The following is a 55464-nucleotide window of genomic DNA, read 5'->3' as shown; positions in this document are numbered from 1 at the left end:
CTTTAGCTTGCCCTTGGCGTCGTCGCCCAGATCCTTGCTGTCGCGGATCGCGGTCAGCACTTCGGGGTGGTCGTGACGCAGATAGGCGAGCATCAGCTCTTCATAACGGGTCACGTCCTTGACCGGGATGCCGTCCAGATAGCCGTTGGTGCCGGCGAAGATCGACGCGGTCTGCTCTTCGAACGGCAGCGGCGAGAACTGGCCCTGCTTCAGCAGCTCGGTCAGGCGCGCGCCGCGGTTCAGCAGCTTCTGGGTCGAGGCATCGAGGTCCGAACCGAACTGGGCGAAGGCCGCCATTTCGCGATACTGGGCCAGCTCCAGCTTGATCGAGCCCGAAACCTTCTTCATCGCCTTGGTCTGCGCGGCCGAGCCGACGCGCGACACCGACAGGCCGACGTTGATGGCCGGACGGATGCCCTGGTAGAAGAGGTTGGTTTCGAGGAAGATCTGGCCGTCGGTGATCGAGATCACGTTGGTCGGAATATAGGCCGACACGTCGCCTGCCTGGGTCTCGATGATCGGCAGCGCGGTCAGCGAACCATTGCCATTGGCGTCGTTCATCTTCGCAGCGCGTTCCAGCAGGCGGCTGTGGAGATAGAAAACGTCGCCCGGATAGGCTTCGCGGCCCGGAGGACGACGCAGCAGCAGCGACATCTGGCGATAGGCGACGGCCTGCTTGGAAAGGTCGTCATACACGATCACGGCGTGCATGCCGTTGTCGCGGAAAAATTCGCCCATGGTGACGCCGGTATAGGGCGCCAGATACTGGAGCGGAGCGGGTTCCGAAGCGGTCGCGGCGACGACGATCGAATATTCCATCGCGCCATTTTCTTCGAGCTGCTTGACGATCTGCGCGACGGTCGAGCGCTTCTGGCCGACGGCGACGTAGATGCAGTAGAGCTTCTTGCTCTCGTCGTCGCCCGCGTTGATGCCCTTCTGGTTGATGAAGGTATCGATCGCGACGGCGGTCTTGCCGGTCTGGCGGTCGCCGATGATCAGTTCGCGCTGGCCACGGCCGACGGGGACGAGGGCGTCGATCGCCTTCAGGCCGGTCTGCACGGGTTCGTGCACCGACTTGCGGGGGATGATGCCCGGCGCCTTGACTTCGACGCGCTTGCGCTCGGTATATTCGATCGGGCCCTTGCCATCGATCGGGTTGCCGAGGCCGTCGACGACGCGGCCCAGCAGACCCTTGCCGACGGGAACGTCGACGATGGTGCCGGTGCGCTTGACGGTGTCGCCTTCCTTGATCTCGGCGTCCGAGCCGAAGATCACGATGCCGACATTGTCGGCTTCGAGGTTGAGTGCCATGCCCTGAACGCCATTGGCGAACTCGACCATTTCGCCCGCCTGGACGTTGTCGAGGCCATGGACGCGGGCAATGCCGTCACCCACGGTCAGAACGGAACCGACTTCGCTGACCTGCGCTTCGGTGCCGAAATTGGCGATCTGGTCCTTGATGACCTTCGAAATTTCTGCGGCGTTGATATCCATGTTCAGCCTTTCATCGCCAGGGCGAGACTATTCAAACGGGTGCGGATGGAGGAATCGATCATCTGGCTGCCGATCTTGACGACCAGCCCACCCAGGATCGCGGGATCGACCTTGGCCTCGACGGCAACGTCGCGGCCGACACGCGCCTTGAGGCCCTTGGCCAGCGCGGTCAGTTGAGTCTTGGTGAGCGGATGCGCGCTCGTCACTTCGGCGCGGGCCTCGCCCTTGTGATTCGACAGCAGCGTCTCATAGGCGCGGATGACCGCGGGAAGCTGCGAGAGGCGACGGTTCTGGGCGAGCACGCCCAGGAAATTCGTCGTCAGCGGATCGATCGACATGGCGGATGCAACCGCCGCGATCGTCTTACCCGCTGCGTCGCGGCTGAGAACGGGACTGTTGATCAGGCCCTTGAAATCAGACGATTCTGCGATCGCCGTCTTGATTGCCGCGAGGCTCGCTGCGACGGTGTCGAGCGTCTTGCCGTCGCGGGCCAGATCGAACAGCGCCACCGCATAGCGGCCGCTGAGGCTGGCCTGAATACCGCCGGTAGTCTCCACGCGCTTACCGTCCTCCAACTTGATTTGCCGGTCATGCAAAAAGAGGGGGAGCAGTAATAACCGTCCCCTGTTGTCGGGCCGGTTAGCAGTGCCAATATGACTATGCAAGTCATGTGACACGATTCCATCGCATCGACGAAATCAAGCCAATTTGACTGAGTTTTTCGGGAAAACGGACAGGCTAGGGAGCGGGGTCTGCGGGGGCAAGCCGTCCTTTTTGGCAATGATAGACCAGCCGCTCGTTCGGCTGGGGCGGCAGCAGCGCGGCGAGGTCCGACTGGAGCGTCGCGATCCGGGTCAACATCGTGGAATCGCTGCTGCATCCCTTGATCGGGCCATCCTTCAGCAGGGCGCGGGCCTTGTCCATCTTGTCGCCGTCGGGCAGCCAGCGCTGCACCCGCAACAGGCCGGTGGCCGGGTCGAATTCGCTGCGGCTGACATAATTGCCCTCGTCGGGCACATGGGCGCGCTGCCAGGTCGTGCCGGTCGCCTGATACTGCGTGTCGCCGTTGACGCAGCCGCCCTCGGCCCAGTTCAGACCGACATCATTGGGCTGCGACACGGTCAGCCGGCTGCGGTTGAGGTCGATGCGGCAGATATTGTCGCCGGCCCAGGCAAAGGTCTTGTTGCTGACCACGCTCTGGTCCTCGGGCAGCTTCACCCGCTCGTCGATGCTGGCAAAGCTGGGCTTGAAGACGAACAGGCCAAGCGCGCCCATCAGCAGGATGCCGCCACCGGCGATGAACCAGGTGGCACGCTTTTCGCGGCCCTGGCTGTAGAAGAGGCCGCCAGCGCCCAGGCCCAGCACGGCGAGGGCCAGCAGCACGGCGGCGCCCGCCATCGCATTTTCGCGGCCGGAAATGACGTCGCGCTCGGCGGTGTCGCGGGCCTGCTGCAGCGCCTGCTCGCGCTTGTCGGCGGCGGCGCGGTCATTCTGTTCGGTCAGCTGCGATTCGCGCTGGGTGATCGAGGCTTCGGCCGCGTCGGCTTCGGCCATGGTGCGGCAGGCGACGACGGTGTGGAGCGAGGACACGCCGGCCTGGCGCAGGAAGGAGGCGACTTCGCGCCAGGATACGGCAAAGCCGAATTCGGCGTCATTGCCGTCCGAGATCGAGCCGAAGCTGTTGACGCCCAGTACCCGGCCGCAATCATCGACCAGCGGGCCGCCGCTGTTGCCCGCGGCAAGCGGGGCGGTGTGCAGGATGGTGTCGAAGCTCTGGCTGGAGCGGCCGGACGAGATGCTGCCGCTGGTCTTCACCGTGCCGAGCGGTTCGACCAGCTGCTTGAGGCTGAGGCCCTGAGCGCGATCGACGGTGCCGGGATAGCCGATGGCGGTGACATGCTGGCCGTCATCGACCGCCCCGGCATAGAAGGTGGCAACTGGCAGGCTGCCTTCCTCCAGCTGGATCAGGGCCAGGTCATTGCCCGGCGAATAGGCGATGATCCGCCCGCCATAGCTTTTCTTGCCCTCCGATGGGATCACGCCGATGACGAGATCCTTCTCCTCGCGCGCCAGTTCGACGACATGGGCGTTGGTCAGCACCTTGTCCGGGGCGATCGCGATGCCGCTGCCATGGCCCACGAAATAGGCGTCAGCGCCATTGGTCGCGACCAGAGCGACGCGCACCACGCTGCGCGCGGCGGCGGTGATATCCTGCTGTTCGGCCCGTGCGGGGCTGAGCAGGACGAGGGACGCGACAAGCGCGGCGATCGGGCGAAGGCGACGGAAAAGGGCGACCATAGGAGGCGCATACATATGCGAAGGCCCGCTTTAGGCAATCGGGAAAAAGCGGATGCGACGGGCCGTGTGCTTTTGAACGCAAGCGACGGGAAGCCTCGCCAAGCCGTCTGGATTACCCCATATCCATGAACCAGATGACACGCCCCGAACCCGTCCCGGCTGCCATGCCCGATGCCGCAGACTGCTGGACCGCCTTTCTGGCGCGCGATCGCCGACAGGATGGCTGCTTCGTGGGCGCGGTGCTGACCACCGGCATCTATTGCAAGCCCAGCTGCCCGGCCCGGCACCCGAAGCGGGAGAATATGATCTTCCTGCCTGATGGTGCGGCGGCCCGTGCGGCGGGCTTCCGTGCCTGCCTGCGTTGCCGGCCGGATGAGGTGGGGCGCGACCAGCAGGCGGTGGAAGCGGCGATCCGCCTGATCCGCACCGCCGAAACGCCGCCCCGGCTGGAGGAGATGGCCGACCATGTCGGCTATGCGCCGCATCATTTCCATCGCTTGTTCAAGCGGATCACCGGCCTGACCCCGGCCGCCTATGCCCGCGATCTGCGCACCGAGCGGCTGAAGGCGGCACTGGCGACGCCCGGCAGCGTGACCGATGCGATCTATGAGGCGGGCTATAACGCGCCGAGCCGCGCCTATGCCGATGCCGAACGGCATCTGGGCATGACGCCGAGCGCCTGGCGCGAGGGCGGGCGCGGTGTCGATATCCGCCATGTCGTGATCGGGACGAGCCTGGGCGCGCTGCTGGTTGCGGCGACCGAGCGCGGCCTGTGCCGCATCGCCTTCGATGAAGGGGAGGCGGACCTGCGCCGCCGATATCCCAACGCGACTCTGTTGCCCGCGGACGCCGCGCTGGATCGCTGGGCGCGTGCCGTGGCTGCACTGGTGGATGATCCGGGGGTGGGAGCGGATCTGCCGACCGATGTCGGCGGCACCGCCTTTCAGCAGGCGGTCTGGGCCGCCTTGCGGGCGATCCCGGCGGGCGAGACGCGCAGCTATGGAGAAATCGCCGCGGCGATCGGCCGGCCGGGCGCCGTGCGCGCAGCGGGGACCGCCTGCGGCGACAATGGCCTGGCAATATTGGTGCCGTGTCATCGTGTGCTGCGCAGCGACGGAAGCCTGGGCGGCTATGCCTATGGAGTCGACCGCAAGCGGAGCCTGCTAGAAGCGGAGCGCCGCGCGAAGATGACAGCGAAGGCAACAGGTGAATGATCCTTTCTCGATCCGCTTGCGTCACAATATTCTCGTAATTTAACTTTTGATTAACTATAGGCTCGCGCCTTCTTCAAAGGGGGCGGGTGGGCTTGCGTAGTCTGTTGTTCTGGCTGTTGCTGATGACGCCGACCATGACAGTGGCATTGCCGCTGGCGCAGCCGGTGGCGATGCCGATCGGCCCCGGTCCCGACCGGATGGCCGCCGGCGTGGCGCGCATGGTCGGATCCATCCTGGAATTTACCCGCTGGCCAACCGCGCGGCCGGTCGTGCGCATGTGCATGGCCGGTGTCGTCGCCCATGGCGACCAATTGGATGAGATCAGCCTGACGAACGGGGCGCGGATCGCCACGGTTGCGCTGGCCGCCGACGAGGCCGCGCCCGCCGCGCGTTGCGATGCGCTTTATCTCGGAAGCCTGGACGTGGCGGTGCGCCAGCGGCTGATCGCGGCGGTGCGCGGCAATCCGGTGGTGACGATCGCGGAGGATGATCGCGACTGCGCGGGCGGGGCGATGTTCTGCCTGTTGTTCGCGCCGCAGACCCTGTCCTTCCAGCTCAACATCGATGCGGTGTCCCGATCCACGGTGCGGATCGATCCGCGCGTGCTGCGCGTGGCGAAGGGGGGCTATTGACCATGGCCGAACAAAGCCTGACCGCAATGCCGACGTTGCGCCAGTTGCTGGCGCGGGCGCATCTGCGCCTGATTTTGTTCGCCGTGTTGATGGCGGGCCTGACGCTGACGGTGACAGGTGTCACCGTTATTCGCGGTTATGCCGCCCGTAACCTGACGCTGATCGCGCAGACCGTAGCCTATACGGTCGAGCCGGCTCTGGTGTTCGATGATGTCGATGCGGCACGACAGGGGATCGCCACGGTGGCGGCATCCGAAAGCGTGCGATCGGTCGAGTTGCATGATCGTCACGGACGGTTGATCGCGGCCTGGAACCGGCCCGATCGCGGCATGGCCGGCAACCTGTCCCGGATCGTGGACGCGCTGTTCTGGCCCAGCCCGGTGCGGGTGCCGGTTCATCACGGGCCGGTCGTCGTGGCCGAAGTACAGGTGTTCGGCGATGCCGGCGGTCTGGGGCGCTATATCCTGTCGGGGGTTGCCACTGCGCTGGCCTGCCTGGGGCTGACCATCGTCGCGACCCAGTTGCTGGCGCGGCGGTTGCAGCGCGACGTGACGGGACCGCTGGCCCATATCGCACAAGTCGCCCATGCGGTTCGCACTGACCGCCAGTTCGATCGGCGCGTGCCGGTCGCCGGCATTCATGAGGTCGATCAGTTCGCGCGCGATTTCAATGCGCTGCTGGATGAGCTGGACGAATGGCACACCGGCATTTTGAACGAGAATCGTATCCTGGAGCGCCAGGCGACCCGCGATCCGCTGACCGGTCTTGGCAATCGCGCGATGTTCGAGCGGGAGCTGGCGGCAACCATGGCGCAGGCCGATGAAGGCGACACATCCTTCGCGGTCATCTATGTCGATGTGAACCGGTTCAAGCAGGTCAATGACAGCCATGGCCATGATGCCGGCGATGTCATGCTGATCGTCATCGCGGCGCGGCTGCGGATGGCCTTGCGGCCGGGCGACATGGCCTTCCGTCTGGGGGGCGACGAATTTGCGCTGATCCTGGCGGCCGGGGCGACCCGATCCGAAGCCGATCAGATGTCGGCCCAGATCGGGGCCGGTATGACCCAGCCGATCATGTTGCCGAGCGGCGTCAGCATCCGATCCTCGCTGAGCATCGGCAGCGCTCTCTATCCACAGGACAGTGTCGATCCGCGCGCACTGCTGCGCCATGCCGACGCGGCCATGTATGCGGCCAAGGCGCGGAGCGACGGCAGGAATTGATGATGAGGAACAATATGCGAAAGCTTCTTTCCCTCCTGGCGCTGACGTTGCTGGCGGCCTGTCAGACGGTGCAGCCGAATGATGGCTTCACCGAAGCGCAGAAGACGGTGCTGCGCGCCAATGGCTTCCAGCCTGTCGGCAGCAACTGGGAATTCGGCATGGCCGACCGGCTGCTGTTCTCGACCGACCAGAGCGTGTTGATCCCGGCGCAGCGCGACGTGATCAGCCGGATCGCGAGCGCGCTGGTCGCCGTCGAAGTGCGCGGCGCCAAGGTGGAGGGGCATACCGACAATACCGGCACGGCTGCCTATAATGAGCAATTGTCGCAGAAGCGGGCACAGGCTGTGGCCGATGCGCTGGCGGCGGGTGGCATGGCGTCGGCGGCGCTGCATCCGGTGGGCATGGGGTTGCGGGCGCCGGTCGCGAGCAATGACAGCGAGGTCGGCCGTCAGGAAAACCGCCGCGTGGTCATCATCGTCGCACCGGGCGATGCGATGCCGCTTTAACGGCGGATCGGCTCGAAATCCTTCACCCGCGCCATGACGATGGCGCGCGCGGCATCGGTCATGCTGCGCCAGTGGACGATTTCGTCGAGGGTGCGGCCGCAGCCGGTGCAGCCCTTGCGCGCGGCATCAAGCGAACAGAGGTTACGGCAGGGGCTGTCGATCGGCGCGGCCATCACATGAAGCTGTAGGGATCGACGTCCACCGCGACGCGGGTGGTCGATTTCCATACCAGATTACCCAGCCATTCGCGGATCACCGACTGGATGTCGACCTGGCGCGTGGCATGGATCAGCAGGCGGTGGCGATGCCGGCCGCGCAGCACCGAAAGGGGGGCTGGGGCGGGGCCATAGACCCGCATGCCCTCCACCTGCGGCGCCGACTTGCCGATCAGCCGCGCGGTCTGTGCGGCTTCGTCGCTATCCTCACTGGAGATGATGATTGCGGCGAAGCGGCCGAAGGGCGGGGCGTTGGCGCGGCGGCGATTTTCGGTCTCGATCAGATAGAAACGCTCGCTGTCGCCAGCGATCAGCGCCTGGATCACCTCCGCATCGGGCATGCGGGTCTGGATGAAGACATGGCCCGGCTTCTCGCCGCGCCCGGCGCGCCCGGCGACCTGCATGATCTGCTGGAAGGTGCGTTCGGACGCGCGCAGATCGCCGCCCTCCAGCCCGAGATCCGCGTCGATCACGCCGACCAGCGTCAGGTTGGGGAAATGATAGCCCTTGGTGATGAGCTGGGTGCCGACGATGATGTCGATGTCGCCGGCCTCCACCGACTTGACGAAATCGGCAGCGCGGGCGGGCGAATGCAGGGTGTCGGACGTGGCGATGGCCACCCGCGCCTGTGGCCACAGCGCCTTCACCTCGTCGGCGATGCGCTCGACGCCGGGGCCGCAGGCGACCAGGCTGTCCTCTTCCTTGCATTCGGGGCAGAAGCGCGGCGCCGGGATGACATGGCCGCAATGGTGGCAGGCGAGCCGCTTGGTCAGCCGATGCTCAACCATCCAGCTGGTGCAATTGGGGCATTGGAAGCGATAGCCGCAATGGCGGCACAGCGTCAGCGGGGCATAGCCGCGTCGGTTGAGGAAGAGCAGGCTCTGTTCGCCCTTGGCCAGCACTTCCTCCATCGCCACCACCAGCGGCGGGGCGATCCAGCGGCCGCGCTCGGGCGGATCGGTCAGCAGGTTGATGCCCTCGATATCGGGCATCTGCGCGCCGCCGAAACGGGCCGGCAGCTTGATCTCGCGATAGCGGCCAAGGTCGACCTGATGCCGTGTCTCGATCGCCGGGGTGGCGGAGGCCAGAACGACCGGGAAATGTTCGATGAGGCCCCGCATCACCGCGACGTCGCGGGCGTGATAATGGACGCCTTCCTCCTGCTTGAAGCTCGCCTCATGCGCCTCGTCGACGACGATGAGGCCCAGATTGGGGTAGGGCAGGAACAGGGCTGAGCGGGCACCGACGACGACCCGCGCCTCGCCCGCCGCGATCGCGCGCCAGGCGCGCCGGCGTTCGCTCTGGCGCAGGCCGCTATGCCAGTTGACGGGGACCGTGCCGAAGCGTTTTTCGAACCGCTCAAGGAAGGGTTCGGTCAGGGCGATTTCGGGCAGCAGCACCAAGGTCTGCTTGCCGGCGCGGATGGCCGCGGCGATCGCCTCGAAATAGACTTCGGTCTTGCCCGACCCGGTGACGCCGTCGAGCAGGAAGGGGGCAAATTCATGGGCGCGCACCGCGTCCGCCATGTCGGTCGCGGCCGCCATCTGCTGATCGGACAGGGCCGGCGGCGCGTGGGCCGGGTCGGGCTCGGGGAAGGGGGTGTCGACGCTGACCTCGACCGGCTCGAACGCGCCGGCCTTCACCAGACCACGGATCACTGTGTCGCTGACCCCGCCGATCATCGCCAGTTCGCGCACCAGCCCCTGTCGGTCGCCGATCCGCCCCATCGCTTGGGTGCGCTGTTCGGTCATGCGATCGGGCAGCTGGCCGGTGGCACGATATTCGATGACGGTGCGTGTGCCCTCGAGCGCGGACATCGACGCCAGTGCCATGCGCAGCACGGCGGCCGGCGGGGCGAGATAATAGTCGGCGGTCCATTCGATCAGCCGGCGCAGCGTTTCGGGCAGCGGCGGCGCGTCCAGCACTTCCAGCAGGTTGCGCAGCCGGTTGTCGCCGACCGTCTCGACATCCGGGAAGGATTCCTCGTCCCACACCACACCGACCAGCTGGCGCGGGCCCAGCGGGGCGACCACGATGCTGCCCGGCCTGGCCGTCATGCCATGGGGGATGCGATAGTCGAGCGGGCCGAGGGCGGCATTGAGCAGGAGGACACGGGCGCGGGCCATGGAGCGTCCTTAACCACTCTTGCCGTTCTGGCAAATCGTCAGAGCCGCCAGGCGATCGCCAGCCAGGGGACATGGACGACCTCGTCGGGTCGGTTATCGGGGAAACTATGCTGGCGCATATAGCTCAGTTGGATGCCGAGCCGCGGCGTCAGCACATGGCGCAGGCCGATCAGCTGCCGCGTGGTGACAAGTTCGCTGTCCTGGACCGCGCTTGGCTTGTGCAGTTCGAAGAAAAATTCGGCGGAGGTCAGGAGGAACCATTTGCGCTGCTTTTCCAGCGGGATGTCGAGCTGGATACGTTCGCGCAGGCGCCAGGCCGGGCGCGCGGCGCTGTCGATGTAGCGCTGTTCCAGCCGGGTGCGGCTCTGCAGCACGCCCAGGTCGATGATCAGTTGCTGGTGGAAGCGCATTTCCTTCTGCCTTCGGCTGGTAACGAAGGCGAAGCCGCCGCCCAGCTGCACGCCGTCGGCAATCCGATGGTCCAGGGTGATCCGTTGCAGCAGCTGGTCGTCGGCCGGCCGCAGGCGATAGCTTGTTTCGATGGCGATGCGATCATTGTCGTCGATCTGCGCGACGCCGCCAGCGCTGATCCAGATCTGCGCCTCCTGATCCGCAGCGCGGGCAGAAAAGGGCAGGACGAGCATGGCGAGGGCGGTCAGGCAAATATATGCGCGCATCGCAAACTTCATGGCCGCTCCCCTGTCGCGGAAGAGGTAGAAGGCGGCGGGGGCCAAGGCAATCGCCGTTCGCCCCGATGGCCAATCCATCGGCCAGCCGCTAAAGGGAGCCGATTCGCGAATCCTGCCCCGGAGCATCCCATGAAATTCTTCGTCGACACCGCCGACATTGCCGAAATCCGTGACCTGGCCGCCACCGGCCTGCTGGACGGCGTCACCACCAACCCGTCGCTGATCCACAAGTCGGGCCGCAAGTTCCTGGAAGTGATCGAGGAAATCTGCGGCGTCGTGGACGGCCCGGTATCAGCCGAAGTCGTCGCGCTCGACCATGAGACGATGATGAAGGAAGCCGCGGTCCTGCGGAAGATCGCTCCCAATGTCTGCATCAAGGTGCCGCTGACCATCGACGGCCTCAAGACCTGCAAGGCGCTGACCGACGATGGCGTGATGGTGAACGTCACCCTCTGCTTCTCGGCCAACCAGGCACTGCTCGCGGCCAAGGCCGGCGCCAGCTTCATCTCGCCCTTCGTCGGCCGTCATGACGATAATGGCTTCGACGGCATGCAGCTGATCGAAGACATCCGCCTGATCTATGACAACTACGCGTTCGACACCGAAATCCTGGTCGCGTCGGTCCGTCACCCGATCCATGTGCTCGACAGCGCCAAGATCGGCGCCGACGTGATGACCGCGCCGCCGGCCGTCATCAAGGCCCTGTTCAACCATGTGCTGACCGACAAGGGCATTGCCGGCTTCATGTCGGATTGGGCCAAGACCGGCCAGTCGATCCTCTAAGCGACATTGCCGGCGGGCGGGCGATCGGCCTGCCCGCCGGAACTCCTGCCGCCGCCCGGCCATTGTCTCCGCACAAGGAGGTGGCCATGTTCGTTGCGGTCTATTGGTGGCGCGTCCACCCCGGCAAGGAAGAGCAGTTCCGCGCCGCCTGGCGCCGCGGCACCGACCTCATCCGTGAAAAATATGGCAGCTATGGATCGCGCCTGCACCGCGATGCGGACGGGCGGTTCGTGGGCTATGCCGAATGGCCGGACGAGGCGACCTGGCGCGCGGCCTTCGACGCGAAGATGGTCTATGACGATCCGGCAACCCGCGCCGCCTTTGTCGACGCGATCGCTGAAGTGCCGGCCGATGCCGATCCGATCTTTACCATGACGGTCACCGACGACCTGCTGGTGCGTGCGACGAGCTGAGCCGGGCGGGAACCTTTTGTTCAGCATATTCGGCTAGATAGCACGCTCCTTTCCCCGATGAACCTGTCCATGCCGATCGACGCCGTCACCATGCTGCTCATGACCCAGGCCATCGCCCTTGTTGCGGCGCTGGTGCTGGCTGCCGAATGGCGTCTGGCGAAGGTGCGCTCGCTCGCCTGGTGGAGCGCGGGATTCGCGACCATCGTGGTAGGCAGCGGCATGTCGGTGCTGCGCACGGCGGACAGCTTCCTTCTCTATGTCTGGCTGGCCAATGGCCTGCTGGTGGTGGCGCATCTGTTGTTCGCCAAGGGCGCGGCGGCCTTTGCCGGGCGACGCCTCCCTGGCATCTGGCTCGGCGTGCTGCTGGTCTGGGTGGCGCTGCTGGGCACCGATCCGGCAAGTGATCGCACCGCCCTGTTCGGTCTCGTCAATTCGGCGCTGGTCGCGATCCTGTCACTCAAGGCCGCATCCCTCCTGCTTTCGCTCCGCCGCACCAGCGAAGTGCGCGATGCGGTGCGGCTGGGGCACATCTTCCTTGGCCATGGCATATTCTACCTCGCCAAGTCGGGGCTGATCTTCATGCCGGGCCTGTTCGTCAGCCTGGTCGGCTTCAAGGGGCTGCTGATCAAGGCCTCGCTCTATGAGGGCATATTGGTCGAGGTATCGCTGGCGCTGCTGATGCTGGCGGCCGTGCGGCACCGGCGCGAACGGCAGATCACGGCGCTGGCGGAGCGGGATTCGCTGACCGGGGCCTATAATCGCCGCGCGTTCGAGGCGAAGGCGGCTGCCGGAATGGCGCTGGCACGGCGGGCCGGCCAGCCGGTGGCGCTGCTGCTGTGCGACGTCGATCATTTCAAGGCGGTCAATGACGGCTTCGGCCACGCCACCGGCGACCGGCTGCTGTCGGGACTGGCCGAAATATTGACGCAGTGCGTGCCTGCCGATGCACTGGTGGCGCGGCTGGGCGGCGACGAGTTCGCCGTTCTGCTCTTTGGCCTTCCGCCCGAAAATCTGCCGGCACTCGGCCGCCGCATCTGCCATCGTTTTGCGCAGAGCGGGGCGGGTGTCGCCGGGGCGAGTTTGCAAGTCTCGACCAGCATCGGTGCGGCGACCAGCATCACGGGCACGGAGGAACTACCGCATCTGTTCGATCGGGCGGACCGCGCGCTCTACGACGCCAAGCGCAAGGGGCGCGATCGCATGTCGGTTGAATCGGGGGTGGACCTGAGCGTCGCGACTCCGCCGCTGCGCCTCGCCAAAGTGGCACGCCGCGCCTGATTGGCGACCCCGGCAGGATTCGAACCTGCGACCATCCGCTTAGAAGGCGGATGCTCTATCCAACTGAGCTACGGGGCCGTGCGCGGGAGCGATAGCGGGGCTTGGGCCGCGGCGCAATCTTTCGCAGCCGTTGCAATCGTGTGTCGGCGGGATATGCACCGAAGGATGAGCGACGCGGGCATCCGGAAAATCGACGCGACCGTGCTTGGCGCACGGCCGCTGCGCTATTATGATTTCTTCATGGCGGCCTTCGTCGCCATCTTGTTGCTGTCCAACCTGATCGGCGCGGCCAAGCTGTCGTCGCTGGGCGGCGTGACCTTTGGCGCGGGCATCCTCTTCTTTCCGCTCGGCTATGTGATCGGCGACGTGCTGACAGAGGTCTATGGCTATGCGCGGGCGCGGCGCTGCGTCTGGGCGGGCTTTGCCGCCATGCTGTTCATGGCGCTGATGAGCTGGGTGGTGGTGGCCTTGCCGCCGGCCGAGGGCTGGCCCGACCAGAAAGCCTATGAGGCGGTGTTTGGCAGCACCTGGCGGATCGTCTTTGCCTCGCTTTGCGCCTTCTGGGCGGGGGAACTGGCCAACAGCTTCGTGCTGGCCAAGATGAAGATCATCACCCAGGGACGGCATCTGTGGATGCGCACCATCGGCTCGACCGTGGTGGGGCAGGGGGTCGACAGCCTGCTCTTCTACCCGCTCGCTTTCTATGGCGACTGGACCACGGCGCAGGTGCTGACCGTGATGGTCACCAACTGGGCGATGAAGGTCGGTTGGGAAGCGGTGCTGACGCCCGTCACCTATGTGGTGGTGAATGGTCTCAAGCGACGCGAGGGGCTCGACGTCTATGATGCGGGCACCGATTTCACCCCGTTCCGCACCCGGCTCTGACGATCCGAAAGCCTGTTTGAAAAATCGCGAAAGGGCGATTTTTCGGTACGGTTCCAGCCCGCGCCCCCGCCCAACCACCCGACAGGATGACACTGGATCGGGTGGTTGGGTGGGGGAGCAGGCTTTCTCAAACCCACTCTGTGGTCAGCAAATTATGTAATCTAAAGAGAGTCTTTACCTTGTTGGGCGCAGGAGGAGGCGACAAAGTCAGGAAAGAATAGTCGCCCATCGTGCCCATCGCCTCCGCCCAGTCCATTGTTCCTGATCGCGATCCCGTGATGTCCCCGGATGCGATCTGCCGGATCGACCGCCTGACCCATGTCGCGCGGGCGCTGAGCCAGGAGGCGCAGACGATCCAGGCCAATCTGGCCAATGCGGAGCGCCGGTTTCAGGCGACCTTCCAGCACGCGCCGGTCGGCATTGCCCATGTCGCGCTCGATGGCAGCTTCCTGACGGTCAATCCTCGTTTCGAGGAGATTACCGGCTATCCGGCCGCGATGCTGATGCGGCTGGGTTTCCAGCAGATCACCCATCCCGATGATCTGGATGCCGATGTCGCGCTGCTTGGCCGGCTGCACCGGGGCGTGTTGCAGCGCTATACGCTGGAGAAGCGCTATATCCGCGCCGACGCATCGCTGATCTGGATCAACCTCACCGTGGCGCTGGTTCGCGACGAGCGGGACGCGCCCGAATTCTATGTCGCCGTGGTCGAGGATCTGTCGGAGATGCGGCAGGCCCATTTCGATGCGGTCCATGATCCGCTGACCGGCCTGCTCAACCGTCGCGGCTTCGTGGTGCGGGCGCGGGCCTTGCTGCGGCAGGCGGCCGAGACGCATCGCGGGGTGAGCCTGATCTATCTCGACCTCGACGGGTTCAAGCAATTGAACGACAGTCGCGGGCATAGCGCCGGCGATCGCTGCCTGGTCGAGGTGGCGCGGCTGATCGAGGATATGGTCGCCACTCGCCATGTGGTGGCGCGGATGGGCGGCGACGAGTTCGTGCTGCTGGTCGACGAGGAAGGCACGGACCTGGGCGAGGCACTGCGCGTCGGATTGATGACGCTGGGCGGTGCGCATGGCGGTGTCAGCGGCAGCTTTGGCCTGGTCACGCTGATCCCCGATGATGACACCGAACTGGACAGCATCGTGGCGCGCGCGGACGAGGCGATGCTGGCGGCCAAGCGCGCCGGCAAGAATCAGCTGGTGACCACCGCGCTGCTATAATCGGCGCGCACGAAATAGAGGCCATCGGGCGGCGCGTTGAGCGCCAGCCGGGCCCGATCGCGCGCCTCCAGCGCAGCGCGCAGATCGTCCGCGCTCCAGCGGCCCATGCCGACCATCGCGAGACAGCCGACCATCGAGCGGACCTGATGATGGAGGAAGGATCGCGCCTCCGCCCGGATGGCGATGCGATCGCCTTCACGCGAGACATTCAGCATCGCCAGCGACTTCAGCGGACTGGCCGCCTGGCAATGGACCGAGCGGAAGGTGGTGAAGTCATGATGACCCACCAGTATCTGCGCGGCGTCATGCATGGCGTCGGCGTCGAGCGGCTGGATCACCCGCCAGGCGAGACCCGATTCCAGGGTCAGCGGCGCGCGGCGATTGGCGATGCGATAGACATAGGCGCGGCCGATACAGCTGAAACGGGCATGCCAGTCCGGCGCAACTTCCTCGCATGCGAGGATCGCGACCGGATGGGGCCGCAGCTTTGCATTGATCGCCTCCATCAGGCGGAAGGGCGTCAGCGGCTTTTCGACATCGGCATGGGCCCGCATGGCAAGGCCATGGACGCCGGCATCGGTGCGGCCGGCAGCGTGCAGGATCGCGCGCTCGCCAGTGACGGCATGGATCGCATCCTCGATCGCCTGCTGGACGCTGGGGCCATGGGCCTGACGCTGCCAGCCCATATAGGGACGGCCGTCAAATTCGACGGTGAAGGCGAAACGGGCCATCGGCTCAGGTGTCGACCCGGCTGCCGGTGGGCATGTCGAAGCCGCGCAGCAATTCACCCGCCGACATCGCCGCCTTCCCCGCGCGCTGGATCAGGGTCGGCCGGATGGCGCCATGGCCGCAGCCGATCAGCAGGCTGTGGTCGAGCAATTCGCCCGCCGGCCCGGCATGATCCTCGACCGTGGCGGCGAGGATGCGGAAGCGTTCGCCGCCATATTCGAAGAAGGCGCCGGGGAAGGGGTTGAAGGCGCGGATCTGGCGCTCGACCTGATGCGCGTCGCGGCTGAAGTCGATCCGTGCCTCCGCCTTGTCGATCTTGGCGGCATAGGTGACGCCCTCTTCGGGCTGGACCACCGGCGGATGGCCGGCAAGATCGTCGAGCACATCGACCATCAGGTCGGCACCGGCCTGCGCCAGTTCCTGCGTCAATTCGCCGGCCGTCTTGTCCTCGACCGGGGTGACATGCTTGGCGCGCATCGGCCCGGTGTCGAGCCCGGCCTCCATGTCCATGATGGTGACGCCGGTGACATTGTCGCCGGACAGGATCGCGCGCTGCACCGGCGCGGCGCCGCGCCAGCGCGGCAGCAGCGAGCCATGGATGTTGAGGCAGCCATGGCGCGGCATCGCCAGGATCGCGCGCGGCAGGATCAGCCCATAGGCGGCAACCACCGCGACATCGGCGTCGAGCGCGGCAAATTCGGCCTGCACCGCCTCGTCCTTCAGCGAAACGGGCGTGCGCACTTCTATCCCCAGTTGCTCGGCACGGGCCTGCACCGGGGAGGGGCGCAGCGCCTTGCCACGGCCGGCCGGACGGGGTGGCTGGCTGTAGACGGCGACGATGTCATGCCCGGCCTTCACCAGTGCATCGAGCGCTGGAACGGCGAAATCGGGGGTGCCCATATAGATGATACGCATAGTTTTTCCGCTTCCCGCACCAGCCCGCTCCCCCACCCGGCCACCCTTCAAGATACTGCCGTTGGGTGGCCGGGTGGGAGAGCGGGCTGGCACCGCATTTGAAATCTGCCTGGGGCCTATTTCCAAGATCGCTCTCAAACCTCTTGTCGGGACGACTTGCAAGCCCTTATCTCGGTTCCATGGCATCCCCAGAAATCGAGACGCTGACCCAGGCGCTGTCGCGACTGCCCGGCCTTGGCCCCCGTTCGGCACGGCGCGCGGTGCTGCATCTGCTCAAGAAGCGCGAGGGCGCGCTGGAGCCGCTGCTGCGCGCGCTGGCGGCGGTCAACGAACGGCTGGTCACCTGCCAGGTCTGCGGCAATGTCGATACCGTCGATCCCTGCGGCATCTGCGCCGATCCGCGCCGCGATGCGCGGGCGCTGTGCGTGGTGGAGGATGTCGCGGACCTGTGGGCGCTGGACAAGTCGCGCCTCTTCCCCGGCCGCTTCCATGTGCTGGGCGGGCGCCTCTCTGCACTGGAGGGGGTGCGGCCCGAGGATCTGAGCATCGATGCGCTGGTTGCGCGGGTCGAGGCCGGCGGCATCGACGAGGTGGTGCTGGCGATGAACGCCACGCTGGAGGGGCAGACCACTGCCCATTATCTGGCCGAGCGGCTGGAGCGCTTCCCGATCCGCCTGACCCAGTTGGCCCATGGCGTGCCGGTGGGCGGCGAACTCGACTATCTGGACGAGGGTACGCTGGCCCAGGCGCTGCGCGCGCGGCGACCGCTGGGCTGAGGGACGACCCAAAGGCGGGGGCACGCGTCTCCCGAAGTTCACACCGTTATCGGGCTTTTTGGGCGAAATGCGCCCGCATCGCCCCTGTGACGCGACAATCGCGCTTCTGCCGCGCACCAGGAACGCCCCTATGGTGCGATCACCACGCGTCGATGGCTCGTGCGCAGCGGGCCATGACTGGGGTAGAAGGGCAGGGGGATGATGATCCATCCGGGCAGTAGATCAGACAAGCGGCGTGTAGGACAGGCCGGATGATGGACGGGAAGGGCGGCGGATTTTGGGTGTTTCCTGCCATTCCCCTCCCGCAAGCGGGAGGGGCAGCGAGACTTGCGCGCGCAGCGCGTTAGTCGCAGCGGGGTGGGCTTTCGCGATGTCCAACCCACCCCCTCCCCCCCCTCCCGCCTACGGGAGGGGGAACAGGTCCGCTTCTGGTCGGGCAACTTTCCTACCCAGGAGCGGACCGACCGCTATCGGGCAGGCCCGGTGGCGATCGACGGGATGAGCGACGATCAGGGGTGGGAACAAGACATTCCTCCCCGGCACGGGGAGGGGGACCGCTCGCGTAGCGAGTGGTGGAGGGGCACAGGCCGGATAGCGCATCGCTAAGAGGCACCTGCCCCTCCGTCAGCGCTTCGCGCTGCCACCTCCCCAAGCAAGCTTGGGGAGGAACTGGAAACGTCAGCTGCTGGTCGTTTCTTGCCGGGCAATTTTCCGCCCACGAACCGAGCGACCGCTATCGGGGTGGCCTCGCGAACGGCGTCTGGGCTGATATCGCCATCATGCTCCTGGGAAGAACACCCCCGCGCGCGTCCACGCAGAGGCGCCCGTCATGGCTCAGTACTTGGGGATGCTGGGATCCTTGCCGGGATAGGGGCTATCCTCGCTGCCATAAATGCGCGGATAGCACCACGCTGCCGCCTGGTCATAGTTGCCGAAGCCGTCGCGCACATAGCGCGCCTTGCAGGCTTCGTATTCTGCGTCCTGCTCATCGGTGCCTTCGGACGGAATGGTGGTCGGCGGCTGAGCAACCGCCGGAGCGGAGACGAATGCAAGCGCAATCAAAATCTTCTTGATTCCCATGTGTTACTCCTGATTTCCCCTGGATCAGAAACTATCAACAAGGTGGTCGGCTCAAGCTGGAGTTGAAATCAAACGGATATTGTCATCGATGTTTCTACCCTTCCTCATTTCTATATTCCAACCGCCAACAGTTTGTGTCGCAATCGACGACGACACTCTCAAATGTAGCGAGATCGGCCGCGTCCGACTTCTCGGTATCGACGCGCCGGAACTGCCGGGGCACTGCCGCAAGGGCCGCAGCTGCGCGCCGGGCGATCCGATCGCCAGCAAGAAGCAGCTGGTAGCGCGCGGGGTGACGATCAGCCCGGTCACGCGCGATCGCTATGGGCGGACGGTTACCCAAGTCTACGCTGGCAACAAGAACCTGGCTTACGAGCAACTTCGGGCCGGCAGGGCGGTTTATGTCGAGAAATGGTCGTTAGCCGCCAAAGCCCGGCATCAAGGACGGAAATCGATAGCCGTTGGACCGCCTGAAACGCGTCGCCCGGCCTTGCTGCTCCCGGATCAGTTCTTGCGCTGCGGCACCGTGAAGGTGCCCGACACGCGGCCGCTGGGGCTGGTCGATGTGCCGGCGCCGCCGGTCGAGCGGCCGTCGACCGTGGTGCGGCCGCTGTTGAGGTCCATCACCAGCCGTCCGCCGGTCAGGCGATTGACGCCCTGGGTCAGCGAGACATTGCCGACCATGGTGATCAGCTTGGCATTGAGGTCATAGATGGCGACATTGCCGCGCGCGGTCTGGTCGGCCTTGGTGATGACGACATTGCCCGACGCGTCGATGCGCTGGATTTCCACGCCATTGCCGGTGTTCGCCGCGCCATTGGGCTGCTGCTTGTAGGCCACGGTCATGCGGGCGGCGTTCAGCGTCATGCCGGCCTGCGTCACCTCGACATTGCCCGATACCACCACCCGGTCGGCGCGGTCCTGCACCTCGATCCGGTCGGCGGTGAAGTTCACCGGCGCATTGCTGTCATGATTCTTGAACACCTGCGCATCGGCGCCGGCGTAGAGGAGGCCGGTCGCGCCCAGCGCAACGGTCGACAGCAGGATGAGGGTGCGTTTCATCACTTTTGCCCTTTGAGGCCATTTTGTTCGATGCGCAAGGTCGCCCGGCCGTTGAGCGTAACCGTGCGTGCATTCATGTCCGCTTCCAGATGGTCGCCGCTGAACGTGCCGATCGGGATGCGCCCGTCGACCCGGCCCGCGCTCTTCATCCGCCGCGTCTGCAAATCGATGCCGACGTCGCGGGTGACCAGGCGATATCCGCCGGCGGCCTCGAACTGGACCGGGCCGACGATCGCGACTCGCTCGGTCTCCATGTCGTAACGGCCCTTCTGCGCGTTCAGCACCGCCGGCCCTTCGGGCAGCAGGATGCGGGCGGCCATGTCGTTCAGGTCGACGATCGGCTCGCGCGAGCTTTTCTGCACGGCCGAACCGGCCCGCAGCGAGAAGGGCTGGCCCTTGCTGTCCTGCCCGCGATAGAGCGCCTCGGACACGCGCATCCGCTCCTTCGCCACCTCGACCTTGTTCTTGTCGAGCACGAAGCTGACCTTGTCGCCGCCAGTGAAGGGGGCCATGGCCAGCAGGGCGGTCAGCACGCCGACCGCCACCGGCAGATAATTTTTGAGCAGGCGCACCAGCTTGTCATGGCTGCCACCCGGCCGGGCCCAATGGCGGCGGACGTTGCGCTGTTGCTCGGCCTGGATGGACATGTCTGCCTGCCGCCCTGTCGCTTACATGTGCGAGAAGATGTCGTTCTCGGGCCAGCCCGCCAGGTCCAGCGCCGCGCGATGGGGCAGGAAGTCGAAACAGGCCTGGGCCAGTTCCATCCGCCCTTCGCGGGTCAGGCGCTTGTCCAGTTCAGTCTTCAGCTGGTGCAGGAAGCGCACGTCGGACGCGGCATAATCCTTCTGCGCGTCGGACAGGTTCGGGCCGCCCCAGTCGCTCGACTGCTGCTGCTTGCTGATGTCCTGGCCCAGCAGTTCGCGGACCAGCTCCTTCAGGCCGTGGCGATCGGTATAGGTGCGCACCAGCTTCGACGCGATCTTGGTGCAATAGACGGGCGCTGCCACCACGCCCAGATAATGCTGGATCGCGGCGATATCGAATCGGCCGAAATGATAGATCTTGATCCGCTCCGGATCGGCCAGCACCGCCTTCAGGTTCGGCGCGGCATAATCGCTGCCGGGGTTGAAGCGGACCAGATGCTCGTCGCCCTTGCCGTCGCTGATCTGGACGACGCACAGGCGATCGCGCGGGGTGATGAGCCCCATGGTTTCGGTATCGACGGCGATCGGGCCGGGGGCAAGGACGCCCTCGGGCAGATCTTCTTCATGGAAATGGACGGTCATGACTTTTCCCTCTATGGGGAAACGGGCCATATCGCAATCAAGGCTTTGGCAGATAGGGCCTGTAAATCGGCGCTGCGGGCGCTCTTTTTGCCCGATATGCGAAATCATTCGCGCTGCCCGGAAAACTTGATATAGTGATTCCCAAACCGCGACTTTGCGGTGGATTGTGCATGTCATTCGCCCGACATGTTTGTCCAATGTGTCTTGGGGCGAAGCGAAAGTGACTAACAGGGCATGAGTTTTGACAGAGGGCGCCGCGGCGGGCGCGGCAAGGACAAGCGCGACGGTTTCGGCGACGACAATTTCTACGACCAGGGCAGCGGCGGCGGCTTCGGCGGCGGTGGCTTTGGTGACCGCGGCGGCTTCGGTGGCGGCTTCGGCGGTGGTGATCGTGGTCGTGGTGGCTTCGGCGGTGGTGATCGCGGTGGCTTCGGCGGCGGCGGCGGTTTCGGCGGCGGTGGCCGCGGTGGCTTCGGCGGCGGCGGTGGCGGCTTTGGTGGCGGCGGCGGCGGTGGTCGCGGCATGCCGGCCCAGGTCGTTGGCGAAGGCAAGGGTGTCGTCAAGTTCTTCAACGGCCAGAAGGGTTTCGGCTTCATCGTTCGTGACGATGGCGGCGAAGACGTGTTCGTTCACATCAGCGCGGTCGAGCAGGCCGGCCTGACCGGTCTGGCCGAAGGTCAGCCGCTCGGCTTCACCCTGGTGGATCGTGGTGGCAAGGTGTCGGCGACCGATCTGGTCATCGACGGCGAACCGCTCCCCGTGACCGATCGTGCGCCGCCGCGTGAACCGCGCGAACCCCGCGCCGGTGGTTTCGGTGGTGCAGAGCGTGGCCCGCAGCGTCAGCTGACCGGCGAACGCGCCAGCGGCACGGTCAAGTTCTTCAACGCCATGAAGGGCTTCGGCTTCATCCAGCGTGATGACGGCCAGCCGGACGCTTTCGTCCACATCAGTGCTGTCGAACGCGCCGGCATGGGCGCCCTGAACGAGGGCGACCGTCTGGACTTCGAACTGGAAGTCGATCGTCGCGGCAAGTACGCGGCCGTCAATCTCCAGTCCAAGGCCGACTGATCGGCCGTCGCCCGTTCGCCGTACGGGCGACGTGACAGGAATATCGAAGGGGGTCGCCTGCCCGGCGGCCCCTTTTTCGTTTTTGCCGTTCATCTCGATCAGCCGGCAGATCTCATATATCGTCAAAGCGATGCGCCGTGATGCGGCGCATGGATCGTGAATATCGACAGAAATGTCCGATGATATTCGGATTAAAAATGCCGTAAATTCGGCGCTTATGTGCAATTGATCAACATGTTGATCTGCATGTTTTCCTGATAAATATTGGCCAATTCGATCGATTCGGCGAATTTGCCTGGCCATTAGCCTCGGATCATAATCGTCCTGAATGGAATGAGCCTTGCGGCGTTGTCGACAAGGCCTGACCCAATGGGAGGATGATATGAAGCAGGCCCTGATCGGCCGTCTGCTGGCGACTGTCGCTGCCGGCCCGGCCCTGATGCTCGCAACCGCACAGGCGCAGGATAGCGCCGCACCCGTGCCCCAGGCTGACGCCGGGGCAGGGGAGATCATCGTCACCGCCCGCAAGCGTGACGAGCGGCTGATCGACGTGCCGGTTGCCGTCTCGGCCCTCTCGACCGACCAGATCGAACGCTATGCCACCACCAGCTTCCAGGCGATCAGCCAGCAGGTGCCGCAACTGGTCATCGCCGAATCGCAGAATCAGGTCGGCGGCTCGATCAACCTGCGCGGCATCGGCGCCGGCATCTCCAACCCCTCGACCGAAACCGCCGTGACCCTGAATTTCGACGGCGTGCCGATCAGCTATGGCAATGCCATTCGCCTCGGCCAGATCGACCTTGGCCGGGTCGAGGTGCTCAAGGGGCCGCAGGCGCTCTTCTATGGCAAGAACAGCCCAGGCGGCATCGTCTCGCTCATCTCCCAGGATCCGGGCAAGGATTTCGAGGCGAAGCTGCGCACCGGCTATGAATTCATGGCCGACCAGCGCTTTGTCGAGGCCAGCGCCTCGGTGCCGCTGACCGACGGTCTCGCCGCCCGCGTCGTAGGCTATTATTCCAAGGAGGATGGCTGGTTCCGCAACGTCGCCGAACCGATCGCCGGCATCACGCCGGGGCGCGGCGCCGACAGCCTCAATTCCGAGGATGTCTTCGTCCGCGGCACGCTCGCCTATGATGCGGGCGGATCGACCCGGATCAAGGCGAAGGTCAATTATGGCCAGCGCGAACGGGACGGCGTCGGCCCCACCGGCCTCAGCCAGATCATCTACTGCCCCGCCGGCGTCAGTCGCTACGGCTCGACCGACTGCACGCTCAACCGCAATTTCTACGACGCCATCCTCGCGCCGGCGACCGCCGCCAGCGATCCCAGCTATGGCGACGGCGTGCCGTTCATGAAGTCGAAGCAGTTCCTCGCCTCGCTCAGCATCGACCAGGATCTGGGCGACGCCTACACCCTGTCCTCGGTCACCGGCTATTACCGGCTGCGCGAACGTTCGGTCGACAGCTTCACCTTTTCCAACAATCCCTATTTCGGCGCGTCGAACGACATCACCGCCAAGGGTTTCAGCCAGGAACTCCGCCTCGCCTCCGACTATGACGGGCCATTGAACTTCCTCGTCGGCGGTTTCTTCCAGGATGCCCATTTCCTCACGCGTCAGGCCTTCACCACCAATTTCGGCACGCCCTTCGTGGTCGGATCGACCTATTATGACGTTCATACCAAGGCGACCTCGGTCTTCGGCCAGCTGCGCTACAAGATCGTGGAGCGGCTCGAACTGGCCGTTGGCGGCCGCTATAGCTGGGAAGACAAGTCGCTGACCGGCACCTCGCTCGGCAGCCCGATCCAGATTCTCGGCCCCAAGCAGAATTATACCGATTTCTCGCCCGACGTGACGCTCACCTGGCGCCCCGACAGCGACCGCACCGTCTACGCCGCCTATCGCGAGGGCTTCACCTCGGGTGGCTTCAACACCGTGCCGACGCGGCTGCGCACCGATGCGGACCAGAGCCGCGCCGCGATCGACCTGTCCTATGACCAGATGACCGCGAAGGGCGGCGAGATCGGCACCAAGGGCTATGTCGCCGATCGCCAGATCCTCTACGATCTGGTCGGCTATTATTATAAATATAGCGGGCTCCAGCTCTCGCGTTACGACAATGCCTCCTTCACCCAGCTGACCCAGAATGCGGGCGGGGCGGAGATCAAGGGGGCGGAACTCAGCCTCATCATCCGGCCGCGCACGCTGGCGGGCCTGACGTTCAACACGGCGATCGCCTACAACAACGCCCGCTACACCGATTTCATCGGCGGCTGCTATGCGGGCCAGTCGATCGCCCAGGGCTGCAATCTCAATCCGCTTAACCCCAATCTGCCGCAATCGACCTGGGGCACGGCGGCCAATCCCTATCAGAATCAGGACCAGACCGGCCAACGCCTGTTCCGCGCGCCCGAAATCGCGATCACCGGCGGCTTCACCTATGACCATAGTTTCGCCGACCGGCTCGGCGGATCGCTGTCGGTCGATTTCAATTACAGCAGCGCCTATGTCACCCAGACGGAGGGCAACCCCAGGACGCTGCAGGATGATTATATCCAGCTCAACGCCGCCCTCTCGATCAATGGCGGCGCGGGCAAGCCCTGGGAATTGTCGCTGATCGGCCGCAACCTCACCAACAAGCTGATCATCGTCGGCGGATCGGTGGTGGGCGCGAGCGCGGCCGGCACCGGCACCAATGTCGTGCGCGAAGGCGACATATTGGGTTCGCTCGGCGCCCCGCGCGCGGTGATGCTGCAACTGACGGTGAAGAGCGGCCTGCTGGGCGGCCGCTGATCATCCCTATGCAAATACTATGGAAGATGCGCTGAGGTCGGCTGGAATTTGACCGACGGGGGCCATTAAGTCCCTTGTCCCATGACCCACCGACCTCCTCCTGCCGCCTCTGCTGATGCCGGGCGCACCGGACGCCTGTCGATCCGGCCGCGCGCCACCCTGGCTCCTCCGGCATGGCAACGGAGCCGGGCATCATGACCCGGCGAGATCTCGCCTGGCGTGGCCTTGGCCTGCTGCTCGTCGGCGCGGCGGCCGGCAGTTCGCTGCTGCATCGCGCCCTGACCCTGGACGGCCCGGCATCGGCGCCGCTGGAAATGGCGCTGGCCCTCGCCAGCTTCAGCTTCGCCAGCCTCGGCATATTGCTGCTCTGCCAGGGCGTGCGCCTGCGCGATGGCTGGCGCCGTGACCTCGACCGGCGCCAGGCGCAGCGCGACGGTCATCGCGATCCCCTGATCCTGGCCGAAGATCGCGCCCCGCTCGCGGCCTTTCTGGCCGCCCGCGCCCGGCGCGACTGACCCCCATTCCCAAATCCTCAAAGGACAAATTTGTGAGCGAACGCGACCTGCATTTCGTGATCCCGACCTATCGCCTGCGCGACGTCGGCGCGACCGTCGAGGCCTATGACGAAAATTTCGCCCGCAGCGGCCAGACCGCGCCGATCATCGTCTTCGATGATTCCTCGGTCGCCAATCATGACAAATATTTCGGCGCGCTGGAGGCGACAAAGACGGTCAACGACCTCTGGTATGTCGGCCCCGCCGAAAAGGAGCAGTTCGTCTCCTACATCTGCAAGCGGCTGCGCGACCGCAAGCTCGACGTGCTGGTCCGCAACCTCTTCCGCCCCAGCTATGGCGGCAATCGCAACTTCACCCTGATGTATACGCTGGGCGACCTGATGGTCAGCGCCGACGATGACATGCGCCCCTATGCCCTGATCGAGGACAGCCCGGAAACGCTGGGCGAACGGGAAATCAGCCGGGGCAAGACCATCCCGCGCGGTGCCAATGGCCATTGCCGCAAATCCTATGACATCCTCCAGTCCTTCCGCGACATATTGGGCAAGACGGTGGCCGACGCGCCGGCCAATTACGACCAGGGCGAACTGGTGATCGACAGCGCCATGGATCTGGAATCCAACAATTCGCTCGGCTTCGCGCGGGAAAACAGCCTGACCCTGCAGGAAGGGCGGCTGCCCCGATCGGCGGTGGTGAAGATGGCGCAGACCTTCCGCACCGGAACCAACGACATCGACGCGGTCGATTTCGTCGACATGTTCCTCGACGATCCGGACGAGGTCGATGCCGAACGGCTCAACGACACCTATGTGCTGGTCAATTTCCGCCCCTGCCTCACCAATCTCAACTGGCGAATGGATTGCGGCGTTGCGGGCTATGACAATCGCACCGGCCTGCCGCCCTTCTTCCCGACGCGCTTGCGGTTCGAGGACTATATCTATCGCCTCTGGATCCAGCAGTCGAACATGGTCTCGGCCCATGTCGATTCCGCCCAGACCCACATCAAGAACAGCTATATGCGCAATCCATTGGCGTCGGAGGTGTTCAACGAGGCGATCTGCGGCCTGCTCAAGCGCAAGATCCGCACCAGCCTCAAGCGCACCGACGAATGGTCGATCGCCTTCGACTATGACGGCGCGGTCAGCCTGCAGGACAGCGAAGAGATATTGGACAGCGCCCGCGCCTTGCATGACCGGGTGCTCAAGAGCATGGCCGACGCGCGCACGACCGAGCGGCGCGACGCGCTGGGCCATTTTGCCGCCGGCCTGTCACGCACCTTCTATGATTTCGAGCCGGATTTCTTCCAGCAGAATGTCAGTCGCATGGTCGATGACGAGGTCGGGCTGATCCGCTCCTCGCTCGAAATCTGGCCGACCCTGCTGGAGATCGTCTATTTCAAGCGCCATTGCCGCAACCTGCCGATGCGCCGCGTGAAGAACCGCTCCGCCCGATCGCCCCAACCCAGACCCGTAGCAGCCTGAGGGTTGGCGGCAGGCGCTCCGTTTCCACCCCCTTCATCCCGGTGACGGCCGGGGCCCCTCTCAGTGATGGGGGCGGGGCGGAGCGCCCATCATACCCGCCGGAACGGGAAGGGGCTGGCGGTCCGCTCATAGCTGTGCAGGTCCAGCGCGCGCGTCACCGGCGGCAGCGCCCGGTCCGGGCAATCGCGCCGCTCGCACAGATGGCAGGTCGGCCCAACCGTCACCGCGTCGTCGCGCTCGGTATCGATGCCATCGGCATGGATGATCCGCCCGGCATGTTTCGCCTCGCAGCCCAGCGCAATCACCTGTCGCCCGCGCGCGCCATCGGCGCGGGGCAGGGCGATCGCCAGCGTGAGGAAGCGCCGCTCGTCCAGCGTCTCGATCAGCTGCGACAGCACGATATCGGGCGCGTCGGCCGCATGCACGTCCCAGCGCGGGCAGGTGCCGCCATAGCGGGCAAAGGGATAGGCCTCGCCATCGAAGCGCTTGGACACGATCCCCGCCCGGTCGATCCGCACCATGAAGAAGGGGATGCCGCGCGCGCCGGTGCGGTTGAGGCTGGTGAGCCGGTGCGCCAGCTGCTCGGTCGACACGCCGAAGCGCGCGCGCAGCAGGGGAAGGTCGTGCCGGCTTGCCTCCGCCGCCTGGCGGAACCGGTCATAGGGCATGATGAGTGCCGCGGCGGCATAGTTGGTGAGCGCAATGACAGCGAGCCGGCGACTGTCCTCGTCCGGCGGCGCCGTGCGCGTCACCTGTGCCGCGATCAGGTCGGCCATCTCCTGTGCGCAAAGCTGATAGGCCATGGCGAACAGTCGCCCCGATGCCGACAGTCGCTCGCTCAGCATCAGCCGCCGCCGGTGCATGTCATAATGACGCACCGTCCCGGCCAGCACATCGGCGCGCACCATCTGCACCGCCATGCCGTGCCGTTCCTTCAGCCGCGCGCGCAGCCCGGCCTGCAACAGCGCCGGATCTTCCTCCAGCTGCGCGGCGATCCCTTCGGCCGCCGCATCGATTTCGGCGAAATGATTGCCGGCCTTGGCTACCGTCTCGCGCCACCAGTCGACCGGCGCGACCAACGGGGCAGGGGCGGCGCCGCGCCCGCTCGCCTGCATCTGCTCGGGCAGGCGGCGCAAGTCGGCCAGCGCGCGGTAGAAGCGGCCGATCGCCTCGCTGACGCCGGGATAATTTTCCGCCACCTCCAGCACTTCGTCGCGCGCGATGCCGATGTCGCGCACCAGCGCGTCGGACAATATCTCAGCCAGGTCGCTCGCCGCGCCATCCTGGCTGCTGGCGGTGAAGTCGCGAATGTCGATGTCATAGGTATTGGCCAGCCGCAGCAGCATCTGCGCCGTCAGCGGCCGCTGGTTGCGCTCCAGATGGTTGAGATAGCTGGGCGACACGCCCAGTTCCTCGGCCATGCGCGTCTGGTTCAGTCCCAGTTCGCGGCGCAGCACGCGCAGCTTGGGGCCGAGATAGAGCTTCCGGTCGGTCACATCTGCCATAAGGTCATATTGTCATGATTTGACAATATGAACAAGTCGCGGCGTGACTTGCGGCCACTCATCGCCCTTCCGCTTTGCCTTCGACCTGTCAATATCGCTGTCATCAACCAGCACAGCCACAAGGCAGGAAGGACAGGAAGATGACGACCGATACGATGGAAGCGCCCCAGCCCGCCCGTTCGCGCGCGGTCTTCAGCCAGGAGGATTTCGGCCTGATCCGCACCGCCATCGCCCATTATCTCAAGGAAGTGCAGGACCAGCCGGAATCGGTCAAATATGCCAATCTCTACCACCGCCTCGGCCGCGTTGCCTGACCGGCGGAGTGCCTGAACGAGAAAGGGCGCGGGATCACTCCCGCGCCCTTTTTCTTGTCTCGGCCTGTTCCGATCAGAACAAACGCGTCAGGCCATAAAACAGCGCGCCGATCGCGGCCGCCGCCGGCAGGGTCACGACCCAGGCGACGATGATGCTCGACGCGACGTTCCAGCGCACGGCCGACAGCCGGCGGGACGCGCCCACGCCGACGATGGCGCCAGTGATGGTGTGGGTCGTCGATACCGGTACGCCCAGATGGGTCGCCATGAATAGGGTGATCGCGCCGCCCGTTTCCGCGCAGAAGCCCTGCGCCGGGGTCAGGCGGGTGATCTTCGATCCCATGGTGTGGACGATCTTCCAGCCGCCCAGCAACGTGCCCAGGCCCATCGCCGCCTGGCAGCTCAGCACCACCCACATCGGCACATGGAAGCCGCCGGTCAGCAGCCCCTGTGAATAGAGCAGCACCGCGATGATGCCCATCGTCTTCTGCGCGTCATTGCCGCCATGGCCCAGCGAATAGAGCGATGCGGACACCAGCTGCAGCTTGCGGAACACCCGGTCCGCGCCCTGCGGCGTGAACTTGCGGAAGATCCAGCTGATCGCCAGTACCAGCATCAGCGCCAGGAACAGGCCGACGGCGGGCGAGATCACGATCGCCGCGCTGGTCTTGAACACGCCGCTCCACACGATCGCCGACAGGCCGGACTTGGCCGTGCCCGCGCCCAGCAGGCCGCCGACCAGCGCATGGCTGGAGGAGGAGGGGATGCCCAGACCCCAGGTAATGAGGTTCCAGGCGATCGCCCCCATCAGTGCGCCGAAGATCACCGAGGCGTCGATGATGTCGGCGCTGACGATGCCCTTGCCCACCGTCTCGGCGACATGCAGGCCAAAGAAGAGGAAGGCGATGAAGTTGAAGAAGGCGGCCCAGGCGACCGCATATTGGGGTTTCAGCACCCGCGTCGACACGATGGTCGCGATCGAGTTGGCGGCGTCGTGCAGGCCGTTCAGGAAGTCGAACAGCAGCGCAACGCCGATCAGCGCGATCAGCAGCGGGAAGGCGAGATGGGCTTCCATATCCGGTCAGGCCTGTCAGGCGTGGTCGATGACCAGGCCGGAAATCTCGTTGGCGACGTCCTCGAACCGGTCGGTCACCTTTTCCAGATGGCTGTAGATTTCGTTGCCGACGATGAAGTCCATCGGGTTGCCGGCGCGGGCTTGGCTGTAGAGGGCCTTGAGGCCCGCCTCATGCAATATGTCGGCATGGCCTTCCAGCTTGACCAGCCGTTCGGTCAGCTCGTGCAGGCGCGCCGAATTGATGTTGAGCGAGCGCAGCAGCGGCATCGCCTCCGCCGTGATCCGCGCGCATTCGACGATCAGCGCGCTCATGTCCTGCATCTGCGGCGCGAAATCCTTGACCTCATAGAGCGCGATCGCCTTGGCGGTCTGGTTCATCTGGTCGATCGCGTCATCCATCACGCCGATCAGGCCGGTGATGGCACTACGGTCGAACGGGGTGACGAAGATGCGGCGGACGTCCTGCAGCACTTCGCGGATGATGTCGTCCGCCTCATGCTCGCGGTCCGAAATCTCCTTGATATGCGCGTCCATGTCCGGGCCGCCCTTGAGCAGCTTGGCCAGGGCGTCGGCGCCGGCGACCAGGGTCGCGGCATGGTCTTCGAATTGCTCGAAGAAACGCCCCTGCTTGGGCATCAGCGCGTGAAACCAGCGCAGCATTCCAGTCCTTTCACTTTGCTTCTCGCGGATCGACAGCAGCAACCGGAGGAACCAGCCCGGATCGGCGGGCGGTTCGCGGAAAGCCGCGATGATCGATTGCAGTTCGGGTTCGTCGACGGCCTTTGCGGCTTCGGCGACGGAAAACCAGCGCAGCTCGCGCTGCCCTTTTTCGGGCCATTGCGTCAGATGGCCGGTCACGGCAAGCGGAAAAACCTCGACATTCGCCTCGCGCGACTTGCCGCTGCGCTTGCGCTTGTCATAGCTGTATCGGCCGATCGGCGCGGGACAGGCGATGCCATGGATGCCCGCTTCCTCGAACGCCTCGACTTCCGCGGCGCGATGGCCGGCCAGCCCCTTGATGCGATTGCCCTTGGGAATCACCCAGCGCCCGGTGTCGCGCGACGTGATCAGCAGGATCTGCATCGACCCGTCGATCGGGTCGCTGGTATAGGGGAGAGCGGCAATCTGGCGCATTACCGGCGGCTTACGGGCGGCCTGCCCGAATCCTCATGCTCTGCCGCAGCGCGTTCCATCGGCGCTATGTAACGAAAATGTCATTTTTTGCAATCGCTCCCTTCGCCCAGAGGGGCAGGCGAAGGGAGCGACCGGCGCCCCGCTGGGCGAGGCCGGGAGGCGGATCAGATCGAGATGCGCGCCGTCAGGCGAATGTCGCGCCCGGCGAGCGGGGCGAAATCCTTCAGGAAGCTGGCATGGCGCCGGGCTTCTACGTCGAAGATATTGTTGGCCGACAGCATCAGCGTGGTGCGATCATTGCCGGCCAGCGGCTTGAACGAGATCGATGCGTTGACCATGGTGAAGCCATCGGTCGGCGTCTCGAAATCGGTCACGCGATCCTGCTCGAACATATGTTCCAGCTCGGCGCGGGCGCTCAGTCGTGCGCCCTGCGCCTCGATCCCGCCCAGCAGGCGGAGCGGGGGAATGCGCGGCGCCGGGCCATTGCCCTTGATCGTGGCGCGGACATAGTCGGCGACGCCGTCGATGTTGATCGCATAGCTGCCGACCTGTGCCAGCTTCACCGACGCTTCGGCTTCGAAACCATAATAGCGCGCATCGGCCTGGGCATAGGCATAGCAGGGGAATTCCATCTCGGCCCCGCCATTGGCCGCCTCGCAGACGCTGTCGTCGACCACGCTTTCATAGATGAAGCCGCTGAACCAGTTATGATAGGCGGCCAGGCTGAAGCTGTAGCCATTGCCCGATCCGCGCAGCGTGCCTTCCACGCCCCAGCTCTTTTCCTTGCCGAAATCGGGATTGCCCAGCTCGAACGCCTGGGTGCCGGCATGATTGCCGCGCGCGAACAGCTCCTCGGCCGACGGCGCGCGCTCGCTGCGCGACAGGTTCAGGCCCACGCGCCAGCCGGGCATGATCGCCTGGCTGATGCCCAGCGATCCGGACAGGGCGTTGAAGCTGCGCTGGCTGGCCTCGGCAAACAGGTCGGCATCCGGGTCCGACTGCAGCTTGGTATGTTCATAGCGCGCGCCCGCTTCCAGGCGGGTGTCGCCCAGGTCCAGCGACTGCAGCGTGAACAGGCCGAACTGGTCGGTCTGGTTCTTGGGCAGGAACTTCTCTTCGCCATCGGCCTGGAAACGACGGGTAAAGAACTGCGCGCCCGATGCGCCCTGCCAGCCATTGCGGTCGGCCTGGACGAATTCCAGCCGGCTCTCCATCGACTGGTTCTTGAAGGTGGTGCCGACTTCGCCCGACGGTTCGATTTCCTGATGCTGGTAATCGGCCCAGCCCGCGCGCAGGCGGATGCTGTCGAGGAAGCCGCCATTGACCGCGACCTCGCCGCGCAGGTCGGCGCGGGTCTGCTTCATCGCCAGCGTCACATTCTCGTGGCTGTGGCCCTCTTCCTCATGATCGTGGTCATGTTCGTGATCATGGTCATGGTCATGACCATGCTCCTCGGCCACTTCCAGGCGCGACGGCACGCCATAGGTGTTCTCGCTGTGCGAGATCGACATGCCCAGATTGCCGCCATCGCCGATATAGGCGAAGCCGCCGGCGACTTCCCACACTTCCGCCGCGGTATTGGCCAGCTTGCCCTTCAGCCGCGCATTGTCCTGGATCTCCTCCTCGTCGGAGGCGGCGGCGATCTCGCGCATCGCCTTGGACAGGATATAGCCGCCGGTGCGCAGATTGTCGGTCTTGCTGTAGCTGCCATCGACATGGACGACGAAATTCTCGGTCAGCGGCACCTCGATCTCGCCCGAACCGCTGCGTTCGTTGGCGGCGCTGCCATAGGTGCCGATCGCGTCGATATGGATCGCCTCGTCCGGCACGCGGCGCGGGATGCGGCTGTCGATCACATTGACCACGCCGCCGATCGCCGACGATCCATAGAGCAGGGCGGACGGACCGCGCAGCACCTCGATCCGGTCGGCGGTCAGCGGGTTGATCGCGACCGCATGGTCGACCGAGGTGTTGGACACGTCGAAGCTGCCGATGCCGTCGGTCAGGATGCGCACGCGCTCGCCCTGGAAGCCGCGCAGGATCGGGCGCGATGCGTTGGGGCCAAAGGAGGTGGCCGACACGCCGGGCTGGCGCGCCAGCGTCTCGCCGATGGTCGGGCGCAGGCTGCGGGTCAGTTCCTCGCCGGTGACGATCGAGGTGCCGGACAAAATGTCGCCCTGGCTGCGGGGGATCAGGGCGGTGACGACGATGTCGCTGCGCGGGTCATGATAGCTGCCATCGGCCTGGGTGTCGGCGGGGGCTACGGTCTGGGCGGCGGCGGGCCAGGCCAGGCAAAGGGCCGTGAGGGCACAGCCGGCGCGCAGCGACGGGGAACGAAGCATCAGGCTTTTTATCCTTGCAGAATATGTGGGTCGGCCTTCGCGTATCGGTCATGATACATCATATCAATATACGATCGGCGAAATGAAGGCCGTTTCTGCCGCATTCACCACCAACTGTTGCATTTTTGCACGGCATGGCGCGCCGCATATTACCCGCCGCCAAGACGGATCAGTCGCGCAATTCCGCCATCATTTTCTGCTCAGAGGAAGAGGAAATCCGCCAGCGCCTGCACGCCGGGGCGCGACAGCGATCGTTCGTTGACGGTCTGGCGCACCTCGATGGCAGGCAATGGCACGTCCAGCGCCAGCCGGCGAATGCCGCTCATCCGCCCCAGGTCGCGCGCCATCGGGCCAAAGGCGGCGAAACATCCAGCGCCTTCGCGCAGGGCGGTGATGATGTCGAACATATTGTCGGTTTCCAGCATCACCGGGCCCAGCCGGGCGCCGCCGCGCGCCAGCGCCGCATCGATGATCGGGCGCAGCCCGTTGCGTGGATCGACCGCCAGTTGCGGCGTGATGGTCAGGTCGCCGCGCGACACGCTGCCCGCGCGCGCCAGCGGATGGTCGGCCCCGGCATAGAGATTGACCTGTTCCGACCAGCCATAGCGCGACGACAAGCCGGCCGGCTCCTCCAGCGCATAGAAATAGGCGATGTCGGCGCGCAGCGATTCGATCGCTCGCGCCGCCTCGACCGCCGACTGGACGCTCAGGTCCAGGGTGATGGCGATATCGTCATTGGCCGCCTCGAACGCGGTCAGTGCATCCTGGAAATGGCCGAACACCGGCGCCGGCGTCGCCAGGATGATGGCGCGATTGGCGGGCGGCGGCGCGGCCGGCAGCGACGGCAATTGCGCATCCGCATCCAGCAGTAATTCCGGCAGCGCGGGCGGCGGGGCCGGTGATGGGTCAGGTTGCGGGGTGGGGGCGGGCGCGGCTTGCTCGGCCCAATCCTCGGGGTCGTCCTGCGCCAGCAGGGTCATGGCCTGCGCCGTGCGTCGGCCCGCGGGGGTCAGCCGCGCCGCGCCGCGAATATCGTCGAACAGGCGATAGCCCAGCCGCATTTCCAGCGACGCCATGTCGCGCTCGATCACGGCGGATGAAACGCCCAGCGTCTGGGCACAGCGCGTCAGGCTGCCCGCGGCCACCATCTGCGCGAAAATGTCGAGTTGGCGCAGGGACGGGTTGGTCATGGCCGAGCGATAGAGCAAAGACGAGGCCGGGTTAAGAGGCGTTCTCACGCATTTACCATCAATGCGCTGTTGACGAGCCCCGGTGAATGATGGCAGGGCGCGTCACCTGACGGGCGGGTATAGCTCAATGGTAGAGCACTAGCCTTCCAAGCTTGTGATGCGGGTTCGATCCCCGCTACCCGCTCCAGTCCGTCATCCCCGACATATCAGCGGCACCACAGCTTGATCCGCAGGATCGGGGCGGGTGCCGCTGCGGCCTTCAATCCTCCTTCGTCCAGCCCATCGCCTTCAGCATCACGTCGAACAGGCGGGTGTTGGCGAAGAAGCCATGGACCTGATCGGCGCCCGGCCCGGCGGCGGCGGCGATCACTTCCTCGCCGGTGTGGCTGTCCTCGACGCCGATGATCGCATTATTGGCGACCGTTGCCCCCGGCTTGGCGGCGGCGGCCGCATATTGCTGGGCCATCGGCGCGTTCCGCTTGCCGCTGGCCATGCGCAGGCCGAAACTATGGTCGGCGGTAAACAGGATCAGCGTATCCTTGCCCGCGATCGCGCTCACCCGGCGGATCATCTCGTCCATCTCGATCACATGCTTCAGGCCATTTTCCGGCTTGTCGGTGTGCATGTCCCATTCGACCATCAGGAAATAGCCCTTGGGATTGCGCGCCAGCTGGCCGATCGTCGCCTCGACCGCCGGGATCGGCGCATAGTCGGCATCGCGCAGCACCGCCGCCCGGCCGCTATCCTTCACCAGTGCCGGATCGTCCCCGAACCGATAGCCCGCCCTGGCAAAGGCCGCTTGCGGCGTGGTGCCATCCTTGGCGAAGGACGCGACCGCATCGGCCTGCCCCTTGCCGATCAGGATGTCGACGCCATTGCCGAAGCGGGGCGTCAGCATCTGGCGGAAGATCTGGTCCTTGTCCTTGCGCGTGGCGACATGGGCGAAGCAGGCGGCCGGGGTCGCGTCCCAGATCGGCATGTTGGTGACGACGCCGGTCGAAAGCCCGCGCTGCTCGGCATATTCCAGGAAGCTCTTGACCGGGGTGATCGCCCCATCGGCCGCCGGCCGCGCGGAGATCATGCCGCTGTTGGTCTTGTGCCCGGTCATGATCGCGCTCATGCCCGCCGCCGAATCCGTTACCCAATTGTCGAGTGCCGACGTATCGGACAGACCGACATGGGGCATGGACTGGATGAACAGCGACTGCGGCCGGTCATGCGCCATGATGCCCGCAGCGTTCAGCGTCGGCACGCCGCCGGCATCGCCCAGAAACAGGATGATGTTGCGCGCGCGCTGTGGCGCGGCCCCGTCATCATTGCGGGCCTGCGCCGGAGCGGCGGCGAGCATTGCGCCCGCCGCCAGCATGATCCCGATCGATCGCATCGTCATTGCCGTCCTTCCGTTCAGAAACGGGCGCGCACGCCGGCCATCAGCGTGGTGCCATAATCGGTGTAGCCCGCGAAGCGATCGTCCCGGACATATTGCCACTGGACGCCGCCGGCCACGTTGATGCCCTGCACCACGAATGTGACATTGGGCGTGACCTTGTAGGAAATGTCGAAGTCCAGGCTGCCGAACGCCGCGTCGTTATTGGCGGCCAGCCCCGCGCCGCCGACATCGCGCAGCACCTTGCCGCGCCAGCTATAGCTGGCCCGCGCGCCGACCGGCCCCTTTTCGTAGAAGGCGGTCAGGTTGAAGCTGTCGCCGGCCACGTCGGTCAGGTCGTCGCGGAAGGTGGTGCCGTCGGACAGGGCATAGGTGCCCTTGCTCTTGGTATGGGTGTAATTGGCCTGGAAACCCAGGCCGTCGAACGGCGCCGGCAGCATCTTGAACAGTTGCTGATAAGCGATCTCGATCCCCGCGACATAGGCATTGCCGCCATTTTGCGGCGCGGTCAGGCGATAGATCTGGCCATCCAGGTCGAAATTGCGGGTCTGCTGGAAGACGAAGGTCGTGATGTCCTTGTAGAAGGCGCCACCGATCAGCGCGCTGCCTGGCGCGAAATACCATTCGACCGTGCCGTCATATTGCCAGGCCTCGAACGGCCGCAGTTCGGGATTGCCGCCCACCGCCGTCAGCACGGTCGGGTTGGAATTGATCGTCAGGCGCGGCGCCAGGTCGGCCAGCGACGGCCGGGTGATGACCTTGGACGCGGCCAGATGCATCTGCAGGTTCGACGTGAACTCCGCGACCAGATTGAGCGAGGGAAGAAAATTCCCGTAATTGCGCTCATAGCTGACCGGCAGCGCCGCGCTGCCATTGTCGGCATAGCCCGACGATGTCTGGCGGGTATGGGCGTAGCGCAGGCCCGCGTCGCCGCGGATGGTCATGCCGCCCAGCGGCAGGCTGAACTCCGCCATGCCATAGCCGCCAATGATCCGTTCATCGATGGCATAGCTGTTGCGCCGGTCGCCACGGGTCAGCGGCGCGTCGAGCAAGGCCTCCTTGCCGGTCGCCGCGTCCCAGAAACGGTCGGGATCGGGCATGACCCAGTTCGTCGGCAGGTTGCCGCCCACGCCGCTCAGGAAATCGTCGACCGGGAAGGCCTCGAAATAGCTGTCGTCGAAGCGCTGGCCGGCGATGCCGCTGGTGAAATTGATGTCGCGACGATTATAGGTGCGGTCGCGCTTTTCATATTTGGCGCCGAAGCGCAGCGCCTGCACCACGCCGCTCAGCTCGCGCGTCACGTCGAAGGTCGCGGCCCGCTGGCGATCGAGCGAGTCATTGACGCGATATTCGATCCGGCGGCCGGGCAAGGTGGTCGATTCCGTCAGGTCGGCGGTCAGGAACTCCAGGTTCGGCAAGCGCTCGCCCACCTTGCCATAATCGAACGCGACCTGGCCCACGCTGCCGAGCAGGCGGGTGCGATAGATGGGCGTGGGCGTGTTGGAATAGGCCCGGCCCAGGCTCGCGTCGGCGGCCAGCGTCCAGCCATTGGCGGACCATTTGGCATTCGCGCCGATCAGCCAATTCTCATATTCCAGCCGCGACGTCTCGCGCCCGATCTGGGTCGATGTGTTGACGGTCGCGGCAGTCAGCACGCCATTTTCGATCACCGCCGTGCCCGGCACGATCGCGCCCGGCGTGGTCGCGGAAAAATCGGTCGAATAGGTCAGCTCGTCATAATCGATGTTGAGCCGGCTCCACAGGCCATCGACATTCAGCTCGAACCGGTCGTCGGGCTTCCACTGGATCGCGCCATTGAGGCCGATGCGGTTGCGGTTCTCGCGCTCCAGCGTCGGGCGCGTGCTGGTCGGCACCAATATGGTATCGCTGTCCAGCGTGCCGTCGCCATCGGTGTCGATCCGCCCGTCGGCCCAGCCCACGCCGGTGACACGATCCTGCCGCGTGGTGCGCTCGTCATAGACCGCCGCGATCAGCGCGCCGAACGTGCCCTCCTCATTGACCCAGCTGGCCATGCCCGACAGGCGCGGATCGACCGTGTCGGCCAGGCGCGGCGAACTGGCGGTGGCCGACAGCGCCAGCACCGGCTTCTTGAGGTCGATCGGGCGGAAGGTCTGCAAATTGACGATGCCGCCGATGCCACCTTCGGCCAGGTCCGCGCGCGGGCTCTTGATGACTTCCACCGCCGACATGAGTTCGGATGGCAGCGTGTCGAAGCGGAACTGGCGCCCGCTCTGGCCGCTGTCGCGCACATTCTCGTTCACCGCAGCCGAGCGGCCATTGAGCGTAACGACCTGGAAATTGGCGCCCAGGCCGCGGATGCGGACGAACACGCCTTCGCCGCGGTCGCGTACGATCGACACGCCCGGCACGCGCTGCAGCGCTTCGGCGATGTTCTGGGCGGGGAATTTGCCGATATCCTCGGCCTTCACCACGTCGACGACATTGGTCGCCTTGCGCTTCTCGGCCAGCGCGCCGGACAGGCTGGCGGCATAGCCTGTGACGATGATGTCGGGCGCGACTTCGACGCCGCTGCTGGCCACAGTCTCCTGCGGCTCGGCCGGCGCCGCCACGATCAGCAGCGCGCCATTGCCCTGCCGCCGTACCGCCAGCGGCTTGCCCTGGATCAGCCGCTCGACCGCCGCCATCGCGTCCATCCGGCCGCTCAGCGACGGGCCGCTCATCCCCGCCACCAGTTGCGGCGCGAACAAGATGTCGGTGCCGGTCTGGCGGGCCAGCGCCTCCAGCGCAGTCCCCAGCGGCTGCGCGGCGATCTGGACGGTCGCCTGGCGCGGCTGCGCCTGGGCCGGAACGGCGCACAAGGCGGCAAGAGCGGCGCCCAGCACCAGAGAGCGGCGCAAAGTGCGCGAAGAAGAAACGGTCACGATCATCCCCCGTGGACAGCGGCAGAAGGCGCCGCGCCTCCCCGACGCGCCAGCGGGATTTTACCCCACCCCGGCATCGGCGATTTTTTTCAGCCGCCCAGCAGCACCCGGTCGTCCACCTGGCGGACGGGCACGGACAGCAATTGCGACAGCGCCTGGCCCAGCGCGACATTGTCGCCCATCCGGTACATGCCGCTGACCCGCAGCGCGGCAGTGGCGGGATCGGCGATCACCAGCCGGGTCCGGCTGTAGCGATTGGCCTCCGCCGCCACCGCATCCAGCCGGTCGTCATGAAAGGCCGCCCGCCCGCTCAGCCAGGCCTGGGTGGTTTCGACATCGGGCCGATCGAGCTGCACGACATCGGCGGCATCGGTGCGGATGCGCTGCCCGGCGGACAGGCTGCGTTGCCCGCCGGCGACCGCGACATCGGCCTGCCCCACCAGCGCCGTCATCGCCAGCCGGTCATCGTCGTCGCGCCGCACATCGAACCGACCGCTGCCAGCGACGAAACGCCCCCGGCCGGCATCGATCGCAAAGGGCACGGCGGACGGCTTCACCGTCAGCGCGACGCGCCCGCGTTCCAGCCACAACCGCCGCCGGCTGGCGCTCGCCAGCACCCGGACATCGGTATCGGCGTCCAGGAACAGGGCCGATCCTTCCGGCAGGGTCAGCCGGCGCTGCTCGCCGATGCCGGTGCGATAGCGCGTGCCCGCCATCGCCGTCTGCATGATCGCCATGCCGCCGCCGCCCACCACCAAAGTGCCGGCGCAGGCCGCGATCATCCGCCGGCGCGAAAGGGGGCGTGCGGATGTCGGCGCCGGGCGCACCGCCGCGTCGGTGCCGGGCACCAGCGCCCAGATATCGGTCGCCCGCTCGAAATCGGCCGCATGCGCCGGATCGGCGGCGATCCAGGCGCGAAAGGCCTGCTCGTCGTCCACCGTCCGTTCGTCCGCATTCAGCCTTGCAATCCACTCGGCGGCGGTCCGGGCCATGGGGCGCTCACCGGGCATGTCGGGGCTCACCAATCCTTCGTCCATTCGCCAAGGAAACTCATCGCCCTGGCCATATGCTTCTCGACTGCGCTCTGGCTGATGTCCAGTCGTTCGGCAATCTCGCGATATTTGAGATTGTCGATCCGCTGCAGCAGGAACACCTCGCGGGTGCGTGGCGGCAGCTTGTCGATCCCCTCCGACACGCGCCGCAGCCGCGCCTGGGCCATCAGCGCCTCGTCCTGCAACGGCGCGCCGTCGCGCAGCAGCGCCAGCGCATCCTCGCCACCCGCCGGCCCGCGCACCTTTTCCCGCCGATAGCTGTCCCGCGCCCGGTTGACCGCCGCGCGGACCAGAAAGGCTTCCTCATTGTCGGGCCGTTCGGGCCGGGCCGCCATGCGGACATAGGCATCGTGCAACAGATCCTCGCTGTCGGAACGCCGCGTCATCCGCTCGACCTGCGCCAACAGCCCGGCCCAGCCGGTCCATAGCCGCCGCGGCGCCCGCAGCGCCTGTTCAGAAGAATGCTCGCTCATGCGACCGGCCGCTTAGCGGGCGCTGCGGTCAGTTTGATGACCAAGGCATTTCAATTGGATGACGCTGCGATCTTGTGACTTGCCGCGTGAATACGGGGATTGTCCGAAGCGTCGCCAGCGGCAATATGCCGTCTTGCTGGACATGGCGCCCCCGCGCGCCGCATGTCCGATCTGACGAAAGGGGCAAGGCCGGGCGATGGATAGGGTGGAGAATGCGGCGGCAATTGACCGGATCATCGAAAGCTGTCGCGCACTCTGCCTGGATGTGCGCTGGCATGATGTCTACGCGCTGGCGACCTCGGTGGAACTGGAAGAGGTCAATCCCGCGCTGTTGCGGATGAAGGTCACGGCCGCCTGCGCCCTTAACGACAAGACGCTGCTTGCTGCACTCGCACCGGAAATCATCGACTTGCCGGACGACCATGCGCTTTTCTATCCGCTGGTCGGACAGATACAGCGCAGCGGCCATGGCGATATTGGGGCCGACATGCTGCTGGCGCGCGCCAATGCGGCGGCCGATCCGCGCTATGCGGTTTTCCTGCGCCGCGCGATCAGCCTCAATCGTGGTGACGAGGCGCGCACGGCCACGCTGGAGGCCGCGCTCAATGCCGCGACAAATGGCGGCTGGGACATGAAGGGCGAACCCTCGTCCCATCATTTTCCCGCGCCGCTGCCGGCCTTGATGGGACCGCCGGTGCAGATCGTTCCCGCGCCGGGCGTGGATCGCCGGCATACCGACCGACTGACGGGCGACACCGCGAAATTCCTCGCCAGGATGCAGAAGCCCGCGCCCGGCTATGTCGTCGAAGAAGCTTTCCGCCATTTCCGATGCCGACTTGCCGTCGCGCGACCGGGTATAATCGTCCCGCTTCCACTCTTCCCAGCGCACCTGGCCAAACTCGCGGATCCAGTAGGTCCGCTCCATCTGCCGCGCGTCAAGCCGGATGGATCGACCTGCGAATAGGGGGGAGCAATATGGTGTTCAGTCGCTTGCCCGAACTGTAAGTGAAATCGCCCCTGGTCCACAGCGTCAGGACTTTCGAAGGATAATCGTCGGGGCATCGCCCCGATATTGCCACAGGATATTGTCGCGGATCGTCCGCCGGGCGCCGCAGTCCACAGCGTTCTGGGGCACCGCCTTGGTCAGGTGATAGGGCATCCGGTCCGCCGACGTCAGGTCGCGCCGGTTCTTGCAGCGCGCATCGGTGGCGATCATGCCTATGATGATGCTCCAGGCAGGTCGACGGGGCAGGGCGCGCATGAACGATAGGGGCGCGAATGAGCATGACGGCCCGCGCCGCTTTCGGTTCCCTGCGCCGGGACGGGCTGACGGATTTTTCGCTGGCAATGCCGGGCCTTGCCTTCGTCTTACGGCGTCGCTGCGCCCGTGCTGCCGCGCGCGACCAGCGAGAAGGTGAAGCGCGGCGGTTCGCCCGGACCATTGATCAGCGCGTCGATCGCGGCGCGGCCCATATGGTCCAGCGGCTGGCGCACCGTGGTCAGCGGCGGCCAGCTGGTGCGGCTCGCGGGCGTATCGTCGAACCCGGCCACCGACAGATCCTCGGGCACGCGCAGGCCCAGGTCATGCGCCAGCGTCAGCACGCCCAGCGCCATCGGGTCGTTGGTGGCGAAGATCGCGGTCGGCCGGTCGTCCCGCTGCAATAGCGCCTCTGCGCAGGCAATGCCGGACGCGAAATCGAAACTGCCCTGCATGAACAGGCTGTCGTCGATCGGCAGGCCGGCCGCCGCCATCCCCTCGCGAAACCCCTCGACGCGCTGCAGCGCCGCCTTGTGGGTCGGCGGCGGGGTGATCACCGCGATCCGCTTATGGCCCAATGACGCCAGATGATCGGCCACCATCCGTCCGGCGGCATGTTCGGGCGTCGGCATGTTGATGCCACCCTTCGATGCGTCCGCCGTGCCGGCGATCCGCGCGCAGGGCAGGTTCATTTCCGCCAGCCGGTCGAGCAGCAGCGCGTCGTCGGACAGCGGCGGCACCAGGAACACGCCGTCCGGGCGCAGCGCCGCGACCAGCCGGTCCAGCACTTCGATCCGCTCCTCACCGCCGTCGGAAATCGGCTCCACCACCAGATGATAGCCAAGGTCGCGGCAGCGCGCCGCAGCGCCCGACTGGATGCCGCCGGTATAGGCGGGGGCGGGGTTGCTGTAGAGATAGGCGATCATGAAGGACCGGCCACCGGCCAGCCGCCGCGCCGACTGGTTGGGGCGATAGCCCAGCTGCTCGATCGCTGCATTCACCCGCTCGCGCAGTTCGTCGCTGACATTCGGCGCCTTGTTGACAACGCGGGACACCGTCTTGATCGAGACTTTGGCGAGGGCGGCGACGTCATGGATGCTGGGCATGATTTTCCTGTATGGCCGGGCCGAAGGCGACTGGTGCTGCCCCGGATCTCTGTGGCACTATTCCCCATAGGACCAAGGATGGAAGATGAGCAACGTCATTAATTTTCGTCTGGCGCGCAAGGCCAGGGATCGGGCCGACAAGGCGCAGGCGGCAGACAGCAACCGCGCCAAGTTCGGCCGGACCAAGGCACAGAAACTTGCCGATCAGCAAGAAGAACGTCGAAAGGCGGCTCTGCTGGATGGCGCGCGTCTTGAACGCAAGGAAGAGTCCGGCGACGATATCTGATGCTTTGAAGTCATGATATAAATCTGTTGTTCATATTCGAAATGAACATCCGTTCATGTTGGGGGCTTGATTTTTCAATTCATCGATATTGAAAAACAGATCGTCCCGCATTTGACGATATGTTTGAGGCCAATGGAGATGGTCGGCGGTTGATCTATCGCTATGACCAAGAATATTCGATCCATCCGTCCCGCCTCGGCCGCGATCGCCGCTGTCCTGGCATTGTCCGCAACGCCCCTGTTCGCGCAGGAAGTAATGACGCCCCCGCCGGCCGCGCCCGCAACGGCGCCGACCGCGCCGGTCGACATCGCCCCCGCGGTGCCGGCGGCAGAGCCCGCACCCGCTGCGCCTGCCGCGGCGCCTGCAACCCCGGCGGCGCCGGTCTTCGCGCCCAGCCAGCCGGTCGTGCAACAGACCCCGCCGACCCCGGAGCCGCAGCCTGAAGCGCCCGCCGCGCAGGAAAGCCGCGCTGCCCCGGCCACCCCGGCACCGCGCCGCGCGGAAGTCCGCCAGTCTGAACCTGCTTCAGAACCCGTCCCGGCGCCTGCTCCGACTCCAGCTGCGGCTGAACGGGCCGAAGCGCCGGCACCCGTAGCCCCGGCCGCAACGCCGGCTCCGGAACCGGCTGCCGTCACCCCGGTTGCCGAACCGGCCCCGGCTACCGCGCCGGCCGAACAGCCTTCGGCCCTGATCGATCCGGCGCTGCTGCTGGCACTGGGCGGCGGTTCGCTGCTGCTGGTCGGCCTTGGCGCCACCGCCATCGTTCGACGCCGCCGCCAGCGTGTCGAAGCCGAGCGTGAAGCGATCGCGCCGATCGAGGCTGGTCCGGCCCCGGCACCCATGCCGCTGGCCCCTGCTGCTCCGGCCGCCGCGCGCACTCCGCTGGCTGCTGCCACGGCACCCACCAGCGATGTCGAAGCGATGGTCGCCGCTGCCCCCAGCCGCGACAATCCCTTCCTGACCCAGCGCAACCGCCGTCGCCGTGCCCATTTCCTGCTCGCGCAGCGGCAGGCGCTCCGCACGGCCGATCCGGTCGCCCTCGCCGCACCGGTGGCAACCCCGGCCAGCGCCGCGGCGACCGATCGCAGCCAGACCGTCTATCGCTTCGGCAGCGACCGCGCCCGTCCGGGCCTGTTCAAGCCGCGCACCAGCTGATCGACGCCCTGAGCTGACAATGAAGGGGATGGTGGCCCGCCATCGTCCCCTTTGTCTTGTCTGTCCTACAACCATGTCTTCCTGATAGAAGTGCGGGGCAGGGGAGGACGCCGCGCTTTCCGATAGGATCAGCGTCCAGCAAGATTATGTCAAAATCTGCGGGAAATATGGGAAGTTAAGGCCCGCAGCTTCCAACAGGCACCCCCGCGCTGTTGCGCTTGCCCGTCCCGCCTGTTACCGGCGCGCGGTTTATATCCCACGCCATTATTGGCCTGCAGAAGAGTCGCCCACCATGTCCGACAAGATCAATCGTATCGTCCTCGCCTTTTCGGGCGGCCTCGACACCAGCGTGATCCTGAAATGGCTGCAGCAGACCTATCAGTGCGAAGTCGTCACCTTCACCGCCGATCTCGGCCAGGGCGAGGAACTGGAACCCGCCCGCGCCAAGGCCCGCCTGATGGGCGTCAAGGAAGAGCATATCTTCATCGACGACCTGCGCGAGGAATTCGTGAAGGATTATGTCTTCCCGATGATGCGCGGCAATGCGCTCTATGAAGGCCTCTATCTGCTCGGCACCTCGATCGCCCGTCCGCTGATCGCCAAGCGCCAGATCGAGATCGCCAAGAAGCTGGGCGCCGACGCCGTCAGCCATGGCGCCACCGGCAAGGGCAATGACCAGGTCCGCTTCGAACTGGGCTATTACGCCCTGCAGCCCGACATCAAGGTGATCGCCCCCTGGCGCGAATGGGATCTGACCAGCCGCACCAAGCTGATCGAATTCGCCGAACAGCACCAGATCCCGATCCCGCGCGACAAGCGTGGCGAAAGCCCCTTCTCGACCGACGCGAACATGCTGCACACCTCGTCCGAGGGCAAGGTGCTGGAGGATCCGTGGGAGGAAACCCCCGACTTCGTCTATTCGCGCACGGTGAACCCGGAAGACGCGCCCGACGCGCCCGAATATATCACGGTCGATTTCGAGCGTGGCGACGGCGTCGCGATCAACGGCATCGCCATGTCGCCCGCGACCCTGCTCGAAACCCTCAACGAATATGGCCGCAAGCATGGCATCGGCCGTCTCGACCTGGTCGAGAACCGCTTCGTGGGCATGAAGTCGCGCGGCATGTATGAAACGCCGGGCGGCACCATCTATCATCTGGCCCATCGCGGCATCGAGCAGATCACGCTCGACCGTGGCGCTGCCCATCTGAAGGATGAGCTGGCCCCCAAATATGCCGAGCTGATCTATAACGGCTTCTGGTTCTCGCCCGAGCGCGAGATGCTCCAGGCCGCAATCGACCATAGCCAGGAAAAGGTGACCGGCACGGTCCGCCTGAAGCTCTACAAGGGCGGCGTCTATGTCGTCGGCCGCAAGTCGCCCTACACGCTCTACAGCGAGAAGGTCGTCACCTTCGAGGACGACGCCGGCGCCTATGACCAGCGCGACGCGGCGGGCTTCATCAAATTGAATGCGCTCCGCCTGCGCCTGCTGGGCCGCCGCGACGGTCTTTGATTTAGCGCGACATTGATGTTTCGGGGAGGGCCCCGGTCCGCACATAGGCGGGCCGGGGCCTTTCTCTTTCCTTCCCGATACAAATTGCGACAAACTATTGGGTGACATGACAAAGTTGCGGGACAAGTCTTGCCGATAAGCGACGTCAAGGATGGTCGACACGCCATCCACGACTGAACTTGGAAGGAAAGACCCAATGCTCCGCAAATTCTTCACCACCGTCGCGGTCGGTTCGCTGTTCGTCGGCGGGCTGGCGGCCACCCATGTCGCCTTCGCGCAGGATGGTGGTCCGGGGCCGCGCGGCATGCGCGGCGGCCCGATGATGATGGCCGACGCCAACAAGGACGGCACCATCACCAAGGCGGAACTGACCGCCTCGCTCGAAGCCCGCTTTGCCCAGCTCGACGCCAACAAGGATGGCAAGCTGACCAAGGAGGATCGTGACATCCGCCGCCAGCAGCGTCTGGACGAACGCTTCGCCGCGCTCGACACCGACAAGAATGGCCAGATCAGCAAGGCCGAGTATCAGGCCGGCCATCAGCCGCGCGCGGATCGCGGCCCGGAAGCCGGCAAGCCCGGCGGCCCCGACGGCAAGCGCTGGGGCGGGCGCGGCCATGGCGGTCCCGGCCGCGGCATGATGCACCGGGGCCCCGGCTTCGGTGATGCCGACAAGGACGGTACCATGACCAAGGCAGAGTTCATGGCCGGCCCGCTCGCCATGTTCGACAAGGCCGACGCCAACAAGGATGGCAAGGTCACGGCCGAGGAAATGAAGGCCGCCCGCCAGGCGATGCGTGGTCCGGGTCGCGGCCATGATCGTGGTCCGGGTCGTGGCCCCGGCGCCGACCAGGCGCCGCCTCCGCCGCCGGCCAACTGATCGGCTGACAGCGCCGACGATCCGGAGCGGGGCTTTTCCCCCTAGCGCCCCGCTCCAGTCGATCGTCCCAAGGGGGAAGGGCGAAGGTTCCCCTGCCTTCGCCCTTCCAACCCGTCCCCTGGCATGACAGACAGGCAAAATGAGCGAACGTCCCCATCTCCTGCTCGTCGATGACGAGCGATCGATCCGCGAGCCGCTGGCCCAATATCTCTCCCGCAACGGCTTTCGCGTGACCGCCGTCGAGAATGCGGCGGAGGCGCGGCTGCGTCTGGCCGCCAATGCCATCGACCTCGTCATCCTCGACATCATGATGCCCGGCGAGGACGGCCTGTCGCTCTGCCGCCATATCCGCGAGACCAGCGAGATTCCGGTGATCCTGCTCACCGCCCGGTCGGAAGAGACCGATCGTATCGTCGGTCTGGAAATGGGCGCGGACGATTATGTGCTCAAACCCTTTTCGCCGCGCGAACTGGTCGCCCGTATCAAGGTGATCTTCCGCCGCGTCGCCACCGGCGGCCAGCGCGTCACCGCGCCCGACGGCGCCACCTATGCCTTTGCCGGCTGGCTCTTGAAGACGCAGGAACGCACCCTGGTCGATGCCGAAGGCGTGTCGCTGCCGCTCTCGACCGCCGAATATAATCTGATGCTCGCCTTCGCCACCCGGCCCAATCAGGTGCTGAGCCGCGACCAACTGCTCGACATCACCCAGGGGCGCGAGGCCAATGCCTTCGACCGGGCGATCGACAACCAGATCAGCCGCCTGCGCAAGAAGATCGAGCCCGATGCCAAGAACCCCACGCTGATCAAGACCGTCTGGGGCGGCGGCTACACCCTGTCGGCGGAGGTCCGCAAACTGTGAAGCAACTGCGCCTCTGGCCGCAAAGCCTGGTCGGACAGATCATCATCCTGGTCGCGATCGCGCTGTTCGTGGCGCAGGCGATCAATTTCGGCCTGCTGCTGCGCGAACGCAATCGGGTCGAATTGACCAGCCAGACCGCGCCACTGGTCTATCGCGTCATCAACGCGCTCGACACCAGGCCGGATCGCGTGCCCGACCGCGATCATCCGCGCGCCAATCAGGATCGCGACCGGCGCAATATCGACTTCCTCGCCAGCCGCCCGACGCTGAGTGGCAAGCCGCGTCCCGATGTCGCGGCCCGCGCCGGCGCGATGTTCGACGATATCGGCCTCACCGTCCGCACGATCGAGGCGGCGGAGGACAGTCGCATCATGCCGCTGCGCCGCTGGGAACAGATACGCAGCCGCGCCACGGGGGAGGCGCCGCGCGACCATCGCGTCGGCCGGCTCACCCTCGCGGTCGAATATGAACCGGGCAAATGGCTGACGACCGAGGCCCGCATCGGCAGCCGCCCGCCGCGCTTTGGCGGCTGGCTGGTGGCCCAGACGCTGATCCTCTACGTCATCGTCCTCATTCCGCTGCTCTGGATGGGCCGCCGCTTTGCCCGCCCGCTCAAGCAGTTGACCGGCTCGGCCCGCCAGTTCGCGAAGACCGGCTCGGCCGACCCGGTCGAGGAAAGCGGGCCGGGCGACGTGCGCCAGCTCACCACCGCCTTCAACGCCATGCGCGCGCGCATCATCGCGATGCTGGACGAGAAGGACCGGATGCTCGGCGCCATCGGCCATGATCTGCGCACCCCGCTCGCCTCGCTGCGGGTCCGCACCGAGTCCGTCGATGACGAGGCCGAGCGCGCCCGCATGTCGGAGACGATCGAGGAAATGAACCGGATGCTCGACGACATCCTTTCGCTCGCGCGCGCCGGCCGCAGCAGCGAGACGGCGCAGAAGGTCGACCTGACCTCGCTTGCCGATGCCGTCGTGGAGGATTTCATCGAACTGGGGTCGCCGGTGGACATGATCGACAGCGATCGCGCCGTCGCCTTCGTCCGCGCCCAGCAGATCCGCCGCGCGCTGCGCAACCTTATAGAAAACGCGATCGTCTATGGCGACCGCGCCCATGTCAGCGTCCAGCATCAGGACGGCATGATCCGCATCATCGTTGCCGATGAAGGCCCCGGCATTGCCGAGGACAAGATGGGCGAGATGATGGAGCCCTTCACCCGGCTCGAAGGATCGCGCAACCGCGAGACCGGTGGCGCCGGCTTGGGTCTGGCCCTCGTCCGCGCGATCATGGCCGAACATGGCGGCGCGCTCCAACTCGCCAACCGCCCCGGCGGCGGCCTCGAAGCCAGCCTCGTCCTCCCGGCCTGAGGGGACGAGAGAGCGTGCTTCTACTACCTCATCCTCCCCTGTAAGGGGAGGTGGCAGGCGCGTAGCGCCTGACGGAGGGGTGTTTTGCTCACGAGAGGGCGACACCCCTCCACCGCCTTCGGCGGTTCCCCTCCCCTTGCAGGGGAGGAGGAAAATGTGGCCCTAACTCGCCAGCGGCCGGATCATCGCCGGCGTCTCGACTGCGACCGGCGCCACCGGCGGCAGGTCGGGCAGCGCCTTGTCCACAGTCACTGGCTCGCCGCTTTCGACCAGCGCGATCGCCTCGGCCTCATTCGCCACCGCCGGCGGCGATCCGCGCAGCGGCATGCCGGCCGTCTCGCGCACCGTCAGCATGGTCAGCAGGCCGATCAGCGCCGCACCCATCAGATAATAGGCCGGCACCAGCGGATCGCCGGTCTTCTGCACCAGCCAGGCGGTGATCAGCGGAGTCGTGCCGCCGAACAGCGAGACCGAGATGTTGAACGCGATCGACAGCGCGCTGTAGCGCACCGGCGTGTAGAAGAGCGCGGGCAGGGTGGAGGGCATGGAACTGGTGAAGCAGACCAGCGCAATCCCCAGCAGCATCAGCCCCAGGAAGATCAGCGCGTCATTGCCCGTGCCGATCAGCAGCATGCACGGCACCGACAACAGCATCAGCGCGACGCAGGCGCCGATGATCATGGGCCGCCGGCCCAGCCGGTCGCTGAACAGCCCGCCCACGACATTGAGCGGCATCATCACCAGCATCACGATGATGATCAGCAGCAGCCCCTTGGTCTCGGCATAACCCATGGTCACGCTCAGATAATTGGGCATGTAGGTCAGCAGCATATAGTCGGTGACGTTGAACACCAGCACCAGCCCGACGCACTTCAGCAGCTGTCGCCAGTGGACGCGGAACAGGGTACCAAGCCCCGGCCGCTCGCTTTCGCGCGCATCGATCTGTTCGCTATAGGCTTGGAATGCCGGCGTCTCCTCCAGCTTCAGCCGCATATAGAGGCCGAGCAGGCCCAGCGGCCCGGCGACCAGGAAGGGAATGCGCCAGCCCCAGTCGAGCATCTGCGCGTCGCTCAGCGACATCTGCAGGGCAGTGACGGTGCCGGCGCCGGCGATATAGCCGCCCAGCGTTCCGAACTCCAGCCAGCTGCCCATCAGGCCGCGCTTCCGGTCGGTCGAATATTCCGCGATGAAGGTCGCCGCGCCGCCATATTCGCCGCCGGTCGAAAAGCCCTGCACCAGCCGCGCGGCCAGCAGCATCAGCGGCGCGCCGATGCCGATCTGCGCATAGGAGGGGATGAGGCCGATGGAAAAGGTGCCGACCGCCATCAGGATCATGGTCATCGCCAATATCTTGTGCCGGCCATAGCGATCGCCCAGCGGCCCGAACACCAGTCCGCCCAGCGGCCGGACCAGGAAGGCGACGGTGAAGGTGGCGAAGGTCGCGATCAGCTGCAGCGCCGGATCGCTCGACGGGAAAAAGACATGGCCCAGCGTGACGGCGATATAGCCGTAGACGCCGAAATCGAACCATTCCATCGCATTGCCGAGCGCCGCGGCGCCAACGGCGCGGTTCAGCAGGGACCGGTCTACGACGGTGACATCATCGACTTCCAGGTCGCGGCGGCGCTTGAACCAGCCGAAATGGGTGTGGCGCGCGGCATGCGCGGCAGATGTGGACACATTAATCTCCCGGCCCGTCCAGGCGGGCACGCGGGGCGCGCCTCACAGCCATCGGACAGGCAATGTCGGCCAATAATCAGGGCCTTGGAACGTTGCGACGCCGCATGGGGCATCAAGCGAGGAGCGGCTCATATAGGCAATCGCCCGCAAAAAGGTGCAACAAAGGGGCAGGCCGTGCCCGCATGGGGGTGAGCCGACCCCGGCCTGTCCTATTGGCGCATCATGGCTTATGCTGCGTCGCGATGGGATTTCGGCCGGACATGACGAAGCAGGGGTTGGAAACAAGATTTCCAACCCCTGCATCAAAATTGCCGAATGTGCGGGAAATATGGGAAGTTAAGGCGGTGATTTCCTATTTTGCCGCCCCGACTGTCCGCCTCAATGCTTGCCCGGCTTGGACGATGTCCCGGCCGCCGTCGGATTGATCAGCGCCGCGCCGCTGGGCAGGCCGGTGCCGCCCATGTCCAGCTTCTGCGCCTGTTCCCGCGCGACCCGCTGCGGATCGTCCCGCTCCTTGATCGCCGCCTGGGTTTCGGGATCCTGCGTTTCATCCTCGTCGGCCGAGCCATTGCCGCCGCGGGTCCAACCCAGGATGACCGACATGCGCCGGTTGCGCGGATCATAGGCGTCGGTCTTCACGAACGGCTCGCGATCGGCGACCCCCTCGATCCGGGCGAAGCGGGTATTGGGGATGCCGGTTTCGGCGAGCGCCTTGCGGGTCGATTCCGCACGGGCCGACGACAGCATCCAGTTGTTCATGCTCCGGCCCGACGCATAGGGCAGGCCATCGGTATGGCCGCGCACGATCAGCGGGTTGGGCATGGTCGCCAGTGCGTCCGCGACCTCGGCGATCAGCGCCTTGGCTTCGGGCAGCAACTGGTCGGTGCCCGACCGGAACATCGCGAAATCCGCCTCGTCGATCAGGTCGATGCGCAGCCCTTCGCGGGTTTCGGTGAAGCGGACATTCTTGCGCAGCCGGGCCAGGCCCTTCTTGGACATGCGGTCCTCAAGCTGCTTCTTGATATTCTCGAACTTCTGCCGGTCGGCCGCGCGCAATGCCTTGCCGCCCTGGTCCTTGGTGCCGGTGGCATCGCGCGGGATGGTGATGGCCAGATTGCCCTGACCGCCGGTGGTCGGGTAATTTTCCTTCGCCATCAGGCTGTCGCCGCCGAACATGCCGGTGGACCCCGCCGAATTCATCTTCAGCTCGACCAGCGTCGGCGTGAAATAGTCGGCCAGCGCCTTGCGCTGCTTTTCGGTGGTCGCACCCAGCAGCCACATCAGCAGGAAGAAGGCCATCATCGCCGTCACGAAGTCGGCATAGGCCACCTTCCAGGCGCCGCCATGATGGCCGCCATGACCATCGACGATGATCTTCTTGACGATGATCGGCCGGGGTTCGGGCTCGTTCGCGCCGCGCTTCTTGTCCGCCATGGCTTATTTGTTCCGCATGCCGTCGAACACTTCGGCAAAGCCGGGCTGGTTCGCATGGATCAGGCTGGAACGGGCGGCCTCGATCACCAGCGGCTGCGGATGGCCGTGCAGCGAGGCGATGATGATCTGCTTGACGACATGATAGATGGCGCCGTCCTGCTCGATCACCGCGCGGCAGCGATTGGCGAAGGGATTGACCATGCCATAGGCGAGCAGCACGCCCAGGAAGGTGCCGACCAGCGCCGAGCCGATCATCGCACCCAACACCGAAGGCGGCTGGTCGATCGAGCCCATGGTCTTCACCACGCCCAGCACCGCGGCGACGATGCCGAGGGCCGGGAGAGCGTCGGCCAGGCCCTGGAGATTGTCGGCGGGCTTGAGCGCTTCATGATGATGGGTCTTGAGGCTGTTATCCATCACTTCCTCGACCGCATGTGGATCGAGCGTGCCGGACGACACCACGACCAGGCGCAGCGTGTCGCTGATCAGGTGGATCAGCGTCTTGTCCTTCATCAGCTTGGGATATTCGCCGAAGATGGGCGAGGTGCCCGGATCCTCGATATGCGGTTCCAGTGCTACCGGGCCTTCGACGCGCAGTGTCTTCATCAGCTTGCTGACCAGGAAGATGCAGTCCAGGAAGTCCTGCTTCTTGTACTGCGGTCCCTTGAACACCTTGCCCAGGCCGCCGCCCAGCGCCTTCAGGTCGGAACCCGAATTGCCGATGATCAGCGCGCCGACGGCGGCGCCGCCGATGATGATCATTTCGTGGGGCAGGGCGTGCAGCACCGGTCCGATGTCGCCCCCGGTGAAGATGAACCCACCGAAGACCATGCCCAAAAGCACGACAAGGCCGATGATTGCAAACATGTTGATCCCCGAAAATGCGCCTGGAGGCGGTGGCTCCGTCGGCGCCCCGTGGCGCCAGTCCCTTTCTGGTTAATACGGACTGGTTACCGTCCCCTTTAGGACGGCGACGCTTTTTCGCCGCCTTTAACTGATCAGGTCGAACAGGGTCTGCTGGTTGATCCGCGCAAAGGCGGACTGGGCCGCCTCCAGCTGCAGCAGCTGCGCCTTCACGTTCGAAATGACCGTGGTCAGATCGGCCGATTCCAGCGTGTCGCGCCGTTCCGACAGGTTGATGTCGACATCGGTCAGCCGCGTGCCGATCACATCCAGCCGGTCGGCGCGTACGCCCTGCTTGGCGCGCTCGACCACGACCCGGTTCTGGCCGATCTGGATCGCATCCAGCGAACTGGCGAGGTCGGTGTCATTGCCGCCCTCGACCGCGTCGATCGCCTTGCCCAGGATATCGTCCAGCGACATCGATGTGCCGTTGACGTCGATATTCTCGGAAATTTCCTGCTTGGTGCCGACCACTGCCAGGTTGAGGCCGCGGCTCACCGGCACCAGTACGCTCTGGCCGTCGTCGAACACCGACACGCCCTGATAATCCTTCTGGTTCAGCAATTCGCCGACCGTGGTGCGGATCGTCTTCAATTCCTCGGCGATGGCGGCGGCGCTGGTGTCGTTCAGCGCGCCATTGCGCGCCGACGTCACCAGTTCCTGCGCCCGCGTCATCAGATTGTTGATTTCTTCCAGATTGGCTTCGGCATTGCCGGCGCGGGTCGTGCCATAGCTGACATTGGTCTGCCAGGCCGACTGCTGCGCCTGGGCGCGGCCGATGTCGGACACCTGGACCCAGGCGAGCGCGTCGTCCGACGGCTTGTTCAGGGTGATGCCGGTCGAAATCGAGGTCTGTCCGTCGACGATGCTCTGCGACAATTGCTGTTGCCGGCGGATCTCGGCGAGCATGATCTTGTTGGTGATGCCTACCATGTCTCAGCGTCCTTCCGTCACATGATCTGCAGGATCGAATCGACCGTGTCCTTGGCGACCTGCAGGATCTTGGCGCAGCCCGAATAGGCCTGCTGGATCCGCAGCAGGTCTGCCGCCTCCATGTCGAGATCGACCCCGCTCACCGCTTCGCGCGCGGCGACCGCCTGGTCGCTGCGGCTCTGGGCCGTGGTCTTTTCCGCCGTGCTGGCGGTCAGCAGATTGGCGTTGCTGGTGATCAGGGTCGTCCAGCCCTGTTCGACGCTGCCGCTGCCGCGCAGGGTCGATGACACCGTCAGCAGATTGCCGTTCAGCGTGCCGTCGGCCGATTTGGTCGCGAGAGCATCCGGCTCCACGTCCAGCGCGACCAGCGTCGCGGCGCTGCCGCCATAGGACAGCAGCGGCACGCCGCTGGCGCCGGTATCGGTATAGCCCTGCGCATGCCACTCATTGACGTCGGTGGCGAACTGCTCGGCCAGCGTGTCGAGGCTGGCACGGCGTTCGGCGGTGGTGTCGGCCGATGCGAACAGACCGCCCAGCGTGCCGTTGGACGGAGCGGCGAGTGCCGTGCCGTCAGACAGGGCCAGCGACAGGCGCCCATCGGTGGCGGACGCGGTCACCGCGACCGAGGCGGCGGTGTCGCCCGATACCAAAGTGGTGCCGTTATAGCTGACCTCGGCGCTGTCATGCGCGCCGAAGCTGATCGTCACATTCAGGTTGGAAGACAGGGTCTGCAGCGCGGAATCGCGGCTGTCGAGCAACTGGGCATAGGCCGACGTGCCCGGCTGCGCGCGCAGCAGGCTGTTGTTGATCGCGGCCAGAGACGACAATTGCTGGTTGATCGTCTGGGCTGACGCCTGCGCCTCGGTATTGATGCCGGTCGATATGGTTTCCAGGTCGGCGGCGGTCTGGCGGAAGGATTCGGCGACGCGGCCGATGCTGTCCAGCGTGGTGACGCGCAACGACGTGTCGCTGGGGCTGGCCGCCAGCTTGTCCAGATTCTGGTACATCGTCGTCATCAACTGGCCGACGCCGGTGGCGGTGTCATTGAGCGCGGTTTCGATGTCGGTCTGCCAGCGGACGCGCGCGTTCGCGCTGCCCAGCGCCATGGCGGTGATGCGCACTGACGCATCCAGATAGGGGTCGGTGCCGCGATTGATGCTGGCGACCTGGGTGCCGCCGAAATTCGCCTTGGCGACATAGGTCGCCATGGTCGCGGTCGACGATCCCGATTCCACCGTCGTCACCGACCGGCGGGCATAGCCGTCGGTGCTGGCATTGGCGATATTCTCGGAAATGGCGGCCATTGCCGTGCGATAGGCCTTGGTGCCCGACGCACCGATGATGAACAGGTCGCTCATGCGCCCTCAGCCGTGGTTGCCGTGCCGGTCGCGGCCGTGCTGCCGGTCGCCGCCGGGCTGTCGTCCTTCACGCGGGCACCGAACTGGTGCATCAGCAGTTCGGCGATGCCCATCGCGCCCTTGGTCGACATGGCGTCGGCGGTGCGCGCATCGGCCATGTCCTGGAATTGCTGGGTCGCGCTCGAATCGGTGATGCCCTCGGCCAGGCTGGCCGATCGCATCGCGCCGATCATCTGGCGCAGGAATACCGCTTCGAACTGCTGCGCCGCCTTCTGCAGCGCAGCCTTGGTCTCGAAGGGGTTGGACGTGCCGCTCGCCGCGGTTGCGTTCGATACCTGCATCACAACACCACCAGTTCCGCTTTCATCGCGCCCGCCTGTTTCAGCGCCTCAAGGATCGCGACCATGTCCGCCGGGGATGCCCCGATGGCGTTGACCGCCTTGACTATATCGGCCAGCGACGCCCCACCTTTAAAATTGACCATCGGTTTTTTCTGTTCGTCGATGCTGATGTTCGACGATTGCTCGACGGCGGTCTGGCCCTGGCTGAAGGGCGCGGGCTGAACCACGCGCGGGCTTTCATTGACGCTGACGGTCAATTTGCCATGGGCGACGGCGGCCGGATGGATCTTCACCGCGCCGTTGATGACGACGGTGCCGGTGCGCGCGTTGACGA

General features: G+C 65.6%; 52 protein-coding genes, 2 tRNA genes and 1 pseudogene (2 of these 55 running past the window's edge). 24 read left to right on the top strand and 31 right to left on the bottom strand.

Features of this window, described 5'->3' with window-relative positions:
* The 3 genes from atpA to JQK15_RS01930 form a co-directional block, all read right to left on the bottom strand.
* On the bottom strand, nucleotides 1–1494 hold the 5' portion of the coding sequence (gene atpA / locus JQK15_RS01940) for a F0F1 ATP synthase subunit alpha (RefSeq protein ID WP_004210768.1). 36 nt of this gene lie to the left of the window's left edge; only the first 1494 of its 1530 coding nucleotides appear in the window; the start codon lies at nucleotides 1492–1494; its stop codon lies off the left edge, out of view.
* A gap of 2 nt (nucleotides 1495–1496) precedes the next feature.
* Nucleotides 1497–2051, bottom strand: a complete 555-nt coding sequence (locus JQK15_RS01935) for a F0F1 ATP synthase subunit delta (RefSeq protein WP_010338579.1) — start codon at nucleotides 2049–2051, stop codon at nucleotides 1497–1499.
* A gap of 181 nt (nucleotides 2052–2232) precedes the next feature.
* On the bottom strand, nucleotides 2233–3792 hold the full coding sequence (locus JQK15_RS01930) for a S1C family serine protease (RefSeq protein ID WP_214863114.1): 1560 nt from the start codon (nucleotides 3790–3792) through the stop codon (nucleotides 2233–2235).
* 125 nt (nucleotides 3793–3917) lie between these two features.
* On the opposite strand from JQK15_RS01930, the gene ada reads away from it, so the two are divergent.
* The 4 genes from ada (at nucleotide 3918) to yfiB (ending at nucleotide 7367) form a co-directional block, all read left to right on the top strand.
* Nucleotides 3918–5006, top strand: a complete 1089-nt coding sequence (gene ada, locus JQK15_RS01925; RefSeq protein WP_214863112.1) for a bifunctional DNA-binding transcriptional regulator/O6-methylguanine-DNA methyltransferase Ada — start codon at nucleotides 3918–3920, stop codon at nucleotides 5004–5006.
* An 86-nt stretch (nucleotides 5007–5092) separates the two neighbouring features.
* A complete protein-coding gene (yfiR, locus tag JQK15_RS01920; RefSeq protein ID WP_353047172.1) occupies nucleotides 5093–5638 on the top strand; it encodes a regulatory sequestration protein YfiR in 546 nt (181 codons plus the stop codon).
* Between the two features lie 2 nt (nucleotides 5639–5640).
* Nucleotides 5641–6861, top strand: coding sequence for a diguanylate cyclase DgcN/YfiN (gene dgcN, locus JQK15_RS01915; RefSeq protein WP_214863108.1), 1221 nt, complete (start codon nucleotides 5641–5643; stop codon nucleotides 6859–6861).
* Nucleotides 6862–6875: 14 nt separating this feature from the next.
* On the top strand, nucleotides 6876–7367 hold the full coding sequence (gene yfiB, locus JQK15_RS01910) for an outer membrane lipoprotein YfiB (protein WP_004210774.1): 492 nt from the start codon (nucleotides 6876–6878) through the stop codon (nucleotides 7365–7367).
* On the opposite strand, the gene JQK15_RS01905 is transcribed toward yfiB, so the two are convergent.
* From JQK15_RS01905 to JQK15_RS01895, 3 genes are read right to left on the bottom strand one after another with little or no spacing between them, the layout of a single operon-like run.
* Entirely contained in the window at nucleotides 7364–7540 is a 177-nt protein-coding gene (locus JQK15_RS01905; protein WP_214863107.1) for a DUF1289 domain-containing protein, read from the bottom strand. The genes yfiB and JQK15_RS01905 overlap by 4 nt on opposite strands.
* Nucleotides 7540–9708: a primosomal protein N' gene (locus tag JQK15_RS01900; RefSeq protein WP_214863105.1), complete on the bottom strand. Its 2169-nt coding sequence runs from the start codon at nucleotides 9706–9708 to the stop codon at nucleotides 7540–7542. The genes JQK15_RS01905 and JQK15_RS01900 overlap by 1 nt, the downstream gene beginning before the upstream one ends.
* Before the next feature lie 38 nt (nucleotides 9709–9746).
* Entirely contained in the window at nucleotides 9747–10385 is a 639-nt protein-coding gene (locus JQK15_RS01895; protein WP_251007514.1) for a DUF2490 domain-containing protein, read from the bottom strand.
* 141 nt (nucleotides 10386–10526) lie between these two features.
* Between JQK15_RS01895 and fsa the strand changes: the two genes are divergently transcribed.
* The 3 genes from fsa (at nucleotide 10527) to JQK15_RS01880 (ending at nucleotide 12871) form a co-directional block, all read left to right on the top strand.
* Nucleotides 10527–11180 (top strand): fructose-6-phosphate aldolase, encoded by a 654-nt coding sequence (fsa, locus tag JQK15_RS01890; protein ID WP_004210778.1) that lies wholly within the window; start codon nucleotides 10527–10529, stop codon nucleotides 11178–11180.
* 86 nt (nucleotides 11181–11266) lie between these two features.
* Nucleotides 11267–11593, top strand: a complete 327-nt coding sequence (locus JQK15_RS01885) for an antibiotic biosynthesis monooxygenase family protein (protein ID WP_004210781.1) — start codon at nucleotides 11267–11269, stop codon at nucleotides 11591–11593.
* A 69-nt stretch (nucleotides 11594–11662) separates the two neighbouring features.
* On the top strand, nucleotides 11663–12871 hold the full coding sequence (locus tag JQK15_RS01880; protein WP_251007513.1) for a GGDEF domain-containing protein: 1209 nt from the start codon (nucleotides 11663–11665) through the stop codon (nucleotides 12869–12871).
* Between the two features lies 1 nt (nucleotide 12872).
* Here the strand turns inward: JQK15_RS01880 and JQK15_RS01875 are convergent.
* Nucleotides 12873–12949, bottom strand: a tRNA-Arg gene (locus JQK15_RS01875).
* Nucleotides 12950–13036: 87 nt separating this feature from the next.
* Between JQK15_RS01875 and JQK15_RS01870 the strand changes: the two genes are divergently transcribed.
* Together JQK15_RS01870 and JQK15_RS01865 are read left to right on the top strand one after the other, a co-directional pair.
* Nucleotides 13037–13756, top strand: a complete 720-nt coding sequence (locus tag JQK15_RS01870) for a queuosine precursor transporter (RefSeq protein ID WP_136186577.1) — start codon at nucleotides 13037–13039, stop codon at nucleotides 13754–13756.
* 278 nt (nucleotides 13757–14034) lie between these two features.
* Nucleotides 14035–14979, top strand: coding sequence for a GGDEF domain-containing protein (locus tag JQK15_RS01865; RefSeq protein ID WP_214863925.1), 945 nt, complete (start codon nucleotides 14035–14037; stop codon nucleotides 14977–14979).
* On the opposite strand, the gene truA is transcribed toward JQK15_RS01865, so the two are convergent.
* The gene (truA, locus tag JQK15_RS01860) at nucleotides 14952–15710 is read right to left on the bottom strand and encodes a tRNA pseudouridine(38-40) synthase TruA (protein ID WP_214863099.1); all 759 of its coding nucleotides are present in this window, start codon (nucleotides 15708–15710) and stop codon (nucleotides 14952–14954) included. The two genes, JQK15_RS01865 and truA, sit on opposite strands and share 28 nt — an antisense overlap.
* 4 nt (nucleotides 15711–15714) lie before the next feature.
* Nucleotides 15715–16623: a methionyl-tRNA formyltransferase gene (gene fmt / locus JQK15_RS01855; RefSeq protein ID WP_214863098.1), complete on the bottom strand. Its 909-nt coding sequence runs from the start codon at nucleotides 16621–16623 to the stop codon at nucleotides 15715–15717.
* A 179-nt stretch (nucleotides 16624–16802) separates the two neighbouring features.
* Between fmt and recR the strand changes: the two genes are divergently transcribed.
* Nucleotides 16803–17399 carry a recombination mediator RecR gene (recR, locus tag JQK15_RS01850; RefSeq protein ID WP_048938762.1) on the top strand — a complete coding sequence of 199 codons (597 nt, stop codon included), beginning with the start codon at nucleotides 16803–16805 and terminating at the stop codon, nucleotides 17397–17399.
* A gap of 834 nt (nucleotides 17400–18233) precedes the next feature.
* Here the strand turns inward: recR and JQK15_RS01845 are convergent.
* A complete protein-coding gene (locus tag JQK15_RS01845) occupies nucleotides 18234–18479 on the bottom strand; it encodes a hypothetical protein (protein WP_214863097.1) in 246 nt (81 codons plus the stop codon).
* Nucleotides 18480–18567: 88 nt separating this feature from the next.
* Between JQK15_RS01845 and JQK15_RS01840 the strand changes: the two are divergent.
* Nucleotides 18568–18897, top strand: a pseudogene (locus tag JQK15_RS01840) (thermonuclease family protein); the annotation flags it as partial.
* Nucleotides 18898–18983: 86 nt separating this feature from the next.
* Here JQK15_RS01840 and JQK15_RS01835 read toward each other — a convergent pair.
* Genes JQK15_RS01835 through JQK15_RS01825 form a run of 3 tightly spaced genes read right to left on the bottom strand, consistent with a single transcriptional unit; the run spans nucleotide 18984 to nucleotide 20827 of the window.
* Complete coding sequence (locus JQK15_RS01835) at nucleotides 18984–19541, bottom strand: LptA/OstA family protein (RefSeq protein WP_004208265.1); 558 nt, start codon at nucleotides 19539–19541, stop codon at nucleotides 18984–18986.
* The gene (locus JQK15_RS01830) at nucleotides 19541–20188 is read right to left on the bottom strand and encodes a hypothetical protein (RefSeq protein WP_004208264.1); all 648 of its coding nucleotides are present in this window, start codon (nucleotides 20186–20188) and stop codon (nucleotides 19541–19543) included. Before JQK15_RS01830 ends, JQK15_RS01835 begins: the two co-directional genes overlap by 1 nt.
* 21 nt (nucleotides 20189–20209) lie before the next feature.
* Nucleotides 20210–20827: a ribonuclease D gene (locus JQK15_RS01825; protein ID WP_010338324.1), complete on the bottom strand. Its 618-nt coding sequence runs from the start codon at nucleotides 20825–20827 to the stop codon at nucleotides 20210–20212.
* 234 nt (nucleotides 20828–21061) lie between these two features.
* Here JQK15_RS01825 and JQK15_RS27240 point away from each other — a divergent pair, with 234 nt between their 5' ends.
* The 4 genes from JQK15_RS27240 to JQK15_RS01805 all read left to right on the top strand — a co-directional run bounded on the left by JQK15_RS27240 (nucleotide 21062) and on the right by JQK15_RS01805 (nucleotide 26682).
* Entirely contained in the window at nucleotides 21062–21895 is an 834-nt protein-coding gene (locus tag JQK15_RS27240) for a cold-shock protein (protein WP_097384332.1), read from the top strand.
* Nucleotides 21896–22277: 382 nt separating this feature from the next.
* Nucleotides 22278–24686, top strand: a complete 2409-nt coding sequence (locus tag JQK15_RS01815; protein ID WP_214863096.1) for a TonB-dependent receptor — start codon at nucleotides 22278–22280, stop codon at nucleotides 24684–24686.
* Between the two features lie 194 nt (nucleotides 24687–24880).
* Nucleotides 24881–25201 carry a hypothetical protein gene (locus tag JQK15_RS01810; RefSeq protein ID WP_097385715.1) on the top strand — a complete coding sequence of 107 codons (321 nt, stop codon included), beginning with the start codon at nucleotides 24881–24883 and terminating at the stop codon, nucleotides 25199–25201.
* A 32-nt stretch (nucleotides 25202–25233) separates the two neighbouring features.
* Nucleotides 25234–26682 (top strand): hypothetical protein, encoded by a 1449-nt coding sequence (locus JQK15_RS01805; RefSeq protein WP_010338328.1) that lies wholly within the window; start codon nucleotides 25234–25236, stop codon nucleotides 26680–26682.
* Between the two features lie 89 nt (nucleotides 26683–26771).
* Here the strand turns inward: JQK15_RS01805 and JQK15_RS01800 are convergent, their stop codons facing one another.
* On the bottom strand, nucleotides 26772–28187 hold the full coding sequence (locus JQK15_RS01800; RefSeq protein ID WP_214863095.1) for a helix-turn-helix domain-containing protein: 1416 nt from the start codon (nucleotides 28185–28187) through the stop codon (nucleotides 26772–26774).
* A gap of 140 nt (nucleotides 28188–28327) precedes the next feature.
* Here JQK15_RS01800 and JQK15_RS01795 point away from each other — a divergent pair, with 140 nt between their 5' ends.
* The gene (locus tag JQK15_RS01795) at nucleotides 28328–28501 is read left to right on the top strand and encodes a hypothetical protein (protein WP_004208258.1); all 174 of its coding nucleotides are present in this window, start codon (nucleotides 28328–28330) and stop codon (nucleotides 28499–28501) included.
* Between the two features lie 73 nt (nucleotides 28502–28574).
* Here JQK15_RS01795 and JQK15_RS01790 read toward each other — a convergent pair whose 3' ends face one another.
* The 4 genes from JQK15_RS01790 to JQK15_RS01775 form a co-directional block, all read right to left on the bottom strand.
* Nucleotides 28575–29576, bottom strand: a complete 1002-nt coding sequence (locus JQK15_RS01790) for an inorganic phosphate transporter (RefSeq protein ID WP_004208257.1) — start codon at nucleotides 29574–29576, stop codon at nucleotides 28575–28577.
* Between the two features lie 15 nt (nucleotides 29577–29591).
* Complete coding sequence (locus tag JQK15_RS01785; RefSeq protein ID WP_010338330.1) at nucleotides 29592–30710, bottom strand: DUF47 family protein; 1119 nt, start codon at nucleotides 30708–30710, stop codon at nucleotides 29592–29594.
* A gap of 164 nt (nucleotides 30711–30874) precedes the next feature.
* Complete coding sequence (locus JQK15_RS01780) at nucleotides 30875–33052, bottom strand: TonB-dependent receptor (RefSeq protein WP_214863094.1); 2178 nt, start codon at nucleotides 33050–33052, stop codon at nucleotides 30875–30877.
* A 200-nt stretch (nucleotides 33053–33252) separates the two neighbouring features.
* Complete coding sequence (locus tag JQK15_RS01775) at nucleotides 33253–34242, bottom strand: LysR family transcriptional regulator (protein WP_214863923.1); 990 nt, start codon at nucleotides 34240–34242, stop codon at nucleotides 33253–33255.
* A gap of 113 nt (nucleotides 34243–34355) precedes the next feature.
* Between JQK15_RS01775 and JQK15_RS01770 the strand changes: the two genes are divergently transcribed.
* Nucleotides 34356–34429 (top strand) — tRNA-Gly (locus tag JQK15_RS01770).
* Nucleotides 34430–34501: 72 nt separating this feature from the next.
* Here the strand turns inward: JQK15_RS01770 and JQK15_RS01765 are convergent.
* The 4 genes from JQK15_RS01765 to JQK15_RS01750 form a co-directional block, all read right to left on the bottom strand.
* Nucleotides 34502–35632: an alkaline phosphatase gene (locus JQK15_RS01765; RefSeq protein ID WP_214863093.1), complete on the bottom strand. Its 1131-nt coding sequence runs from the start codon at nucleotides 35630–35632 to the stop codon at nucleotides 34502–34504.
* 14 nt (nucleotides 35633–35646) lie between these two features.
* Entirely contained in the window at nucleotides 35647–38538 is a 2892-nt protein-coding gene (locus JQK15_RS01760; RefSeq protein WP_214863091.1) for a TonB-dependent receptor, read from the bottom strand.
* 83 nt (nucleotides 38539–38621) lie between these two features.
* On the bottom strand, nucleotides 38622–39524 hold the full coding sequence (locus JQK15_RS01755; protein ID WP_251007512.1) for a FecR family protein: 903 nt from the start codon (nucleotides 39522–39524) through the stop codon (nucleotides 38622–38624).
* A 26-nt stretch (nucleotides 39525–39550) separates the two neighbouring features.
* Nucleotides 39551–40057, bottom strand: coding sequence for an RNA polymerase sigma factor (locus JQK15_RS01750; RefSeq protein ID WP_214863089.1), 507 nt, complete (start codon nucleotides 40055–40057; stop codon nucleotides 39551–39553).
* 196 nt (nucleotides 40058–40253) lie between these two features.
* Here JQK15_RS01750 and JQK15_RS01745 point away from each other — a divergent pair, with 196 nt between their 5' ends.
* The gene (locus JQK15_RS01745; protein ID WP_251007511.1) at nucleotides 40254–41021 is read left to right on the top strand and encodes a hypothetical protein; all 768 of its coding nucleotides are present in this window, start codon (nucleotides 40254–40256) and stop codon (nucleotides 41019–41021) included.
* A gap of 66 nt (nucleotides 41022–41087) precedes the next feature.
* Here the strand turns inward: JQK15_RS01745 and JQK15_RS26745 are convergent, their stop codons facing one another.
* Together JQK15_RS26745 and JQK15_RS01735 are read right to left on the bottom strand one after the other, a co-directional pair.
* Nucleotides 41088–41273, bottom strand: coding sequence for a hypothetical protein (locus tag JQK15_RS26745; protein WP_251007510.1), 186 nt, complete (start codon nucleotides 41271–41273; stop codon nucleotides 41088–41090).
* Nucleotides 41274–41425: 152 nt separating this feature from the next.
* Nucleotides 41426–42421, bottom strand: a complete 996-nt coding sequence (locus tag JQK15_RS01735; protein ID WP_048939512.1) for a LacI family DNA-binding transcriptional regulator — start codon at nucleotides 42419–42421, stop codon at nucleotides 41426–41428.
* A gap of 85 nt (nucleotides 42422–42506) precedes the next feature.
* On the opposite strand from JQK15_RS01735, the gene JQK15_RS01730 reads away from it, so the two are divergent.
* From JQK15_RS01730 to JQK15_RS01705, 6 genes are all read left to right on the top strand, one after another.
* Entirely contained in the window at nucleotides 42507–42707 is a 201-nt protein-coding gene (locus tag JQK15_RS01730) for a DUF4169 family protein (protein WP_159366967.1), read from the top strand.
* A gap of 162 nt (nucleotides 42708–42869) precedes the next feature.
* Nucleotides 42870–43862 carry a hypothetical protein gene (locus JQK15_RS01725; protein ID WP_214863087.1) on the top strand — a complete coding sequence of 331 codons (993 nt, stop codon included), beginning with the start codon at nucleotides 42870–42872 and terminating at the stop codon, nucleotides 43860–43862.
* Between the two features lie 292 nt (nucleotides 43863–44154).
* Nucleotides 44155–45375, top strand: a complete 1221-nt coding sequence (locus tag JQK15_RS01720; RefSeq protein ID WP_037507659.1) for an argininosuccinate synthase — start codon at nucleotides 44155–44157, stop codon at nucleotides 45373–45375.
* 196 nt (nucleotides 45376–45571) lie between these two features.
* Entirely contained in the window at nucleotides 45572–46252 is a 681-nt protein-coding gene (locus JQK15_RS01715; protein WP_214863084.1) for an EF-hand domain-containing protein, read from the top strand.
* A gap of 139 nt (nucleotides 46253–46391) precedes the next feature.
* A complete protein-coding gene (locus JQK15_RS01710; protein ID WP_010338343.1) occupies nucleotides 46392–47111 on the top strand; it encodes a response regulator in 720 nt (239 codons plus the stop codon).
* Nucleotides 47108–48481, top strand: a complete 1374-nt coding sequence (locus tag JQK15_RS01705) for a sensor histidine kinase (protein WP_214863082.1) — start codon at nucleotides 47108–47110, stop codon at nucleotides 48479–48481. The genes JQK15_RS01710 and JQK15_RS01705 overlap by 4 nt, the downstream gene beginning before the upstream one ends.
* Nucleotides 48482–48643: 162 nt before the next feature.
* Here JQK15_RS01705 and proP read toward each other — a convergent pair whose 3' ends face one another.
* The 7 genes from proP to JQK15_RS01670 form a co-directional block, all read right to left on the bottom strand.
* Nucleotides 48644–50161 carry a glycine betaine/L-proline transporter ProP gene (gene proP, locus JQK15_RS01700; protein ID WP_353047171.1) on the bottom strand — a complete coding sequence of 506 codons (1518 nt, stop codon included), beginning with the start codon at nucleotides 50159–50161 and terminating at the stop codon, nucleotides 48644–48646.
* A gap of 378 nt (nucleotides 50162–50539) precedes the next feature.
* On the bottom strand, nucleotides 50540–51595 hold the full coding sequence (locus JQK15_RS01695; RefSeq protein WP_214863078.1) for a flagellar motor protein MotB: 1056 nt from the start codon (nucleotides 51593–51595) through the stop codon (nucleotides 50540–50542).
* Between the two features lie 3 nt (nucleotides 51596–51598).
* On the bottom strand, nucleotides 51599–52462 hold the full coding sequence (gene motA / locus JQK15_RS01690) for a flagellar motor stator protein MotA (protein ID WP_010338868.1): 864 nt from the start codon (nucleotides 52460–52462) through the stop codon (nucleotides 51599–51601).
* A gap of 123 nt (nucleotides 52463–52585) precedes the next feature.
* Nucleotides 52586–53431, bottom strand: coding sequence for a flagellin (locus JQK15_RS01685; protein ID WP_004208215.1), 846 nt, complete (start codon nucleotides 53429–53431; stop codon nucleotides 52586–52588).
* A gap of 17 nt (nucleotides 53432–53448) precedes the next feature.
* Entirely contained in the window at nucleotides 53449–54789 is a 1341-nt protein-coding gene (gene flgK / locus JQK15_RS01680; protein WP_004208214.1) for a flagellar hook-associated protein FlgK, read from the bottom strand.
* Entirely contained in the window at nucleotides 54786–55130 is a 345-nt protein-coding gene (locus JQK15_RS01675) for a rod-binding protein (protein ID WP_010338865.1), read from the bottom strand. The genes flgK and JQK15_RS01675 overlap by 4 nt, the downstream gene beginning before the upstream one ends.
* Nucleotides 55130–55464 carry the 3' portion of a flagellar basal body P-ring protein FlgI gene (locus JQK15_RS01670; RefSeq protein WP_125997869.1) on the bottom strand. 781 nt of this gene lie beyond the right edge of the window, so the window shows 335 of its 1116 coding nt (coding positions 782–1116); its start codon lies off the right edge, out of view; it ends in the stop codon at nucleotides 55130–55132. Before JQK15_RS01670 ends, JQK15_RS01675 begins: the two co-directional genes overlap by 1 nt.

Source organism: Sphingobium sp. BHU LFT2 (assembly GCF_018604485.1).
GTDB lineage: Bacteria > Pseudomonadota > Alphaproteobacteria > Sphingomonadales > Sphingomonadaceae > Sphingobium > Sphingobium yanoikuyae_A.
Note: the sequence above shows the minus strand (reverse complement) of the source record. Positions and strands in the feature narration are given on the sequence as shown.

What these genes read in the sequence shown, in the direction of transcription:
- JQK15_RS01930 (WP_214863114.1), bottom strand. Translation starts at nt 3,792, where the DNA reads ATGGTCGCCCTTTTCCGTCGCCTTCGCCCGATCGCCGCGCTTGTCGCG.
- ada (WP_214863112.1), top strand. Translation starts at nt 3,918, where the DNA reads ATGAACCAGATGACACGCCCCGAACCCGTCCCGGCTGCCATGCCCGAT.
- dgcN (WP_214863108.1), top strand. Translation starts at nt 5,641, where the DNA reads ATGGCCGAACAAAGCCTGACCGCAATGCCGACGTTGCGCCAGTTGCTG.
- yfiB (WP_004210774.1), top strand. Translation starts at nt 6,876, where the DNA reads ATGCGAAAGCTTCTTTCCCTCCTGGCGCTGACGTTGCTGGCGGCCTGT.
- JQK15_RS01905 (WP_214863107.1), bottom strand. Translation starts at nt 7,540, where the DNA reads ATGGCCGCGCCGATCGACAGCCCCTGCCGTAACCTCTGTTCGCTTGAT.
- JQK15_RS01900 (WP_214863105.1), bottom strand. Translation starts at nt 9,708, where the DNA reads ATGGCCCGCGCCCGTGTCCTCCTGCTCAATGCCGCCCTCGGCCCGCTC.
- JQK15_RS01895 (WP_251007514.1), bottom strand. Translation starts at nt 10,385, where the DNA reads ATGCGCGCATATATTTGCCTGACCGCCCTCGCCATGCTCGTCCTGCCC.
- fsa (WP_004210778.1), top strand. Translation starts at nt 10,527, where the DNA reads ATGAAATTCTTCGTCGACACCGCCGACATTGCCGAAATCCGTGACCTG.
- JQK15_RS01885 (WP_004210781.1), top strand. Translation starts at nt 11,267, where the DNA reads ATGTTCGTTGCGGTCTATTGGTGGCGCGTCCACCCCGGCAAGGAAGAG.
- JQK15_RS01880 (WP_251007513.1), top strand. Translation starts at nt 11,663, where the DNA reads ATGCCGATCGACGCCGTCACCATGCTGCTCATGACCCAGGCCATCGCC.
- JQK15_RS01870 (WP_136186577.1), top strand. Translation starts at nt 13,037, where the DNA reads ATGAGCGACGCGGGCATCCGGAAAATCGACGCGACCGTGCTTGGCGCA.
- JQK15_RS01865 (WP_214863925.1), top strand. Translation starts at nt 14,035, where the DNA reads ATGTCCCCGGATGCGATCTGCCGGATCGACCGCCTGACCCATGTCGCG.
- truA (WP_214863099.1), bottom strand. Translation starts at nt 15,710, where the DNA reads ATGGCCCGTTTCGCCTTCACCGTCGAATTTGACGGCCGTCCCTATATG.
- fmt (WP_214863098.1), bottom strand. Translation starts at nt 16,623, where the DNA reads ATGCGTATCATCTATATGGGCACCCCCGATTTCGCCGTTCCAGCGCTC.
- recR (WP_048938762.1), top strand. Translation starts at nt 16,803, where the DNA reads ATGGCATCCCCAGAAATCGAGACGCTGACCCAGGCGCTGTCGCGACTG.
- JQK15_RS01845 (WP_214863097.1), bottom strand. Translation starts at nt 18,479, where the DNA reads ATGGGAATCAAGAAGATTTTGATTGCGCTTGCATTCGTCTCCGCTCCG.
- JQK15_RS01835 (WP_004208265.1), bottom strand. Translation starts at nt 19,541, where the DNA reads ATGAAACGCACCCTCATCCTGCTGTCGACCGTTGCGCTGGGCGCGACC.
- JQK15_RS01830 (WP_004208264.1), bottom strand. Translation starts at nt 20,188, where the DNA reads ATGTCCATCCAGGCCGAGCAACAGCGCAACGTCCGCCGCCATTGGGCC.
- JQK15_RS01825 (WP_010338324.1), bottom strand. Translation starts at nt 20,827, where the DNA reads ATGACCGTCCATTTCCATGAAGAAGATCTGCCCGAGGGCGTCCTTGCC.
- JQK15_RS27240 (WP_097384332.1), top strand. Translation starts at nt 21,062, where the DNA reads ATGAGTTTTGACAGAGGGCGCCGCGGCGGGCGCGGCAAGGACAAGCGC.
- JQK15_RS01815 (WP_214863096.1), top strand. Translation starts at nt 22,278, where the DNA reads ATGAAGCAGGCCCTGATCGGCCGTCTGCTGGCGACTGTCGCTGCCGGC.
- JQK15_RS01810 (WP_097385715.1), top strand. Translation starts at nt 24,881, where the DNA reads ATGACCCGGCGAGATCTCGCCTGGCGTGGCCTTGGCCTGCTGCTCGTC.
- JQK15_RS01800 (WP_214863095.1), bottom strand. Translation starts at nt 28,187, where the DNA reads ATGGCAGATGTGACCGACCGGAAGCTCTATCTCGGCCCCAAGCTGCGC.
- JQK15_RS01795 (WP_004208258.1), top strand. Translation starts at nt 28,328, where the DNA reads ATGACGACCGATACGATGGAAGCGCCCCAGCCCGCCCGTTCGCGCGCG.
- JQK15_RS01790 (WP_004208257.1), bottom strand. Translation starts at nt 29,576, where the DNA reads ATGGAAGCCCATCTCGCCTTCCCGCTGCTGATCGCGCTGATCGGCGTT.
- JQK15_RS01785 (WP_010338330.1), bottom strand. Translation starts at nt 30,710, where the DNA reads ATGCGCCAGATTGCCGCTCTCCCCTATACCAGCGACCCGATCGACGGG.
- JQK15_RS01780 (WP_214863094.1), bottom strand. Translation starts at nt 33,052, where the DNA reads ATGCTTCGTTCCCCGTCGCTGCGCGCCGGCTGTGCCCTCACGGCCCTT.
- JQK15_RS01775 (WP_214863923.1), bottom strand. Translation starts at nt 34,242, where the DNA reads ATGACCAACCCGTCCCTGCGCCAACTCGACATTTTCGCGCAGATGGTG.
- JQK15_RS01765 (WP_214863093.1), bottom strand. Translation starts at nt 35,632, where the DNA reads ATGACGATGCGATCGATCGGGATCATGCTGGCGGCGGGCGCAATGCTC.
- JQK15_RS01760 (WP_214863091.1), bottom strand. Translation starts at nt 38,538, where the DNA reads ATGATCGTGACCGTTTCTTCTTCGCGCACTTTGCGCCGCTCTCTGGTG.
- JQK15_RS01755 (WP_251007512.1), bottom strand. Translation starts at nt 39,524, where the DNA reads ATGGCCCGGACCGCCGCCGAGTGGATTGCAAGGCTGAATGCGGACGAA.
- JQK15_RS01750 (WP_214863089.1), bottom strand. Translation starts at nt 40,057, where the DNA reads ATGAGCGAGCATTCTTCTGAACAGGCGCTGCGGGCGCCGCGGCGGCTA.
- JQK15_RS01745 (WP_251007511.1), top strand. Translation starts at nt 40,254, where the DNA reads ATGGATAGGGTGGAGAATGCGGCGGCAATTGACCGGATCATCGAAAGC.
- JQK15_RS26745 (WP_251007510.1), bottom strand. Translation starts at nt 41,273, where the DNA reads ATGATCGCCACCGATGCGCGCTGCAAGAACCGGCGCGACCTGACGTCG.
- JQK15_RS01735 (WP_048939512.1), bottom strand. Translation starts at nt 42,421, where the DNA reads ATGCCCAGCATCCATGACGTCGCCGCCCTCGCCAAAGTCTCGATCAAG.
- JQK15_RS01730 (WP_159366967.1), top strand. Translation starts at nt 42,507, where the DNA reads ATGAGCAACGTCATTAATTTTCGTCTGGCGCGCAAGGCCAGGGATCGG.
- JQK15_RS01725 (WP_214863087.1), top strand. Translation starts at nt 42,870, where the DNA reads ATGACCAAGAATATTCGATCCATCCGTCCCGCCTCGGCCGCGATCGCC.
- JQK15_RS01720 (WP_037507659.1), top strand. Translation starts at nt 44,155, where the DNA reads ATGTCCGACAAGATCAATCGTATCGTCCTCGCCTTTTCGGGCGGCCTC.
- JQK15_RS01715 (WP_214863084.1), top strand. Translation starts at nt 45,572, where the DNA reads ATGCTCCGCAAATTCTTCACCACCGTCGCGGTCGGTTCGCTGTTCGTC.
- JQK15_RS01710 (WP_010338343.1), top strand. Translation starts at nt 46,392, where the DNA reads ATGAGCGAACGTCCCCATCTCCTGCTCGTCGATGACGAGCGATCGATC.
- JQK15_RS01695 (WP_214863078.1), bottom strand. Translation starts at nt 51,595, where the DNA reads ATGGCGGACAAGAAGCGCGGCGCGAACGAGCCCGAACCCCGGCCGATC.
- motA (WP_010338868.1), bottom strand. Translation starts at nt 52,462, where the DNA reads ATGTTTGCAATCATCGGCCTTGTCGTGCTTTTGGGCATGGTCTTCGGT.
- JQK15_RS01685 (WP_004208215.1), bottom strand. Translation starts at nt 53,431, where the DNA reads ATGGTAGGCATCACCAACAAGATCATGCTCGCCGAGATCCGCCGGCAA.
- flgK (WP_004208214.1), bottom strand. Translation starts at nt 54,789, where the DNA reads ATGAGCGACCTGTTCATCATCGGTGCGTCGGGCACCAAGGCCTATCGC.
- JQK15_RS01675 (WP_010338865.1), bottom strand. Translation starts at nt 55,130, where the DNA reads ATGCAGGTATCGAACGCAACCGCGGCGAGCGGCACGTCCAACCCCTTC.